Source organism: Tardiphaga sp., from assembly GCF_044336785.1.
Taxonomy (GTDB): Bacteria; Pseudomonadota; Alphaproteobacteria; order Rhizobiales; family Xanthobacteraceae; genus Tardiphaga.
This window is the reverse complement of record NZ_JBIIOT010000036.1, coordinates 1-48,010: the sequence shown is the minus strand read 5'-3', so window position 1 is coordinate 48,010 and position 48,010 is coordinate 1. Positions and strand designations below refer to the sequence as shown.

At 62.0% G+C, this 48,010-nt stretch carries 39 protein-coding genes; 3 read left to right on the top strand and 36 right to left on the bottom strand.

The window, feature by feature from the left end; translation table 11 throughout:
* The 30 genes from ACIQ2A_RS12685 to ACIQ2A_RS12540 all read right to left on the bottom strand — a co-directional run.
* A partial coding sequence (locus ACIQ2A_RS12685; protein ID WP_398479548.1) for a hypothetical protein occupies positions 1–189 on the bottom strand: 189 nt, incomplete at its 3' end.
* 326 nt (positions 190–515) lie between these two features.
* On the bottom strand, positions 516–1,445 hold the full coding sequence (locus tag ACIQ2A_RS12680; protein ID WP_398479546.1) for a DMT family transporter: 930 nt from the start codon (positions 1,443–1,445) through the stop codon (positions 516–518).
* Positions 1,442–2,251 carry an ABC transporter permease gene (locus ACIQ2A_RS12675; protein WP_398479544.1) on the bottom strand — a complete coding sequence of 270 codons (810 nt, stop codon included), beginning with the start codon at positions 2,249–2,251 and terminating at the stop codon, positions 1,442–1,444. Before ACIQ2A_RS12675 ends, ACIQ2A_RS12680 begins: the two co-directional genes overlap by 4 nt.
* Positions 2,248–3,045, bottom strand: coding sequence for an ABC transporter ATP-binding protein (locus tag ACIQ2A_RS12670; protein WP_398479542.1), 798 nt, complete (start codon positions 3,043–3,045; stop codon positions 2,248–2,250). The genes ACIQ2A_RS12675 and ACIQ2A_RS12670 overlap by 4 nt, the downstream gene beginning before the upstream one ends.
* Before the next feature lies 1 nt (position 3,046).
* Complete coding sequence (locus ACIQ2A_RS12665; RefSeq protein WP_398479540.1) at positions 3,047–4,027, bottom strand: ABC transporter substrate-binding protein; 981 nt, start codon at positions 4,025–4,027, stop codon at positions 3,047–3,049.
* Between the two features lie 19 nt (positions 4,028–4,046).
* Positions 4,047–4,727: a TetR/AcrR family transcriptional regulator gene (locus ACIQ2A_RS12660; RefSeq protein ID WP_398479538.1), complete on the bottom strand. Its 681-nt coding sequence runs from the start codon at positions 4,725–4,727 to the stop codon at positions 4,047–4,049.
* Positions 4,717–6,462 carry a hydantoinase B/oxoprolinase family protein gene (locus ACIQ2A_RS12655; protein ID WP_398479536.1) on the bottom strand — a complete coding sequence of 582 codons (1,746 nt, stop codon included), beginning with the start codon at positions 6,460–6,462 and terminating at the stop codon, positions 4,717–4,719. The genes ACIQ2A_RS12660 and ACIQ2A_RS12655 overlap by 11 nt, the downstream gene beginning before the upstream one ends.
* Complete coding sequence (locus ACIQ2A_RS12650; protein ID WP_398479534.1) at positions 6,459–8,549, bottom strand: hydantoinase/oxoprolinase family protein; 2,091 nt, start codon at positions 8,547–8,549, stop codon at positions 6,459–6,461. The genes ACIQ2A_RS12655 and ACIQ2A_RS12650 overlap by 4 nt, the downstream gene beginning before the upstream one ends.
* A 683-nt stretch (positions 8,550–9,232) precedes the next feature.
* Positions 9,233–20,338 carry a filamentous haemagglutinin family protein gene (locus ACIQ2A_RS12645; protein WP_398479532.1) on the bottom strand — a complete coding sequence of 3,702 codons (11,106 nt, stop codon included), beginning with the start codon at positions 20,336–20,338 and terminating at the stop codon, positions 9,233–9,235.
* Between the two features lie 138 nt (positions 20,339–20,476).
* Positions 20,477–21,436 (bottom strand): FecR family protein, encoded by a 960-nt coding sequence (locus ACIQ2A_RS12640; protein WP_398479530.1) that lies wholly within the window; start codon positions 21,434–21,436, stop codon positions 20,477–20,479.
* A complete protein-coding gene (locus ACIQ2A_RS12635) occupies positions 21,433–22,014 on the bottom strand; it encodes an RNA polymerase sigma factor (RefSeq protein ID WP_398479528.1) in 582 nt (193 codons plus the stop codon). Before ACIQ2A_RS12635 ends, ACIQ2A_RS12640 begins: the two co-directional genes overlap by 4 nt.
* Entirely contained in the window at positions 22,007–22,654 is a 648-nt protein-coding gene (locus tag ACIQ2A_RS12630) for an STN domain-containing protein (RefSeq protein WP_398479526.1), read from the bottom strand. Before ACIQ2A_RS12630 ends, ACIQ2A_RS12635 begins: the two co-directional genes overlap by 8 nt.
* 281 nt (positions 22,655–22,935) lie before the next feature.
* Positions 22,936–23,328 (bottom strand): hypothetical protein, encoded by a 393-nt coding sequence (locus tag ACIQ2A_RS12625; protein ID WP_398479554.1) that lies wholly within the window; start codon positions 23,326–23,328, stop codon positions 22,936–22,938.
* An 88-nt stretch (positions 23,329–23,416) separates the two neighbouring features.
* Positions 23,417–24,028 (bottom strand): serine protease, encoded by a 612-nt coding sequence (locus ACIQ2A_RS12620; protein ID WP_398479524.1) that lies wholly within the window; start codon positions 24,026–24,028, stop codon positions 23,417–23,419.
* Between the two features lie 211 nt (positions 24,029–24,239).
* Positions 24,240–24,623: a hypothetical protein gene (locus ACIQ2A_RS12615; RefSeq protein WP_398479522.1), complete on the bottom strand. Its 384-nt coding sequence runs from the start codon at positions 24,621–24,623 to the stop codon at positions 24,240–24,242.
* A 6-nt stretch (positions 24,624–24,629) separates the two neighbouring features.
* On the bottom strand, positions 24,630–25,349 hold the full coding sequence (locus ACIQ2A_RS12610; RefSeq protein ID WP_398479552.1) for a lytic transglycosylase domain-containing protein: 720 nt from the start codon (positions 25,347–25,349) through the stop codon (positions 24,630–24,632).
* A 139-nt stretch (positions 25,350–25,488) separates the two neighbouring features.
* Positions 25,489–25,989 (bottom strand): YbjN domain-containing protein, encoded by a 501-nt coding sequence (locus tag ACIQ2A_RS12605; RefSeq protein ID WP_398479520.1) that lies wholly within the window; start codon positions 25,987–25,989, stop codon positions 25,489–25,491.
* A gap of 11 nt (positions 25,990–26,000) precedes the next feature.
* The gene (locus tag ACIQ2A_RS12600; protein ID WP_398479518.1) at positions 26,001–27,053 is read right to left on the bottom strand and encodes a peptidylprolyl isomerase; all 1,053 of its coding nucleotides are present in this window, start codon (positions 27,051–27,053) and stop codon (positions 26,001–26,003) included.
* Entirely contained in the window at positions 27,053–27,646 is a 594-nt protein-coding gene (locus tag ACIQ2A_RS12595) for a hypothetical protein (protein WP_398479516.1), read from the bottom strand. Before ACIQ2A_RS12595 ends, ACIQ2A_RS12600 begins: the two co-directional genes overlap by 1 nt.
* Before the next feature lie 2 nt (positions 27,647–27,648).
* A complete protein-coding gene (locus tag ACIQ2A_RS12590; protein WP_398479514.1) occupies positions 27,649–29,505 on the bottom strand; it encodes a putative porin in 1,857 nt (618 codons plus the stop codon).
* Between the two features lie 60 nt (positions 29,506–29,565).
* The gene (locus ACIQ2A_RS12585) at positions 29,566–30,291 is read right to left on the bottom strand and encodes a TonB C-terminal domain-containing protein (RefSeq protein ID WP_398479512.1); all 726 of its coding nucleotides are present in this window, start codon (positions 30,289–30,291) and stop codon (positions 29,566–29,568) included.
* Complete coding sequence (locus ACIQ2A_RS12580; RefSeq protein ID WP_398479510.1) at positions 30,288–30,773, bottom strand: hypothetical protein; 486 nt, start codon at positions 30,771–30,773, stop codon at positions 30,288–30,290. The genes ACIQ2A_RS12585 and ACIQ2A_RS12580 overlap by 4 nt, the downstream gene beginning before the upstream one ends.
* Before the next feature lie 4 nt (positions 30,774–30,777).
* Positions 30,778–31,182 carry an ExbD/TolR family protein gene (locus tag ACIQ2A_RS12575; RefSeq protein ID WP_398479509.1) on the bottom strand — a complete coding sequence of 135 codons (405 nt, stop codon included), beginning with the start codon at positions 31,180–31,182 and terminating at the stop codon, positions 30,778–30,780.
* Between the two features lie 5 nt (positions 31,183–31,187).
* Positions 31,188–33,161 (bottom strand): DUF2341 domain-containing protein, encoded by a 1,974-nt coding sequence (locus ACIQ2A_RS12570; protein WP_398479507.1) that lies wholly within the window; start codon positions 33,159–33,161, stop codon positions 31,188–31,190.
* A 20-nt stretch (positions 33,162–33,181) separates the two neighbouring features.
* Positions 33,182–34,861 carry a ShlB/FhaC/HecB family hemolysin secretion/activation protein gene (locus ACIQ2A_RS12565; protein WP_398479505.1) on the bottom strand — a complete coding sequence of 560 codons (1,680 nt, stop codon included), beginning with the start codon at positions 34,859–34,861 and terminating at the stop codon, positions 33,182–33,184.
* Positions 34,862–35,185: 324 nt separating this feature from the next.
* Positions 35,186–36,148 (bottom strand): FecR family protein, encoded by a 963-nt coding sequence (locus ACIQ2A_RS12560; RefSeq protein ID WP_398479503.1) that lies wholly within the window; start codon positions 36,146–36,148, stop codon positions 35,186–35,188.
* A gap of 291 nt (positions 36,149–36,439) precedes the next feature.
* Positions 36,440–36,943, bottom strand: a complete 504-nt coding sequence (locus ACIQ2A_RS12555) for an RNA polymerase sigma factor (RefSeq protein WP_398479501.1) — start codon at positions 36,941–36,943, stop codon at positions 36,440–36,442.
* Positions 36,944–37,095: 152 nt separating this feature from the next.
* The gene (locus tag ACIQ2A_RS12550; protein ID WP_398479499.1) at positions 37,096–37,797 is read right to left on the bottom strand and encodes an energy transducer TonB; all 702 of its coding nucleotides are present in this window, start codon (positions 37,795–37,797) and stop codon (positions 37,096–37,098) included.
* Positions 37,798–37,799: 2 nt separating this feature from the next.
* Positions 37,800–38,468: an STN domain-containing protein gene (locus ACIQ2A_RS12545; protein ID WP_398479497.1), complete on the bottom strand. Its 669-nt coding sequence runs from the start codon at positions 38,466–38,468 to the stop codon at positions 37,800–37,802.
* Positions 38,469–38,994: 526 nt separating this feature from the next.
* Positions 38,995–39,279 (bottom strand): hypothetical protein, encoded by a 285-nt coding sequence (locus ACIQ2A_RS12540; RefSeq protein ID WP_398479495.1) that lies wholly within the window; start codon positions 39,277–39,279, stop codon positions 38,995–38,997.
* Positions 39,280–39,472: 193 nt separating this feature from the next.
* On the opposite strand from ACIQ2A_RS12540, the gene ACIQ2A_RS12535 reads away from it, so the two are divergent.
* Both ACIQ2A_RS12535 and ACIQ2A_RS12530 read left to right on the top strand, forming a co-directional pair.
* On the top strand, positions 39,473–40,330 hold the full coding sequence (locus ACIQ2A_RS12535) for an FkbM family methyltransferase (protein WP_398479493.1): 858 nt from the start codon (positions 39,473–39,475) through the stop codon (positions 40,328–40,330).
* A 93-nt stretch (positions 40,331–40,423) separates the two neighbouring features.
* Positions 40,424–41,395: a TRAP transporter substrate-binding protein gene (locus tag ACIQ2A_RS12530; RefSeq protein ID WP_398479491.1), complete on the top strand. Its 972-nt coding sequence runs from the start codon at positions 40,424–40,426 to the stop codon at positions 41,393–41,395.
* Between the two features lie 4 nt (positions 41,396–41,399).
* Here ACIQ2A_RS12530 and ACIQ2A_RS12525 read toward each other — a convergent pair whose 3' ends face one another.
* On the bottom strand, positions 41,400–41,825 hold the full coding sequence (locus tag ACIQ2A_RS12525) for an FKBP-type peptidyl-prolyl cis-trans isomerase (protein WP_398479550.1): 426 nt from the start codon (positions 41,823–41,825) through the stop codon (positions 41,400–41,402).
* Between the two features lie 125 nt (positions 41,826–41,950).
* A complete protein-coding gene (locus ACIQ2A_RS12520; protein WP_398479489.1) occupies positions 41,951–42,121 on the bottom strand; it encodes a hypothetical protein in 171 nt (56 codons plus the stop codon).
* A gap of 402 nt (positions 42,122–42,523) precedes the next feature.
* Here ACIQ2A_RS12520 and ACIQ2A_RS12515 point away from each other — a divergent pair, with 402 nt between their 5' ends.
* Entirely contained in the window at positions 42,524–42,871 is a 348-nt protein-coding gene (locus tag ACIQ2A_RS12515) for a DUF6481 family protein (RefSeq protein ID WP_398479487.1), read from the top strand.
* 59 nt (positions 42,872–42,930) lie between these two features.
* Here ACIQ2A_RS12515 and ACIQ2A_RS12510 read toward each other — a convergent pair whose 3' ends face one another.
* The 4 genes from ACIQ2A_RS12510 to ACIQ2A_RS12495 all read right to left on the bottom strand — a co-directional run bounded on the left by ACIQ2A_RS12510 (position 42,931) and on the right by ACIQ2A_RS12495 (position 47,910).
* Complete coding sequence (locus ACIQ2A_RS12510; protein WP_398479485.1) at positions 42,931–43,830, bottom strand: hydroxymethylglutaryl-CoA lyase; 900 nt, start codon at positions 43,828–43,830, stop codon at positions 42,931–42,933.
* Between the two features lie 30 nt (positions 43,831–43,860).
* Entirely contained in the window at positions 43,861–45,858 is a 1,998-nt protein-coding gene (locus ACIQ2A_RS12505; RefSeq protein ID WP_398479483.1) for an acetyl/propionyl/methylcrotonyl-CoA carboxylase subunit alpha, read from the bottom strand.
* A 10-nt stretch (positions 45,859–45,868) separates the two neighbouring features.
* Positions 45,869–47,473 (bottom strand): carboxyl transferase domain-containing protein, encoded by a 1,605-nt coding sequence (locus tag ACIQ2A_RS12500; RefSeq protein ID WP_398479481.1) that lies wholly within the window; start codon positions 47,471–47,473, stop codon positions 45,869–45,871.
* A gap of 131 nt (positions 47,474–47,604) precedes the next feature.
* Positions 47,605–47,910: an ETC complex I subunit gene (locus ACIQ2A_RS12495; RefSeq protein ID WP_398479479.1), complete on the bottom strand. Its 306-nt coding sequence runs from the start codon at positions 47,908–47,910 to the stop codon at positions 47,605–47,607.
* Positions 47,911–48,010 lie beyond the last annotated feature (100 nt).

Genomic DNA, 48,010 nt, shown 5'->3' with positions numbered 1-48,010 from the left:
GTCGGCCACATATGCCACGCTGCCGTATACGGTCAGCGTCGCGAGGAGATTGCGGCCGTCGTACACAGAAAGCGTTGCGGTTGATTCGCTGGTGCTGTAAGTTTGAGTTTCAGGGCCATCCAAAGCCTGATTATCACGAATGAGCTCGCCGTTCGCCGCGGCGGGCTTTCGTGTTTTCGCGGTTCTCACTGGCCACCCTCACTACGGATCGAGGGCAAAATGGGTGAGCCGTTTTGAGAAATTCCCTTTTTCCGCCAGTCATCCGGTCTTGATGGGTGAGCCAACCTAAGCTGTTGATCTCGTCCCGACTTATCGTTCTGCTGGGATCGCCAATCCGGTGCAGAATCGCGAACGTTGTTACGCGCAAATTCTGCGTCTTGATCGGAGTTCCGAATAGGCCGTTGCTGCGAACGTTGCGCTGCTTTTATTCCTGCCGACGCGTCAGTCGAGAAGCGCTGACAGACAAGCTCTCGACGCGGGTGCTTTGCCGGTTGGGGTGAGCCGATATTCGGTAGTTACGACATCGCCTTCTTGTCTTGCCCGACGCGTCCCAACTGCATCAAACCGGCGAAAATTGCTGCGATACCGACAACATGATACCAGGCCAGGTGTTCGCCGAGCCACACGATGGAGAACACCGCCGTGCATAGCGGGCTGAGATACAGGAAGCCTGCGGCGCGCGTCGGTCCGTTGGTGGCGACGCCATAGAGATAAAACACGTTGCCGAGCATGGTCGGGCCAAGTCCCGTATAGGCGATGGCGCCAAGCGAAACAGCCATGTCGGCATCGCTCCAGGCGAACCAAGGGCCGCCGGTGGCTACCCATATCGTGTAGACAGGCAACGACACCACGATGAGCCCCGCCCAGGCCGTCACCACTGTGAGTGGCAGCGTTTCAATGACGGGCGACCAATCGCGCACGCGGATAGAAAACCACGCAAAAGAGATCGCCGCCAAGAGCGACCAGAGGTTTCCAAGATTGAACTGCAGTCTGGTCAACTGCGCCAGATCGCCTTTCCCGATGATCAGGATCGTACCAATAAAGGCGAGGGCAAACCCCAGATAGCCTCTCGGTGTGATCTCACCCTGCCCCATCATTCGGCTCAGCAGCACCACCCATACCGGTGTCGTGGCATTGATGAAGCCAACCTCGATGGCAGGACTCTGATAGGCGCCTCCGATCAGAAGAAACGAGAACAGGCCGACACCGACGACACCGCCGATCGTCAGCGCGCCCAGTCGCGCCCGAACGTCTGGCCAGCATCGTCGGAGACCGGGCCAGGCAACCGCAGTCAGAATAAGGAGCGCCGGAAGCCAACGCCAGAACACGAGCGCCGGCAGCGGCGCAGCGTCGCGCGCGGCACGGGCGACCACGTGATTGCTGCCCCACAGTGCTGCCGTCGCGATCAGCGCCAGCGTGCCCAGCGATCGCGGGCCGCCGATCATGCCCGATCGGGGGATGGTTGATGACGTCCCCGCTGCGACACGTGCCATGGCAAGGACAGCCGCTCGGCATAATCGACCAGGAAGAACAGAACGGTGCCGACGACGCCCAGCAACAGCAGCGACACGAAGACGCGCACCGTATCGAACTGCCCTTGCGCCGTGAGGATCTGGAAGCCGATTCCGCGGCTGCCGGCGACGAACTCACCGACAATGGCGCCCACCAGAGCGAACGAGATCGCCACTTTCATGCCCGCAAACAGGCTGGGCAACGCGCAGGGGAAACGGATCTTGACCAGCACGGCCCAGGGCGGCGCCTTCGAGACTTTTGCCAGCGCCAGCATATCGGGATCGACTGAACGCAGGCCCAACACCATGTCGATGACGATCGGAAAGATTGCAAGCATCAGTGCAATAGCGATCTTGGGCTCCGGACCGGTACCCATCCAGATCACGAACAGCGGGGCCAGCGCGACCTTCGGAATCGAGTTGAGCGCCACAAGAAGCGTGTAGATCGTTCTCTCGAGAAACTTTGAATAGACAATGCCGACCGCCAGCGCGACGCCGATCACGACAGCCAGCCCGAATCCGACACATGTCATCCAGAGCGTAAAGCCGAGGTGACGCAGGAACAGACCCGGGGTTTCCAGGAATGCAGCGAAGATCGCCGATGGTGCCGGCAGGATCAGCGGCGATGGCTGAAATACGCGTACGCCGACCTCCCACAGCGCAAGCGCCGCCACTAATACGACGATGACGTCGCGTGTCTCATTGTCCCCCACAAACAGGCGCCTGACGAAACGCATCATTCCTTGACGATCCCCAACTCGGCGAAGTGATGACGGATGCGGTGCACATAGGCCGCGAATTCCGGCGTGTCGCGCACCGCAAGCAAGCGCGGCCGCGGCAGGTCGATGGTGATGATGTCGACCACCATGCCCGGCGCCTTGCTCATCATCACCACCCGGTCCGACAGGAACACCGCCTCGGCGATGGAATGGGTGATGAACAGCAGCGTCTTGCGCGTATCCTGCCAGATCTGCGCGAGTTCGATATTGAGATCGTCGCGGGTCATGGCGTCGAGCGCGCCGAATGGCTCATCCATCAGCAACAGATCGGGATCGGCCAGCAATGCGCGGCAGATCGATGCACGCTGGCGCATGCCGCCTGACAGTTCCCAGGGATAGCGATGTTCGAAACCGCCCAGGCCAAACCGGTTCAGCAGGGCCTCCGCACGCGCGCGCTCACTGGCCGTCGGCTTGCGGGTGAATTCGATCGACAGCAGGACATTGTCGAGAATGGTGCGCCAGTCCAGCAGCACATCGCGCTGGAACACCACGCCCAGCCGGTCCGGCGTGCCATCGAGCGGCTTGCCGCCGATATCGATCGTCCCGGATGTCGTGGCCTCGAGACCGGCAACGAGCTTCAGCAACGTGCTCTTGCCGCATCCGGACGGGCCGACCACGCTGACGAATTCCTGCGGCCGGATATCGAGATTGATGTCGACCAGTGCCGCGACCGGGCCGCGCGGGGACGCATATGTCTTCCCCACGCGACCAAGCGCAACATAGGCCGCAGCTTCTGATGAGACAGGACCGGACATGTTACTCGATAAGGCTGTTGGTGTAATAGTCTGCCGCCTTCCAGCCGGCCGGCAATACGCCGGCAGCTTCCATCGATTTGCCCGCGGCTTCCCAGTCAGCCGCTGCCTGCCAGCCGATCGGCTTGCCCTGCGCCGCCGGCGTGTCGAAATAATCCAGCGTCAGCTTGATCTGCCCGAGCAGAACCACGGGATCGAGTTTCGCGTCCGGACGCTCGGCGATCATCGCCTTCACGCCATCCTCGGGGTTGGTGCGCAGATGCTGCCAGGCGCGCTGCTGCACCTCGATCAGGCGCTTCAATGCCGGCCCCTTGCTGGCGATCACGTCGTCACGTGCAACCAGGCCGTAGCTCGGAAATGCAATTCCAGCGTCCGAGGCCAACAGGCATTTCGACGGGCGGGTCGCCTCCGCGAGTGGCAGCGCCGAGCCGATGGTCGACATCAGGCCATCCGAGCGCTTGGCGATATAGGTGCCCCACAGGGCGGCCGGATCGACAACTTCGACCTTGAGATCGTCGCGCGTCAGCCCGCCCGACTTCAGATAGACATCGATGAAAGGCGCCCATGGGCTTGCCGCAAACACCACCACGCTCTTGCCGCGCAGGTCGGCGACCTTCTGCATCGCCGATGTCTTGTCGACCAGGATGCAGAGATCCGTCTTGCGCTGGAACATCGCGATGGAGCGGATGGTCGCGCCCTTGGCACGCGCGGAGCCGACCAGCCCGACCTGCACCTGACCGACATCGACCTGGCCTGCATTCACCAGCTGGATCGTGTTGCCGGAGCCACGGCCGTCCTGCACATCGACATCGAGCTTCGCTTCCTTGAACCAGCCGCGGTTCTGGGCCAGATGCATCGCGGCCTGTACGCCCCATGGCGAGAAATCCAGCCGCACCGACAATTTATCCTGGGCCAAGGCGGGAGAGATACCCGCACCGGCCGCAACACCTAGAAGCATCAGGGTCGATAGAAAAAGTCTTCTCATATCCCAATCTCCGGTTTGACTATTGTGTGTCGGCGCCATCCGCTTCTGCCGGCGAATTCTGCGTCAAATAGCTCAGCACCATCTCGACGACGTGCTGGCGTCTCTTGAGCACGCGCCGGCGCGCCGCGAGATCGCGGTCGAGCAGCCAGGACAAGGTGTGCTGATTGGACAGGAAAAAATAAGCGAGACCGGAGATCGACATATAGAGGTCGACTGCATCGACATTGGCGCGAAACACGCCCTCGGTCTGGCCGCGCTTGAGCAGGATCTGAATCGTGTCGAGCAGCCCGCGATACAGCGGTTTGATGACGTTCGAACTCTTCAGGTTCTGTGCATAATGAATGTTCTCGATGCTCATCAGCCGGATCAGGTCGGGCGTCGCCACGAAATGGTCGAATGTGCTGCTGACGAGGCGCTTCATGCCCTCGATCGGCGGTAGTTCACGCAGATCTTCGTCCTGCTGCTTGGCGCGCAGGTCCGTATAGATGCGCTCGAGCACCATCAGGTACAGCTCATCCTTCGAGCCGAAATAGTGATAGATCAGGTTCTTGTTGACGCCAGATTGTTCGGCAATGCGATCGACGCGCGCGCCGTTGAGCCCGTTCGACACGAATTCGACCCGCGCCGCATCCAGGATCTTGGCGCGGCTGGCCTCCGGATTGCGGGTGATCTTGCTCGGCGCCGCCACACTAAGCTCCATGATGCCCGTCCGGTGATGGCCTGGCGCGCGCGGATCGTAATGCCGCGGTTGCCTCGACGTCCAGCACGCCACGCGGGCCGAATGTCACGGCGTAATGCTTTCGCGCGAACTCCGCCGTGATCTTGCCATCGAGAAAATCCTCGCGCACATCGACGGGATCGCGCAGCAACGGATCGCCAAAGCCACCGGCGCCGGCCTGCTCGTGGATCAGCAAAGCGCCCTCGCTGACATTGCGCGTAATCTTGCCGGGAATGGCGGTGCGCTCGTTGCCGATCTCGATATAGTTGTTCGACAAGCCGCCCGGTTCGCCGCCATTGAGGCCGTAAGGGTGAAATTTGACGCGGTCGGTGCGCAATTGCAGCAGCGCTTCTGGCGCCAGAATACGATAGGTGCGGCGAATACCGACGCCGCCGCGATATTGCCCGGCCCCACAGCTATCTGGCACGAAGGAATAATCCTCGATCCGAACCGGGTGCTCGGCCTCCATCACCTCGACCGGCATGTTCGAGAGGTTCTGCGAGGCATTGGTGACGGCTTCGAGGCCATCCTTGTCGGGGCGACCACCCCAGGCACCGCAGATCATATCGACGATGATGAAAGGCTGACGATTGGGCCTGAGACCGCTGATGCAGATGACGCTGTTGCCGCCCTCACCCGCCGCCGGCACCTTGTCCGGCACGATCTGCGCCAGCGCGCCCAGCATGGTGTCGAACACACGGTAGCCGGTCAGCGCGCGCGCCGCGCAAGGGCCGGGCATCACCGGATTCAGCACGGATGCCTCCGGCGCCTTCACCTTGATGCAGCGAAACAGGCCGACATTGTTCGGCACGTCCTTCGCCAACACGCAACGCACGCTGAGATAGGTCAGCGAATGCGTGAAACTGAGCGTCGAGTTCAGCGCCCCCTTCACCTGAGGCGATGATCCCGTATAGTCCACGTCAAGCGTACCGTCGCCATTGACGGTGATGGCTACCGCAATCGGGATCGGCGTGTCAGAAAAGCCGTCATTGTCGATATAGTCGGTGAAACGATAGGTGCCCTTCGGCCAGGCCTTGATCTCCTGCCGCGTCAGCCGCTCCGCATAATCGAGCAGTTCCTGCATATAGGAATCGACATCGTCCGCCCCGTAGCGCTGCATCAGTTTTTCCAGCCCGCGCTTGCCGACCTGAGCCGCCGCAAACTGCGCCGAAAGATCACCCCACACCCGATCGGGCACCCGGACATTGATCTTGATCAGCGTCTCCAGCGTCGTGTTCAGCACGCCGCGGTCGTAGAGCTTGAGCGGCGGGATCCGCAGCCCTTCCTGGTAGATCTCCGTTGAATCCGATGCGTTGGACCCCGGCACACGGCCGCCGACGTCAGTGTGATGGCAGATCACCACGGCAAAGGCTCGCCGCTTGCCGCTGTGGAAGATCGGCACGAACATGAAGATGTCGGGCAGATGCATGCCGCCGTGATAGGGATCATTCATGATGACGACATCGCCCTCATGCAGATCGCCTTCATACTTCTGCAGCACCGAGGCCATTGCCTCGGGGATCGCGCCGAGATGCTGGGCGATGGTCTTGGCCTGCGCCACCATCTGGCCGTCACCGGCGCAGATCGCTGCCGAGAAATCCATCACGTCCTTGACGATTTCCGAGCGTGCGATGCGCACGACCGTATAGGCCATGTCGTCGGCGATGGAATCCAGGCCGCTCTTGATGACCGCGAAGGTGATCGGATCGACTTTCATACCTCGAACTCCAGCACGATGCAGCCGATGGCGTCTTTGTGCACCCTCGCATCGGGGGGCACGATGATGGTAGCGTCGAACTCTTCGATGATCAGCGGTCCCTGTTGCGGCGACGCCCCTACTGCGCTGCGATCGACGATATTGACGGCGATCGCGGCTTCGCCACGGGCGAACGAGATGTCACGGGTGCCAGAGCGCGACGCGCCCTGACGCGCAGCGATTTTCATCGCACCAAAATCGAGACGGTTCTCTCGCAAGCCCCGGCCGGCCACACGCACCTTCATCAGCTCGATCGGCGTGTCATCGCGATAGCCATAGGTCTTGAAATACTCGGCGACGAAACGCTCGCGGATCTGGTCGAAATCTTCGCCTTCGAACGGTACTGTCAATTCGGTCGCCTGGCCTTCGTGGCGCAGATCCGCTTCCCACAGAAACAGCGTGCGTTCGGCCTGATAGCCGTCACCGGCAAGTTGCCGCGCCACCTGCTGCTGCAACTCGGACCTGATTGCCTTGAGGTCGCTGACCTGCATCCTGTCGAGATACAGGCTGACGGTCTTCAACGCCGTGTGCTCGATGTCGGAAGCCAGCATCCCCAGCGCGCTGAAGATGCCCGACATCGGCGGCACCACGACACGCGGAATGCCCAACTGGCGCGCCAGATCCGGCGCATGCACGCCGCCATTGCCGCCGAACGCCATCAGCGTGAGGTCGCGCGGATCGCGGCCGCGCTCGACAGTGACAGCGCGTACCGCACGGGCCATGGCCGCATTGGCCACGGCGCGGATACCATGCGCGGCATCGAGCAGCGACAGGTCAAGCGGATCGCCAACATGGCTGCGAATGGCGGTCTCGCTCAGCTTGCGATCGATATTGAGATTGCCGCCGGCCAGCGATGTGGCATTGATGAATCCGAGCACGACATTGGCGTCGGTTACTGTTGGCTTGTCATTGCCGAGCCCGTAGCAGGCCGGGCCCGGAACGGCGCCGGCGGATTGCGGGCCGACGACCAGCAGGCCGCCTTTATCGATGCCCGCGATGGAGCCGCCGCCGGCACCGACTTCCGCGATATCGATGGCCGGCACTTTCAGCATATAGCCGCCGGCCTTGATGAAACGGCTGGATGTCGAGATGCCGTCACGGAATTCGTATTCCGATGTCATGGTCGGGCGGCCGTCCTCGATGATGACGGCCTTGGCCGTGGTGCCACCCATGTCGAACACGATGACATCGCGATCGTCGCGTGCGATGCCCAGTCGTGCCGCACCGATGACGCCGCCAGCCGGACCGGAGGCCACCACCAGCACCGGCTTCTCGCAGGTGACATTGGCAGCCAGCATGCCGCCATTCGAGGTCATGACCAGAATAGGCGCCGCTACGCCGATCGCGCGCAGACCGGATTCGAGCTTCTGCAGATAGGTGCGCATCGCCGACAGCAGATAGGCATTCACCACCGTCGTACTGGTCCGCTCGTACTCCTTCATCTCCGGCAGAACTGCGCAGGATGTCGTCACCAGCAGTTGCGGGAAGTTCGCCCGCAGAATCGCTTCGGCCTGCAATTCATGCGTAGGATTGCGATAGCTGTTGATGAACGCAATGGCGACAGCCTCGATGCCCTCGGCGACCAGCGCTTCGCCGGCCGTTATCACGCTGGCTTCGGACAGAGGCTCGACCACCGTACCGTCAGCGGCCATCCGCTCGTTGACTTCTATCCGATAGCGGCGCGATACTAAAGGTTGCGGCTTCACCCATGTCAGATCGAACATGTCGGGCATCCTGATACGCCCGATCTCGAGGACATCGCGGAAACCGCGTGTGGTGATGAGACCTGTTTTAGCTCCCGATCGCTGCAGGATGGTATTTGAGCCAACCGTAGTGCCATGCAGCACCTCGGCCACGGCGGCGGGCGTGATTGATAGCTCCGCCAACAGGCTCTGGACGCCTTCGACAACCGCCCGACTTGGATCTGCAGGGGTTGAAGACACCTTGCTCTGATGAATCAGACCGGATTCCAGGAAGAGCGCGATATCGGTGAATGTGCCACCGATATCCACCGCCACCCGTATTTTTCCACCAGACGCTGCAGCCACGATCGCGCACCTCGGGATTACTAACCAGTTAGTCAATAATCTTGACTGGCCGTCCCCACGTGTCAAGCCGCAGTTTTCGGCGCTCACCGCTTGAAAAAGAGGCTCAAGGCTTGCTCACGGTCACAGGGTGCGGGTCGCACGCACAGTCGGCGTCTCACCGCAAGTCTTCCGCGCCTGGACTGGCCGCGTTGCGCCATGAGCGGATGCACTGCCCATGCCATGCCCGCATGGACCCTGTCATGGTCGTCTCGCAGCGGACCATGAACGTCCGCGGCAGCGAAGCGGTTGCCACCGCCATGGCTGACCTCCTTTGCTGACATGGTCAAGCGCGGCCAGTGGCGCCGGGCTACGTCGAAGAAAAGTGGCAGAGTGAGACGCTTGACCTCATTCTCTCGTGGCCGAGCAAGCATGATCGCTTGGCGCCAAGATGCCATTACCGATCAAACATCGCCTTCGCGCTAACAGCGCGGTATCGATTGTTACAGCTCAATCAAGCTCGTATGTATAACGCAACATCAACAGTATACATTCGCCGGTTCGTTCAGCACGGCTAGCTATTGTAGTCGCTGGCCAATGCCGCGGGCAGCCTGCTGTACGAAGGCCGCTGGACCCGCAACACGTTTGCGTCCAGAGGCGCCCTCGCACATGCCGCTGAGCCCCCATGGGCATTTTTGTTGGAAGCGTCAGCGCGTGCGTGCCGCGCGGCTGATGTCCTGCAACCGCCGTTTCTCGTCGTCGGTCAGCGCCTCGCTCTGCGCTTCGCTCAGTGCCCCGTTGCCGACCAGTTGGATCACGCTGTTGGTGTCATAGCTACGCCGGTCGTCTTGCCGGCGGCGCTCGTCGTCCTGGCGGGGGCCGTCGCTGCCGCCGCCATAGCCGAGCACTTCGACGATGATGACGGATGGACGTTCCTTGGCGCCGCCCTGCGTCGCTTCCCTGGTGGCATCCTCGGCAGCCTTGTCCTTGGTCTGAACCGTCATATTGAGGCTGACGCTTTCGACCTTCGGCATGCCCTTTTTGTCGCCCTCGACCTTGATGTTCTCGGCATTGAGCACGATCAAGGCTGCGACATTGAAATTGCCGCTGACGCGAATGCCGGCGTCACCGGCATTGACGGTGCCCTGCGGCGCGATCAGCGACACGTCGCCTTCCCTGACACCGGTGAAGCCGATGATCGTGCCGATTCCGCTACCGCCGATATCGGCGCGCTCCTGCACCTTGGTCACGCCATCTTCGTCCGTCGTGATTTCCGGTGCCGAGGGCACGCGGGTGGTCTTGGCGCCGCGACCAGCGTCGATGTCACCGAGCGTGGACCAGATCACCTCGTCGCCGCCGGCAAAGGTGAGCACGCGCGAACGGTTCACCGTGACGCTATCGCGGGCGAAGATGCTGATATCGCCATTGCCGAGCGTGACGAGGCCGGCACCATCCGGCACAGTCATGCCGAGCGCGGCAACCTGCAGGCCCCCGCCAGGCGTCAGGGTCTCGACGGCCCCACCCGCCATGGTGCGGAAGGTGGCATTGCCGATCTTGATATCGCCGCCCCATTCCTGCCCCGGGAACAGCGCAGCGATGGCCGCATAGCCGCGATTATAGCCGCCGTTGCGCGGCAGGCCGTTCGCATCGAGCGTGTTCTGGTCATCGCCGGCCGCGTTCAGTTCCTGGATATAAACGTCGCGGAGAAAGCGCTGCTGCGCGAATGTCGGCAGGGATTTGAAGCGCTGCCATGCATCAAGCGGCGACAAGGTCTCGCCGGTCATATCCGCAATGAAGGATACGAGGCCGGAGCGCGCCTTGTGCTCGGCGCCGCGCCGGATTTCGACTTTGTCAGTGAGATAGATCGGCAGCATGAAGCCATCGACCTCGGTTTTCAGGTAGTCCGGCATGGACGCCAGATTAGCCGGATCCAGATAGGCGGCCATCAAGGCATCATAGGTTGGCTGCTTGCCCTTCAGCCCGGCCATGACAGAAATTGCAGCCCCCTCGCGGGCAAGGCCTTTCACCTCGCTCAGTTCGTTCGCGCGATTGCTCTGATAGGCGTCGTAACGGCCGTTGGTGACAACCTCGAAGCTGGTGCCATAGACATCGCGTCCGGCGGCGAGCGCAATCGCGCCCGGTCCCTGGACTTCGATCTTGCCGCCGATCCCGATAATATCGTTGCCGGCTTCGAGCAGCGACACATCCGCTTTGTGGATGTTTCGCAGATTGTAGTTGATGTTACGGATATCCGTGCCAGCGCGGAACCAGGTCTGTTCGTTGGTGGTGATGTTCGCCAGAGTCTGCACACCCGACGAGGTCGCAATCAGCGACCCGGTGATCGAACCGTTCCGTGCATAGATGCGGCTGGGCTCCATATCCGCGGCATTGTCGAGGCTGTCCGGATTGCGGACGCTTTCGAGATAGCTCCGAAGCGGGCCGTTGCCAGGAGTCATGCTGTGATTGAACGTGAACTGGTTCAGGAGAAGCGCGGCGAAACCGCTGCCGTTGAGCGACTGAAACTCACTGAAATTGTATGGTGTCCGCATCTGCAACCAGCCACCGCTACTGCCGGTAACCGGCATCAGAGGCGTGGGCATCATCGCAATGGTGGCGCGTGCCATGGTGACCTCACCGAGCACGACGTCGCTGTCCGCGAGCATCCGCAGTTCCGGATTCTTGCCCGGTGCCGTAAAGAAGCGATCGTGACTGATCACCGAACCATTCAGAGCGGCGACGTGTGTCACCGACGGATAGAGATTAGTGGCGAACAGTCCGATATATGAATAGTCCACGTGGAGACCAAACGTCCCGCCGGAGATATCGACCTCCTTGGACAGGAAGCGCCCCTGATTGGCGAGCGTGACATCGCCGCCGACCGACAGCAGTTCGAGCGAAGTCCGGTCCGTATAGCCGCTCATATAGGCGCTGTTCCGGCTAGAACCGCCAGCGTAAACGCTGTCCGAATTGAGCATCAGCGGATCCAGCACCGTCTGCAGAACCAGATCGCCTGCGGTCTTCACCTTCATGACGGCATCACCCAGAGCCAGCACCGGCGCGATGTCGAAAACGGATTCGCGCCCGTCAGTGAGCACCGCGGATACCGTGCGACCATTTGCAAATTCGCCGGCATTGATGACGCCATCGCCGCGGCCGACATAGTAATAACCCGCCCGCACCGCGCCGCCGGCCTCGACCTGCATCAGGCCGCCATTGCGCATTTCAAGCTGCATCGGATTGCTCGTCGTACTTTCTCCGCCGCGCACCCGGCCGTTGGTCGGCAGGGCTACCAGCATGTTGACGAGATCACCGCCGGTACTCACGGAAACATTGCCCCCGCCCAGCGCGCCCACGCCTTGCTGGAATTTGCCGTAGTCGATCCACCACGAGCTCTGCAGGTCATCCTCGAAGCGCAGGTCCAGACCGATCGACCCGACCTTGCGCAGCCATTCGGTAAACAGCTGATTGTCGTCCAGCTCGGTAGCGGTGGATCGACCGGTCGGGAGTACCGAGGTCGCATTGCCTTGCGCAGCGATCCGCAGATTGCCACCGTCGATGCCGTAAGTGGCGCCCGTCGGCGCCTGGAAATCGGCATAGACGGTCGCATCGGCGCGGCCTGCCGTATAAACGGCCGATTCATGATGTGCGAGCAGCAGATCGCGGCCGGCAACGATATCAATATCGCCGGTGCCGGTGCGGACGACCTTGCCAGAGGTGGCATCGCCGATTGTCAGCGTACCGCTTGCTGTGGAGAGCGCTGCGAGCGGCACGACCGTCAATGCGCTGGCTGATGAGAGGTCGGCGCCCGCGACGAGACGCAGGTTCCAGGATGCGGTGCCCTGCAGAATTCCGCTGGTGTCCGCTACCGAGAATCCGTCGCTGAGATTGCCGAGCAGGACGAGATTGCCTCCGGCACGCAGCGTCAGGCTTCCCATGCGCATCGACGCGAAATCGGTAGCGAGATTCCAGTCGGTCTGAAGCGTGAGATCACCGGTGCTCCTGATCTCGATGCCGGGCATCACGGCAATGCCGCCGGCGTTCAGCCGGGCCGCGATCGCCGCTGTATGGCTCGCAAACGTGTTCGCATGGGCAATCGCGGCGGCGCGGATGGCATCGACAGAACCGGCATCGCCGTTCTCCACGCTGACGCCTTCCATAACCGCGGACCGCGCACCGACCACCGTGGCCTGCAGGTGACTGACGTCGATCTCGTCATGACCGATCGTCTGCTGCGCGCGGAAGCGAACGCTGCCGCCCGAGGCGCCCGACACGTCGATGATGCCACCAGCAACATCCATCCCGCCGCCGCTGGATTCGAGGGTCACGCGACCGCTGCCATATTGGCCGGTTGCGCCGGCCTGCAGCAATGCCGAGCTCAACATGGTCAGGCCATTGCCCGCGCTGATCAAGATGTTGCCGCCATAGGGTGAGCGGGCATCGATCGTTCCCGCGAGCGTCACCGAGCCCTGGTCGGCGACCAGCGTGAAATCTGCCACCTCGGTCAGGCCATCGACCAGTACATTGCCAGAGCGGATGCGGAACTGGCGCGATGCCGAGAAGCCGGATGCGTTCAACGTCTGGCTCATGCCGGCAAAGTCGGGCAGCGTGGCGATATCCAATGCGAAGGATCCGCCCTTCTCGCCTGTCCGCGCATGCGCTTCGATCGATCCGCCCAGCAAGACCGTGCCGCCATTGGAGGCGGTCAAAGATAGCCTGCCGGCAGCGCCACCGTCCGTATGGGCGGACAGATTGAGGTGACCACCCGACGCGACGACAACCGAGCCGACCGCGGTAAGTGCGATACTGCCTGCATCGGCGAATTGCGCGACATCGTAGAACTGCTTTTTGAAGCCGCTCACATCGATGGTTCCGCCGGATGCGATCGAGACATTGCCCGCCGTTGCTGTGAGATTGACGGCACCGCCGAGCGCGACGATGCGTCCGCTCATTTCGATGCTGGTCCCGGTCAATGCGAGGCGCGTGCCGAGGCTGGCCTCGACATTTCCGACTGGAGCGCTACCGATTCCGACCACGCGGATAGCGTTCTGGGTGATGATCGACTGCGAGGCACCGCCGCGCCCCGTAACCACCGGACTGACCAGCGTCACCGCGGCCGTGCCCGCATCGAGCGAGCCGCTGCCCTGCCCGGTCACCTGACGGTTCGCCATCAACATCACCGCATCGAAGCCGCGCAGCGTCTTGGCGCCGCCGCCGAGGATGATGTCATTTGCATTCAGCGACAGTTGGGCATTGCCGACAGCACCGGGGCTGACAAACGTGCCGGCAGAATTCTCCAGCACCACGGTGTCGCCCGTCACGACGATGGCGCCGCTGCCATAGCCGACAAGGCCGGCAGCGTCGAAGGTGACGGTGCCTAGGCCAGCGCGACCGAGATCGACAGAGGTGTAGAAATCCATCGTCGTATAGCTGCGCAGAGTCAGCGCCTGCGTATTAGCGAGTTGTGCCAGCGATGCGGCATTGAGAACCAGACCGCTGCTGCCGCCGCCGAATCCGATCCGGCCGCTAGCCAGCGAGAGCGCCAAGCCGGACAGGCTTGCGCTTCCCGCCACCGAAGTGTCGCCCGTCGCGTCGATAAGCAGGGCATTGCCACCCGAAAGCGTCGCATTGGCGCCAATGTTGACCAGGCCGCCCGCCGAGATATCGACATTCTCTCGGATGACCTTCACCACGTCGCCAGTCGAGACACGGATCAGCGCACCATAGTCGCGCGACGGCGTGAGCAGCACGTCATTGTCCGGATTGGTGTCAGGCGTGCCGATATCGCCATAAACGGCCTTCACCTGCGGTGCCATCACGAGATCCACGCCGGCGCCGGGCGAGCCGCCGCGCGCAACGATGACGCTGCCATCAGCCACATGGACCGTGCCACTCGCAGCCAGCACGATCTCCGAACCGCTGAGGCTGCTTCCGGCATCGTTGCGGACCATGATGTCGGTGGCCGAGACGTCGACGCGCATGCCGCGCGCATCGACGCTGCGGATACCGCCAATCAGGACGCTGCCCGCGCCAAAACTACTGAGCGAGGCAGAATCCACGACCAGATAGCCGACCAGATCGCTACGATCCTGTCCTGCGCCGACGATGGCGATCTTGCTACCGGCGATATCGACGAGACCGCCGCGCCCGCCTTGAGCGGGCTGCGACTGCAGCGTGCCATCGAGAACGAGGCTGGACGTGGCCTGGAACACCACCGAGCCGCCATCCATCGTCAGGCGCGGGGTCACAACATTGGCGCCAGTGAGGCGATACTGGCCAAGCTTGAAGGCGTCGGAGGCGAAATACGTGTTGGCCGTGGCCTCATTGTATTCGCTGTAGCTGCGCAGCGCCGCGCCCGACATCACACGCCAGGACGAGGTGAGCTGATCGTGCCCGCGACCGAAGGTGTCGGCGCGGCGCCCGGCCATCAGGGACGTACCGTCCGCGAGCGCGACGCTGAAAGAAGACTGGTTACTGGCAGAGCCCTTCACCATGGATATCGCGAACGCACCGGGCAGCAGCGCGTAGCGCGCCGGCAAGAGGTCATACCAACCCGCCGCGAGCCCATTACCGCCGGCCAGCCAGACCTTCTGCTGTGCAACTCCCGACACCTGCATTCCCGGCAGGATGGCGTAAACACCGGACTGCGTCAAAACGTCGTGTGAGCCTCCTGGGCCTGGTACGTGTTCCCAGGCGAGAAGGTCGCCGCCGCCGCGAATATCGACGACCGATCCGGCCGCAAGCGTAACCTTCGGACCCTGCAGAACAATGTTCTTCTCCGGCAGCTTGCTCAGCGATGGCGTTGGTTCGGCCCACGTCGGCTTTGTTATTGGATCGATCCAGAATTCGTTGTTACTCAGCATGCCATATGGAACGATCAGGCCGTCGCCAGACACTGACGTAATACTGCTGGCGCCGAGCGTGATGCTGTCGCTGGCCTGGAACACGATGCTGCCAAACGGCGCGCGCACGATGCCATTCTGGGCGATTACCGGCGCTTTCAACGTTAGAGTGCCCGCGGCGGACAACGGCAATTCACTATCGCCGTGACGTGTGATCACGAGTTCGGTCCCCGCTTCAACCGATGCAAGAATTCCGGTGGCGGGATAGAGTTGACCGACCTTGAGCTCCAGGCGGCCGTCGGCGCTCAGTGTCGCCGTACGTGCAGTGGTGAGATCCGTGAGCAGCCCGCCCATCCGTACGTCGCGCGCGACCAATTGCGTATCGGCAAAGCCGGAGAATGCCGCACGGGTAACATCGATGACGTCAGCCGTCATCACGAGCTTGCCGCTCCCTGCATCGTGCGCTGAGCCGGATGCACCGTTCAGCGCAATATAAGGCGCGGTGATAGTCGCCGTTCCCGCGCCGCCACTATTGATAGCGCCTGTGATCGAGATCGACTTGCCGAGCGTCAAGTTGATACCGGGAGCAACGACGAAAGCCGTCGCATTGACGTTCAGTGATCCAAAGCCACCATTGGAGATCGTGTCGCTGGAGATCTTGGTGAGTTTGACGGACGCCGTCGGCAACTCGACCCGTTGCGTGGCAGCGCTATCGAGATAAAAATATCGCGTCAATAAGTCGAGCTGATTCACATTCGTCGGCATCACGGACGACAGCGGCTGATCAATGCCGCGCGGCGTCGTATCGGCATTGAGATCAACGATCGCGAGTCCGCCCCCTCGGGAAAGTCCCGTGCTCGCTGCGCGGATCGCAAGCAGCACGGTGCTATAGCGATATGCCGTGTCGGAGCCGGAGCTATGTTCGCGGTAGATGTCCAGATTGCCACGCGCGTTGAGCGCCGTGATGAGGCCGGTGTCACGATTGACGTAATAGAGCGTTGTCGGGAGATCGAACATTGGCGTCGTTTCCGACAGTTGCGCAACGCTGATCTCGAGCGTTCCTCCAATGGACCCAGCACCGCCGCTGTGCGCCTCGAACTTGCCGGCGATTACATCCTTCGATGCACCGCTGAAACCGAGCAATATCTTGCCGCCATCGCTCGTCAACGTGTAGACGCCGGATTCACCGCGTCCGCCGTCGAGATCGAACTCGCCGCTGGCGCCAGAGACATCTACCAGAGATCCCTTCTCCGCCGTTATCGTCTGGGCATTGCTGAAACTCACAGAGCCGCCCGCGAGCACCTCGCCGGACCGCAAGCCACGATTGCTGATCTCGGTCACTACCGCACCGCGCGCGAGAACGCGGGCGCCGGCCGTCAGCTTCAGCTCGCCACCTGCGGCGGTGAGCGCGATCACGCCGGCAGGTGCATCGAGCGTGCCGCGGATGGTCAGGTTTCCAGGCACCTTGGTGCCCAAGAGGTCGTCATGACCGCTCGCGACCAGCGTGATGCTGCCGCCGATATCGGTAACCACGACCGCGCCTGTACCGATGATGATGTTGTCGCCAACCAAACCAAGCGCGGTGGGCTTGCCGGCGACCCGCTCAGCCAGCGGACGGATGGTCAGGCCAGCGATGTCGCGGATCGCGGCGCCCGACAGGATGGTGGCCGGATTGATGCCGGCCAGGTCGATACTGCGTGCCTCCTGGGAAATGACCGTGCCGTCCGCGACCACGATGTCGCCAGTGGTGGTCAGTTCGAAGCTGCGAAAACCACGCTCGCCGAACAGCGTGCCGGGCAGCCAGCTCGTCGCGGGATCGGTCGGCCCGGCGCCGCCGATCACGACCGATCCTGTTGTAACGATCGACAGGGAGCCGCCCGAGGCCGCCGAATATCCGCGCAAATCGAGATCGGCGAGTTGCGCAACATCCGTCGGTGACAGGGTGAGCGTGCCGGCATCACCAAGCTTCAGCTTCGGCTTGATGCCTGTGGTGTCGTACCAGCCGCCGCCGGAGACATCGAACGTGGCACCCGGCGCGAGGTCGCCAGCGACGGTAATGCTGCCGCCCTTGATCACCGGCTGCAGGCCATTGCGCGGCCCGTTAAACCAGACTCCGCTCACATCGATGGACGCCGTGGGGCCGTAATTCGCGGTCTCGGCACCGGCAAACCAGACCGTGCCACCGGCGATGCGGATGCTACCGTCCACATTGAAGGTCGCAGGATTGTTCGAGCCGGTATTGCCAATGATGTTGAGCGTGCTCGCGGGCGCCAACTCCAGCTTTTCGTCTTTAGCCAATGTGAAGCCGGCGGCCACGTAGAATGCCAGCTTGCCCATTTCGGACTGGGCCAGAACATCGGCGTCGAGATAGGTCGTCTTCTTGCGCACCGACAGGTCGTCGCCTTCTGTGCCGGAATACCAGATGGGATCGAGCGTGCTGTAGGCATCGAAACCAGCCGGCAGCAGTTCAGGGCTGTTGCCGATTACCAGATTGCCCATCAACCACTGGCGATGTTCGTCGCTGTTGCCGCCGATCGTGAACGAACCCGCCGCGGCCGTCTTGCCCGATGCTGACTGGCGTTCGCCAGTAAGGACGCCGCCCCAATAGCTGCCCTCGAGCACGAGTGCTTCGGCCGCAAACATGCGGATCGCACCGGCCGCGCGCCCTTCCGTATAGCCCTTTTCAAAGCGGCGCGCATTGCCGCGATCGAAGATGCTGGACCATGTCTCGGTGAGCCGGCTATCGACCTGACCCTGGACGTTATGCGTGCGCGAGAACGAGCCGGCGAAACCGACATAAAGCTGGTCAGGCATCGCGTCGCCGATGTCGTAGAGGCGGCCGTCGGCGCCGAGCAGCCGCGTGGTGGTGATCCAGCCGTCCTGATAGCGCACCGAGCCACCGGATACGTCGAGCAGAGATCCCGGACGCGTGATGATCGAACCGCTGGACTTGATCGCGATCGAGCCGCCGATCGTGGACAATTCGCCCAGCGAGGTCTTGCCGACCCCGATCCAGCCGGAGAAGTCGCCGAGCGGCGTACCGACCCACGCACCGGGCGATCCGGAGACCCACTGCACATCGGCCATCGGACCATCGGTGAACAGGCCTGCAACGCGCTTATCCACGCTGACGGTCTTGCCGCGCAGCCAGGAGTCCCGATAGAGCGGCGAGTCGCGGAGTTCGTTGATGCGGAATTCGCCGGTGACGACGTTGCTTTCCATGGTCAGCAACACATCCCGCAGGCCGGCGACGCTGAGATAGGCATCCTCGCCGATATAGATGCGGCTGCCATCGCGCTTCACCGGCTCGCCGGTGATCGGCGTCTCCCCGGACAACGTCGAGGTGCTGGCGACGATGCTGATCGTACCGGCGGGCACGATGACGTTCGCCGCAGACTCGATGTTGATCAGCTGGCCGCGCATTTCGATCTTGCCGGGGCTGTAGCGCGTCGCTAGCGAAGTTTGCTCGATCTCGCTGGTATCGGTCAGGTCCGGCATCGCCGTGGTGACACTGCCGCTGCCGAGCGTCACGCTGCCCGTGGACCAATAGCGCAAGGGTGACCCATCCGGCAGAGAACTCGCATAGGAGAGCATGCCCTGATCCCAGGCGCGCAGCCGGATCGAGCCCTCGCGATTGTTCAGCGCAGTGGACGCCTCAAGTGCCCCATTCTGCACGATGCGGCGCGACATCAGCGTGATGTTGCCGTGATCTGCCTTGACCATGCCGTTGTTCACGACGGTGTAGCCAACCGATGCCGCCCGCGCCTCCATTTCCGGGAAGAGCAGCTCCTTCATGCCGATGATGAAAGCCTTGCCCGGGTTCTCCCAGTTGGCCTGGCCGCTGGCCGTCGCCATGTGGTAATAGTCGAACATCCACCGCATCGGCGAGGAGACGGCAATGTCCAGGCCGCGAACGCCGTAGATATCAGCTGTCAGATAGACCTGCTCGCCCGCCGCCAGGATCACCTGACCGTCCGGCGCGGAGATACGCCCGTCGTTAAACACGCGCGGAGCGAACACGAGCGCCTTGCCGCCCGAGGCCATCGTCAGTTGCGCACCGGCCTCGACCAGCACGTCGCCGGGCGCATCTCCAATCACGGCGCCAGCCACTTGCCCAGGGTCGTTCAGCCCCACGGACTGGTTAGGCTTGGCCTGGCCGAGATAACCGAATTGCGGCTTGGCGATGCTGCTGCCACTATCGTCCTTGAAGACGTAGAGCACGTTGTTGATGCCGGCACGGAACTGCTCGTCCGACAAGCTCAACGACGATGCGACGAAACTGCTGACGTTAACCTGGCTGGCGCCACCGAACACGATGCCATTCTTGTTGATGACATAGACCTGCCCTTCGGCCTTGATGCTGCCGAGGATGCGGGTCGGTGCCAGCGACGGATCGGTGACGCGGTTGAGGGCGATCCAGTTCGCCTTGTCGGCGCCACCTGCAGTCTGGTTGAAGTACACATCGGTCTCGCGGCCGACATTGAAGCTTGACCAGTTGAGGATGGCCTTTTGCTCGGTCTGCTTGATCTCGACCTGCGTACGACCGCCAACTTGTGCTGACGTCGGCTTGTCAGCGCCGACCCAGATATCTGGCGTCACGCCGGCGCCCGGCGCCACGACGAGCCCCCCCGCTGTCAACCCATTGGGGACCGCACTACCCGCCCCGGCCAACGCAGCCGCCCGCGCGGCACTTTGCGCATCGCGGATCGCTTGCAGCGATTGCGCCGCCCGCGCCATGGACTGGATCGCCTGCTGCCCAGCCGCCGACGACTGCTGCGCATTCGCCGCGGCTGCAGCAGCTGCAATCGCTGCCGGATTGCTGGCGCCGGCCGCGTTGCCGCCACCGAGACTGCGCGCATCCGCCTTTGTCACCGCACCGAGCAGCACCACCAGGCTGGCGCTCACAAGTAGACTGCTACGCTTGAGCAGCTTGCGCGAAACCGACGACGGCGAATGGGCGGCGTAAACGATCATGGGTCTCTCATCATTCCAAAGGCAAGCACCGTCCACCGGATCGACCCCGGCTGTGCCAGCGTCCTCCTGGAGACACCTGGGGCCTCGCAGCCCCCACCGAATTTTTATGAAATTTTCATGTCACGCCGCCGGCTGCGATCAGCCGAGCAGCACCAGTCCGCCGGGCAATGTGCGGCGCCGGATGCCGAATGCCAGTTCAATCTGGGACAGGGCGTCATCCGGCCGGTCGATCCTGAACCGACCGTTGACGGGGCTGCGCGCGAGATTGCGATCGAGCAAAACGATGTGGCCCGCACGATAGCGGTTGAGGTCGTCGATCACCTCGTGCAGTGGCGTCATATCGAAGATCATCAAGCCGCGTTGCCACGCCGACGCGACGGCCGGATCGATGGATACCGCCTCTACTATCGCATCGGCGCTGTAGCTGACCTGCTGCCGCGCACCGAGGACGATCGCCCCGCTTGGATGGGCGATACGGACTTCGTTCGCATAGCAGGTCACGCGCACCTCGCCGCCCGCCCTGCGAATATCGAAACGGGCATCGGTCATGGACGTCGTGCCGCTGTCGGCGAGTACGTCGAGATGACCCGCACGCTTTTCGGATGCGGAAAAGGACGCTTCCCCCGAAATCAGCCTGACGACGCTGCCAGTCACCGACAGGCTGGTGCGTGCATTCATCTCGACGGCAACACCATCCGCAACGGAGATCGCGCGCCGTTCACCGGTGCCGGTGCGGAAATCCGCCCGCAACTCGGAATAGGATGGCCACAGACCGAGCGGTGGCTTCGCCAGCAGCAAGCCACCGGTGGAGGCCGCCATCGCGCCGCCGATGAACGCGCGTCGCGCGATCCGGCGCGATCGATGACGGAGATCGTCCCGCTGCGCCTCATCGAGCATGCCACTGGCGGGCTCCACCGCGCGCCAGAGCCGGCTGGCCGACGAGAAAGCCGATGCATGGGCCGAACTGCGCCGGCACCATTCGCGCAAGGCGTCAGCATCGGCGCCGGTCGCCTCGCCCGAGGTCAGCCGTCGCACCCAGGCATGGGCCTCGCGATCGAGCAGCGTCAGCTCCTGTGGATCAGTTTCCGTGCGGATCATCGCGTCTTCTTCCAGCCAAAGCGCGTGGCGCAATATTCCTGCGCTTGCTGAAGTTCTTTATCGACCATCCCCACTGAGATGCCAAAGCGCTCGGCGATCTCTTGCCGTGACACGCCCTCGATTCTGGATGCAAGAAGGATCCCGCGCTGCCGCTCCGGCAATTTTGCGATGATCTTGCTCAGGCGCAGAATCTCGGCCCGGCCCTCGAACACCTGCAGCGCATCGGGGGCTTCATCGGCGATGTGCAACAGGCCATCGACCTCGGCAGCCGAGAGCCGCCGTCGATCGGCGCGTATGCGATTGAGAGCGACATTAAAGGCCGTGCGGAATAGATAAGCGGTCGGGTTGCGCACCGTCCCGGCACTCTCGGCACCATCGAGGCGGAGATAGGTGTCCTGTAGCGCCTCTTCCGCCCAGTCCTGCGATCCGAGCCGACGTGCCAGACGCGTCTTCAGCACGCCATAGCGATCCGTCAGCAACTCTTGCAAGCTCGCGAGGGGCGATGAAAGTCGCGCTTCACTCGCGGGTTGATCCTCAACCAGCTTCGGCGCCTCCGGCGATCCCGACTTTCTAGCCATGATGCAGAGCGCTTCTGATCGGAGGGCAATTGACGGCACCGCCCGACGACGCCGGCAGCACGACCATCGTGAAAGGTTGAGACATATGCGACGGAGCCGGCCGGCCGATACCGAGCGTCCGTAGCGTGCGAGCTATCGCCTCGTCACGGCTGCTATCGCCGGATGAGCCAAGCAGGTCGAATTGCTCGATCTCTCCCGTGGTTCCGACCCTGAAGCTCAGTGCAATACGATAGTCGGCCGGGCGCGTCGCGCCGTTCGCACACAATGCCGCAGTGATGCGCTCCTGAAGAAGCGCGGAATAATCGCGTTGAATGGCGTCCTGCTGCGCGATCGCAGCCCGCGCGATCACCGTGGCCGATCCGGATGATCGCGCGATGTCGCCGGAAGGCAATAGCGTGAACGCATCGGCGGACGCGTACTGCGCGGCCAGACCGGTCTCACGAAGCAGCAACCTGAGTGCCGTTTCCGGTGTGTAGTGTCCCGCAACCGGTTTCGATATGCGTCCGACGGCAAGCTGCCCCCGATAGAGGCCGACGATCCCAGTTGCTGCACTGTAACTGTCGAGCGCTGACGCCAGCGACTGTCGAGGAATGTCGAACCGCAACAGCCCCTGTCCGTCTGCTCCGGCACGTGCAGCCACGTGGCTCATGCCGAGAATGATAATCGATGCCGCAAGGATCAGACGCTTCCGAACAGTAGCCAGCCACGCAAGATCTTGCCTGCACGCGCACCTGTTCCTCACGTTACCGCACCCTGGCACATGATAGACGACCTCACATGGCGATCGATCAACCACTAATCCTGCGTCTATTACCGTCGTTGTGTTGACATCAGAGTGACAGGAGATCTTTTGCTTGAATATCGACACCACATAGATCGCCGGAAGCCGGCACAGGCACGCCACATCAAGCAAGCCGACATCTACTCTCTGGACACGCCGAGCGAGAACCGCAGATTGATGGGTTGCAGCATCTCCGGCGGCGGCGCTTCGCCGACATTGCCGCGGGTCAGCACCGAGCGCAGATCGCTATTGGCCCGCTCATCCTTGAATGGCGCGAACGACACCTTCTCGACGCTGCCATCTGGATTGAGCCAAGCCTTGACGACGATCGAGGACGGCGCACCATTGGCGGTCCCAGCGTTTTCCTTCAGCCACGCGCGAAAGCGATTGGCGATTGCCTCGTCGGCGCTCATCCATTCTTCGAAGCGATATTTCACCAGTTTGGAGAATTGGCCCCAGGATGGTGGCACCGCGTCCGGACTGCGGTAATCAAGGCCCTGCGCGGCGACTGGCGTCGCTGCGAGGGAGATCACACCCAACGATGTCAGCAGCCTACGGAGTCTGCTCGGTCTTTCAACGGCGGCCGATGACCCATTCGATCGTTGCATGACGACAACTCCTTCAATTCAGACAGACGACACGGGCGGAAATGCTTGCTGCGCGGTGAGCCCGCGATGCGGAACCGCTGAGTTGTGGGCGATCGTCTTCCTGCGGCCGAATGTTGCTTGATGCGAGAAAGGACTTGGCGCTGGCAGCACTGACCGCGAGCACGCGGTTGACATTGGTCTTGCGGCTGATGACACCTTCGACGAGACCTCGTGAGTCCAGCACCGGAGCGCCGCTGGCACCGAACGTCACGGTGGAGGTGATCGCGATATGGCCGGCCTCATTGCTGCCGGATGTCTTACCGACCGATGCATTGGCCAGCATGCCGCCCCGGGTCACCATGGTCGGCAGGCTCGTATAGTCGGCGGCGAACACCATCGAATTGACCGACGACGGGGCCGTCCGCGGAAATACCGCCGCAATCCCGCGTGTTGTCGGCGTCTTCAACAAAGCAAGATCATATGGCGTCGATAGCGCGATCAATCGCGCTGTCGTGCTGCGCCCCTCTTTCTGCACCACGATGCGGCCGCAGCTCTGCACGACGTGCCGTGCGGTCAAGACGTGACCGAGATCGTCCACGAAGAATCCAGTGCCGGCGCGCTCGACTGGCGGCAAATCAGCACGCATCAACGGTTTGGGCGGCGCCAATGACGGCAGATCGTTCTGCGCCGGCAAGAGGAATTGCGACCATGCCGGCGATACGGCACAGACGACTCCGATCACTGTCGTGAGCGCGCAGAGGTAACGCCGTTGATAGAGCCTTGGCATAGCGTCTGTCTGCAGCCCGTTTGGCAACACGGAATCCGTTGGATGGACCATGAGAGGCATGTATCAGAACCTACCGCCGCGGATTCCCGTTGAAGGTCGGCTGCGGCATCCGGAACGGCACCACGGAGCGCCCGAAATTCGAGCCATACTGCTGTTGAACGGCCGGAATGTTGACGATGCCTATCCTCGTGTCTGAAGAGCGCGCATCGATCAGCGGCAGATTCAGGCTCGGAGCGACCTTATCGACGTCCCGTCGCAGGTGCTCGTTGAGGCAGCCATAGCTGCGTGCCCCCCCGATCTCGACATCCACGCAGCGCTCAAAGGTGCGCATCGGCGCGGGCTGACCGCCGATGATCAGTTCGGACTTCGGCTCGACCGCCAGGGGATTCGGCTCCTGCGCAAAGGCAGGCATCGCCACGACCATCAACAACAGCGCGGAAAGCCGGGCGATCATGTCGTGCTACTTTCCTAGCGTCCGGGATGTGTTGACCTGAATGGCGACCTGAGCAAGGCGATTGTTCAAAGCGGCGAAATTGACACGGCCACTCCCGCCAAGCGTCAGGCAACGTTTGCGACAGCTCGCCATCGCCAGCGCACTGCCCCCGTCCCCGGGACTAAAGCCGAAAGTCGCGACAGGGACAGTGCCGGTCAGCGGATAGCCTTTGGCCGCAAGGCGCGCGCGCGCCCTGATGCAGTAATCGACCGATAGCTGCGAGAACCGCGTCTCACCGTGACCGGCACGATATTTCATGAGCGCCGTACAGAGGTCGCCACCGGCTTTCGCCCAGGCCTGCGCGAGATACATCACGCCGTATTTGACATTGACTTCCGGCGCGGCGAAATCCGCCATCGACCCGGTAAAGCCGAGCATGCGCGCCGTCGGCGGCATCACCTGCATGAGGCCGATCTCGCCATCGGCACCGATCACCGCCGGATTGTAGCCGCTCTCCACGCCCATGACAGCTTCGGCGACATCGGCCGGCAGACTCGTATGGCGCACTTCGCGCTCAATCAGCGCGCGATAGAGGGCGCGCGGATTGGCAGCATGAATGGGTATCGATGACACCATTGGCGAGGCTGGCGGCGCCGCGGCTCGTTCCGTTGCCAACTTTGCGGTGTCCGGCTTGATGGCATCTGCCTGGGACTCCGCGACCTCGGTCTCAGCCGAGGCCACGCGCATTCCGCCGGCCGTCTCTGCATGGACAGTGACGACCGGGACTGACAGCAAGCCGGCGGCGAGCATCAGCGTGATACGCGCCCCCCGCGCGCCACGACCAATACTCGATAAAAGGCGGCTTGCTGTCATCGATGCGGACCTATCAAGCCACCTTGGCTTCAGCAGGCACATCGGCCGGTGCCACCGGAGCGACATCGGTAGGCTTATCCGACGCGATCTTCTGCAACTCCTCACGCAGATAAGGCACAAGCGCCTGCACCAGGTGATCCCAGATCTCGACCTGCGCACGCACATAGTTCGGCGCGACGCCACCGATCAGCGAGACGTCCATGGTCATCGCGAGGAAGCCCGGCACCAGCTGCAGCCGGCCGAAGCGGCGCAGCGCGTTCCAGCGATTGACGATGTCGAGCGGCAGTTCGCCTTCGACATTCAGCCACGCGCTGAAGGTGAAATCGACGAAGCTCCTGTCGTCGGCAGCAAGACGATTGCCGGGACGGACATCAAACGCGAAGCCTGCGGTCGATGAGCGGAGCAGCGAGACATTAGCTGCAGTGTCGTTAACGAGCTCGACCCGGTAGCCCGAGTTCTGCATCAGGTCGCGCAGTGATTCCAGCGTCAGGCTGGCGAGATTGGTGTCGGACATACAGATACTCCCTAGTTCTTCTTGCCTTCGAGGAGCTTGGCGAGTGCCAGCTCGTTGATGATCGGCGGTTGCTGCTTCAGCAATTCAGCGAGATAGTTCTGCCGCAACTGGGTTGCGCGCTGCTGACGGATCTGGCGGATCAGCGCATCGCGAACTTCCGGCAGGGTGCGCGTATACGGCACTTTCGTGTCGATCAGACGAATGAAGTGAACGCCGTCGTCCAGCGTGATCGGCTCGGACACGGCACCCTTGGCAAGGCCCGTGATCTGGTTGCGGATTTCCGGGCGGATCTGATCTTCCGGTAGCAGGCCGAGATCGCCTCCGCGCTCCGCGCTCTCCTTGGCTGCGCTATCGGCACGGGCGATGGCCGCGAAATCCGCGCCCGGTGCTTTCAGCTTCTGCTGCACCTCAGCGACCTTCTTCTTGGCGGCATCCGCCGTAGCCTTGTCGGCGTCCTTCGGCACGGCGATGTAAATCTGACCGATCTGATATTGCCTCGGCACCAGGAACGAAGCCCGGTTGGCTTCATAGACCTTCTGCAGATCGTCTTCGCTCGGGAAGTTCGCCGGCGGATTGGAAACCGACTGCAAATAAAGCTCGACCAGCGCGCTTTCGCGCACCTTGTCGAGCTGTGCTTCGATCTGTGGCTGCTTGTCCCACTTCCTGGCGGCGAGTTCCTGCATCACCAGTCGGTTCGACAGCATGACGCGTACCGCCTGGCTGAGCAGTGCCGGATCCTGCGCCAATGCGGCCTGTTCACGCGGGCCAAGGGTCGCGATGAAGGTGCGCATATCTTCGGCAGTCAGGTCGTTGTTGCCGACACGCGCCACGACTTCGCCGGCGGCCTTGGCGGGAGCAACGGCATTCGACGCAGTCGGAGCAGCGGCCGCGGGCGCGGCTGGAGCAGCGGCAGGACGAGCCGGTTGCTTGGGTGCTGGCGCCTGCGCGACGCGCGGCTGTCCGGGTTGAACCGCGGTCTGTGCGAGAGCCGGCGAAAGCGTGAGCGCCGAAGCGACGGCAAGGCAGGTCGCCGTAGCGAATGATAGAGACGGACGCAAACGCATTATTGAATAACCTTCTGCTCGAGCAGTTTGTCTTCGTAGTCCTGCAGGATGTTCTGGACCTCGACACGACGAACACCGGTCAAAGGTTCGTTGATAACCGCAATGTCGCCGAAGGACACACCTTCATACCGACGCAGCAGCTCGCGCCCGACCTTCATCAGCTGGCCGTTCTTCGCGACGCAGCTCTTGGTGCTAGCCTTGTACGCCGTCGCCTCTCCTTCGAACTTGGCACGTTCCGCGTCCTTGGCGCGTGCCACGGTTGCGGCTTCTTCATAGGCCGCCTTCCACTTCTCCAGCGTCTGGTTGCGATCTTCCAGACGCTGGTTGAACTCATCCACCGCCTCGCGGTGCATCTTCTCGGCTTCCTTGGTCTGCGCCTTTGCGGTTGCAATTTGCCCAGTCAGAGCTGCCTTCTCACGCTCGGCCTCGGCGACCTTGCCCTGAAGCGACGCACGCTGGTCTTCCAGCGAGCGCGTCTGGGCGGTCAGGCTGCGCACGGCGTCGCGCAGCTTATCGGTTTCCGATTGCGCGCGAGCCTCAACACTGGCCATCGACGCGACGATCGCAACAAATGTCAGGATTTTCATGCGCATGATCAGAACTTCGCGTTCAGGTCGAACTGGACGATGTCAACCGAATACGGTCCACCGGCGATATTGTTGGCGCTCATGTAGCGGAGCGTTGCCCAGACATTGTCGGAGAGACCGAGATTGCCGCCGATGAAATAGCCCTTGAGGTTCGTACCGCCGAGACCGAAGTCGCTATCGACGAAGGCGTCGATCATCGCGTCGGATTCGAGGTACTTGTAGCCAACATGGACATTCCAATCCCACAGAGTTCTGACTTGCTTATGACCGACGGTCACGCGCGTCATCCAGCCCTGGTTGCCGCCATTGAAGGGGCCGACCGTGCTGTCCGATGTAGGAGACGTGTTGTTCGCAATCGTACGCGCTGCGTAAGCGTTATAGCGATCAAGACCCAGCATAGCATCGCGGTTGAAGGCGGTGTTGTTGACGTATTCGCTGTCAATGACGACATGGACCGGATGGAAATCGCCGAGATCAACCTGACCGCTGACCACGACCGGGCGGAACTGGCTGGCCAGACCGAAATACTGATAAGCCGGCTGGATTGTGCCCGCCCCCAGGGCCGGATCCGCGGCGATATTGCGGAGGGTGTAGTAGGTGTTTCCCTTCTGCGCAAAGGACGGCCGGGTCACGTCGGTGTCGCAGACATCCGCGGTTCCGAATACATAGCAAGGCGTTGACGCGCGACCCTGCGTGTTGGTGAAATCGTAATAAGCAACCCCAAAGCGGAAGCTGGACTGCGGGTCGAACTTCACACCAACGCCGGCCTGCACGCCGTACATCCACTTGTCGTTGCTGGCATACTTACCGGGCAGACCGTCTTTGATCAGGTTCTGATCGATATTGTAGCCGAAGTTGAGATCGCTGTTATATGTCGGGAATGCGCCAGCGACGATGAAGGGCGTGATGCCCGGCGACACTTCGTGCTTGAGCTGAGCAGCAAAGCCGTCGAATCCGAGATCGCGGTACCAGACGAGATCGGTCGGCGACCAGAACGGATTGTCGAAGCGGCCGACCGAAAAGCTGAAATCTTGCGACGGCTGGTAACGCAGATAGGCGCGGTCGATCCACAGCGCGTATTTCGAGAAATTGCCGCCGTTACCGCCCATGGTCTGATTGAGCGTCACTGGCGAGTTGCTGTCGCCACTGGCAAAGCGGAAGCCGGCAAGGACATTATCCGAAACATCGATATCGGCACCGACGCGGAGGCGAAAACGGGCGCGATCACGGTTCTCGCTGGTGTTCAAGGTCGGCGCGAAATACGGGTTCGCTTCCGAGAGATCATACGGATTTCCCGTATTGATCGAGTTGAAATTGACCAGACGCGGATCGTTCCCAGTCGGGAAGAATTGACCTTCATAGCGCGCGCGCATATCGCCGCTGAAGCGGATACGTTGTGCCCATTCCGGATACTTGCCCGGCGACGCCCAGTTTTCCTTCTCGGCCTTGGCCATCACTTCGCGCTTGATATCCTCGCGCAGTTGACGCTTCACGATTTCCGGCACGTAAGTCACATGCTTGGTGCCCGGAGGCGATGCCGCCGCAGCCGCAGCACTCGCGGCCTTTGCGGCTTCTTCCGCACGGGCCGAAGCACCCTTGGCAGCTTCACGCTGCACATAGGATTCGTCCTCGGCTTGCTTGATCAGCGCGGTGCCCTGCTCCTCGGTGATCACGCCCTGCTTGATCAGCAAGTTGACCAGGCTGGTCGTCGAGTTCGGCGCAACCGGTTTCTCGCGCGATACGCTGGGGCGCTTGGCGCGGGCTGCACCATCCTGTGCCGTAGCCGGCACGGCGAGGGTCAGCGCGCACATCGATACTGCGAGCGGCAGTACGCGCCGGGCGGTATCGGTCTTTCTGTCGAACATTGGTTCAAGTCCCCTGCTAGTCGAAGCGATGTTTGCTTGGCCGTCCCCCGGCCGCGCGAATTAAGTTGCTTTGCGTCCGGTCGCCCGGACATTGATGGGCATCGGCATATCGTTCGGCGGCGGCTCCCGCAGCGTCAGACGGCCGATGACGTCGTTGCGAATGGCGGCATCGATTTCGGCGCTGCCGCTGGAATTCACGAGTTCGACGCGGCTGATGCGGCCGGTATTGTCGGCCCAGATGCGAAACTGCAGCTGCATCACCGCATTCTTGGTGCGCTCATTGGCGCGGATCGCCGCTTCGATCTGCGTCTGCACGATCGAGGCGTACCAGCCCCAACGGCTGCCACCGCCGCCGCGACCGCCATAGGGGCTGCCACCGACCTTGCTGCCGAGATTGAACGCATCGCCTGGCCCGGTCGCCGGCGCATCGAGCGCCAGAGGACCCGGAGGCTCCTCGCTCTTCGCGTCCTTGACTGGATCGTCTGCCGGCTTCTCGACCGGCTTTTCCTCGACCCGCTCTTGTTCGACCATCTTCGGCTCTTCCGTCACCTTGGTCTGCTCGATCATTTTCTGTTCGGGCGGCGGTGGCGGAGGCGGCGGAATGATGTTGACGACTGTCAGCTCGCGCACCTGCTTTGGTGCGGGCATGTCGCTGCCGCTCATGAGGAAGATCCAACCGCCGACAAAGAGCAGCGTGATCACCCCGACCACTACGCCATAGCGCAGATAGACGCCGCGATTTCCGGTGGCCTCGGTGCGCGTGAGTTTCTCTGATGGCTTCTTCACGATGCGGCCTCCAGCACGGCGTCGTCGGAGAGCTTCTCGACGACGTATTGCAGAACGAATTTCACCACTGCATCGAAATCCGTTGTCTGGATGATCATCCGCGTGCCGCTCTCCGCTTCGATCACCAGATTGAATTCGGCGCTCGATGCGTCGAATTCGATGAAAGCGCTTTCGTCGATCGACAGGCGCAATGCAGGGTGATGCGACAGCGTGAGCGACAGGCGCCCGCATTGCGGCACCAGCTCCGCCACCCGGCGGCGCAGCAGCTCCGTGAGCCGAACCAGCAGCGCTTCGCCACGCAGCGGGAATGACAGAACGATACCCGGCTGCTGGACGAGATCGATGCCAGCCGGCGCGCGCGCAGCGGTGTCCGGCGGCACCGGCGCGACGGTGGCAGCGGAGGCACCGCGACGCAGCCATGCCCAGAGGGTCGCGAATGCGCCCTTGGTGTGGTCATCGATATGGCTGGCGGTCTGGATCACGGCGTTACTTCACGAGAGGCTTGGTGGCGAGTCCGACCTGCGACAGACCAATGCGGCCGAGCAGATCGAGGACATCCATGACGCTTTGGTATTGGGTCTGCGCGTCACCGCGCAGAACCACGGGGAATTCCGGCGTCAGCGCTTTCTGCTGGATCAGACGCTGCTCCAGTTCGGGCAGCGTCACCGGAATGGTGTCGAGGAAGATCTTGCCCTCGTTGGACACCGTGATCGCCTTGGTGGTCGGCGTCGCGAGGCTCGGAGCAGCAGATGCCTTGGGCAGATTGACCTTCTGCCCCTGCACCGTCGCCGTCGTCATCACGATGAAGATGATGAGCAGCACGTAAGCGAGATCGAGCATCGGCGTGATGTTGATATCGTCATACGGCTTGTTCTTGGCCTGAAGCTGCATCGTTCTTACTCAGCAGCCTGGCGGTGATCGACGATCGGCTCGTTCGCGTAGAACTCGGCCATCTTGGTCACAAATTCATCGATGAACACCTGCATGTCGGAGGTCAGTTCGCCGATGCGCGCCACCAGATAGTTGTAGGCGAACAGCGCGGGGATCGCGACGAACAGGCCGGCGATGGTGGCGACGAGCGCCGCCGCGATGCCCGGTGCGATCGCGTTGACATTGACATCGCCGCTTTCTGCGATGGCCGCAAAGGTGATCATGACGCCGACCACGGTACCGAGCAGGCCGAGGAACGGGCCGCCCGAGATCGAGATCGTCAGCACCACCATCATCTTGTTGAGGCGCTGCGTCTCCTTGACGAACATGCTGTCGAGCGCTGCACGGATCGCAGAGATCGAGGCACCGTTAAGGCGGATCAGATCGCTATTGGCGAAGCGGTTGCTGATCTGCTCCGCGCCGACGTGGTAGATGCGGTACAGCGACGATGCACGGACCATCTGTGCTTCCTCATCGCCGAGCTTGCTGCCGAGGACGGCCGCATTTTCGTCGGCTTCGCCACGATCGAGCGCAGTCAGATTATCGGCGAGCTTGCGGAAGCTCTTCATGAAGCGATCGTTGGCGTTGGCCTGGCGCTTCATGTAGCTGACGCGGTCCCAGGTCACGATCCAGCTCAGGACAGCCATGATCATCAGCAAGCCGATCACGATCCAGCCGTCGATGGTGACGGCCTTCAGGATGATGGCGAAGTGGCCCGTCATCCAGCTTGCGGTCTCTTCATCGCCGCTGAATGACAGCAGCTTGGCGGGGTCGGTCCCCTGCTCGATCGACGCGAATTTGATGAAGCCCGGCGAACGCGCGATCTTCGAGATCTGCAATTCGTCGATGTCGCCGACGAAGCCAGCCATCGCTGCAGCGACAGGTGCTGCTGCTGGTGCTGGTGCTTCTACAGCAGGCGTCGAGCCATTGGCCGCTGTTGCTGCGGGATCCGCCGCGGGGACCGCCGGCGCCGCGGCCGGCAGCGGGGCATCGCCGCCGAGCCGCGCAGTACCCGTCAGGGCCGGGAGGGACGCATTGAGCACTGCGTAGGAGGCACCGTCGAGATAGACGGTGACCGTACCGCTGGCGGCAACGACCGCCAGATGGTGCCAGCTATTGGCTGCGATCGGAGCGCCGGCGCCGGTGCGCTGGGTGCCGGCCGCGTTGCTCACTTCGACGAAGGGAACGCCATTGTCGAGACCGACCACCACACCGTTGCCGCCGTCACGTCGGCTATAGAGAACCGAATTCGGCTGAACTGCAGCCGGCTTGAACCAGGTCGAGAGCGTGAAGGGCGCACCATCGGCCATGCCGAGCGACGGCGAGGCCGGCAGTGTTACGATATTGCGGCCGTCCAGACGCAGGCCGGTGCCGATCAGCGAACCGTCAGCGGGCTGGCCAACGCTCTGCGCGTTATTGGCCCAGACCGACGAGTCGATTGCCGGCGTGCCGCGCTCGTTGAAGTGATAGACGAGCGCGGTGTCCGCATCATAGGTGCCCTTGGCGTCGTTGGTCGCCGCGGCTTTCTTGTTGCCGTAATAGATCCAGAAATCCGACTTCGCACCCGGCCCCACATTCGGCACCGAAACCCAGACCAGAGCCTCACCGAGCAGTGAGTCCCATTTCTCGATGTGGTGCTTCAGCGGCGTCTTGTCGTCGGTCGCCACGAAACGCAGATCGCTGCCGTCATCCTTGGCGAGGCTGAAGCGGAAATTGCCGGAATGCAGGCGCACCAGCACCGGAACGCTGCCGATCGGGTCATTGATGCTGGCGCCGGTGGCGCTGGTATCAAGATTGATCTTCTTGCGCAGTTGCCATTCGTCGTTCCACCACGCATTCGCTGTGGACGGGAACAGCACCATCGCCGCGGCAAAGCCGAGCGCGAGGCCCGCAGCCGCATTCCTCATTTGCTGGCGCAGGCTAGAGACGCCCTTGGTCATGTGACCGCTCCCCATCGTCATCAGAATTCACCCCAGATACGGAAATTCACGCGCCCAGTATTGGCATGCGTGTAAGCTTGGCTGATCATCGGCACCGAATAGGCGATCACGCCATTGACGCCTTCGAAGACCTTGAAGCGGGTGCCTGCGCCGTAGCTCCAGACATCGAAGTTCGTTTGCTGCTCGGGCAGCGGCCGCTGCACGCGAACATGACCGGCATCGGCGAAGCCGAAGAAGCGCCATTCGTTGAAGGTGGTGAAGCGCGGCGTGCCCTGCCCGGTCTCGTCCTTCATCTCCTTCTGCAGCATCGAGCCGACATCGGGAGAGCGGATTTCGACATTACCGACGACGCCGTCATCGCCGAGCACTTCGGATTCGAGATAGCCGCGGACCGTATCCATGCCGCCGATGCTGAACTGTTCGCTCGACACCTGCGGGCCGTCAGAGACCTGCGCCGCGACCTTGGTCCAGAACTGGAAGCCTTCCGGCAGCTCGTGCGTATGGGCGAGATCGACATTCAGATGCGTGAAGCTGCCCGATGCCCAGGCGCGCTTGTTGTCGAAGGCACGCCAGTCGTCGCCCGCCGGCCGCATGGCGGCGGTGATCGAGGCGTTGAGCTGCGTCAGCGACTTCTCGCCCTGGAACGTGGCGCCATAGCTGGCAACGGCAGGGAAATAGGTGATCGGCGTGCCAAAGCCGTTGCCGCTCAGATCGCGCATGGTCTGATCGAAATGTTTGTAGTCCATGCCTGCCGACAGGGTATGGAAGAAGTTTTCGCGGGCCGGCAGCGTCATAACGGCGCGCGCGCCGATGATCTCGCCGGGACCGACGACATTCATGCCGCCGACGGTCGCGACATCGCTGCTCGACTTCACGCCGTAGACCAGCGCGGTCAACCAGTCGATATTCTCGAAACGCGCGAGATACGAACCCGAGAACACCTCGGCATCGTTCGGATTCTCCGGCGCCACCTGATAGGTGAAGCTGAAGGAATGACCGAGCTGCCACAGATTGTCGTAACGCGCAGTGCCGATCAGACGCGAGCCCGTTGTATTCGGTGAACGACGGTTGTTGAGTTCGAGGCTGCCATGGAACGGCGCCTTGTCTTCGACATTCAAATCGACATCGACGGTGCCCGGCGTCACGCCCGCGCGCAGAGCCGGCGTCACGCGACGATCCGGCCACTGGTTGAGGCCGACGATGTCCTTCGTCACCGCATTGAAGTCCGGCACAGTGCCTGGCTTCAATGACGGCGCCCTGTCCTTTACCTTGTCGAGATCGAAGTAGCGCGAATTCTTCACGCGCAACTGGCCGACCTTCATTTCGGTGACCTTGAGGATCACGCGGCCGGTGAGCGCGTTCTGCTGCGGGACCGCAACGCTGACGGTCTGAAACCCCTTATCGTGATAGGCTTTTTCAAGCGCTGCACGCGCCTTCTCGACGTCATCCGCCGTGCGATTGGGGCCAAGGAATGGATAGATCGCCTCCTCGACATCGATCTGCGGCAGCTTATCGGCGCCCTGCACGGCGAAGTCGTCGATATCGAAGCGTTGCAGCGGCGCAGCCGGCGGAGCATCGGTTGCCGGCTTGTTGCTGGCAGCCTTCGCATCCGAAGACTTTGTATCAGAAGATTTGGCACCAGAAGATTTGGCTTCCGCCTGCTGGCTCGGCGCCGCAAAGGCCGACTGGGAAGCACCCATGAGAGCGCCGATGCTTGCAAGCATCAGGACTGCCGGCGCCGAAGATTGCAAAAACCGCCACTTCGGCAGTGTCGCGCCGACATCGTCTCGAAGATAAAGAAGCATGCACCAAGCCCATCAGAGGGCACACCGAGAGCGAGCCGCGTGCTCGCAATCAGGTCCCTACGTCTTGAAGACGTTTGGGCAACCATCAACCCGCAGAAGAAAAATTAAGAAAATCGTGTCGACCGAATCGCACGGTTGTCGAGCTGGCGACAACGCAAAGAGCACGTCGCACCGCGCCCCATGAGGAGCGCCGTTGCCGAATGATATCAATGCGAAAAATCAGCTGAGCAGAACGACGCCGCCGGGCAGCGCCCGCACCTTCACCGCATAGAGCTGGCGAACTTGCGCGACAAAATCGTCGAGCTTGTCAGTATGAAAGGTGCCGTTGACCAGGCGCTGGCCGAGATCGGAATTGGTCACCATGATCTTGCCGGGACGATAGCGATTGATCTCGCTGACCACGGTGGCAAGTGGCTTGTCCTTGAAGATCAAGAGCTTTTCCCGCCACGCCGAAAGAATGGCGGAATCGGCGATAGGCGCCGGCAAACCGAGCGGCTCCGACGCCGAATAGGCGATCTGCTGCCCGCTCCTCAGTTCGACGCTCCGCCCGCCCCGCGTTACGGTGATCGAACCCTGCAGACAGGTCGCGAGCACAACACCGTCGATACAGCGAATATTCACTTCGCCCGCGGAGGACGTGATGTGGCCATCGGCGGCAATCACCACCAGCGGCTCCGACAGCGACCGCTGCGACGTGATCGCAGCTTCGCCAGATATCAGCTCGATACGCGGACTGATGCCGTCGCCGCGCACTGCCACGCTGGTCAGTGTATTGAGCTTCAACGACACATTGTCGGCCAATGCCACATCGAGCTGCTCGCCCTTCGCCGTGCGATAGTCCGCCGACATTTCCGCCAGCGACGGCCACATTTCCAGCGGCGGCTTCACCACCATATAGGCAGCAACGGATGCGGCCAGCGCCCCGCCGATCAAGGCGCGCCGCGTAACAGCGGTCCGCGGAACAAACGAACGAACCTTGCGGCGCTCAAGCTCTGCCCCCATCGTGCCGAGATCGCGATACAGGCGCGCCGCCTGCCGAAATGCGGCCTCATGTGCCGGGTGCATCGCGCGCCAGCGCTGCAACTGTTCGGCGTCGTCCGTGGTCGCCCGCCCCGAGCGCAACAATGCAACCCAGTCGATCGCCCGATCGAGCAAACCACTATCGTCGCCCGCCTCAGTCACCAGGCCGACCCGCGAACGTCCATCGACGCAGTAGCCGATCCGGGACGGATGATAAAAGACCGTATCTGGAAAATGATGCGGATCATCGATGTCGCGGCGCTTCTGATCTGATGAATTGAAATGGCTGACAGTACTTTCTCAAGTACTAGACGGCTGCGACCATGCTATCCCGCAGCCGAATCGTCGCTTAATGACACAGATTTCCGCGGCCCGATAGTTTCAGGCCAGTTACAGCAACAACCGATAGCAAAAATTGGTCGAGATTTGCGCCGGCAATAGCAGTGGCGGGCCTTAACGCGGACGCGGCCCACCGGTCCGTCGGATCAAGGTCCGGTCGAGCCGCTGTGCGCAGTGTTTCAACGCATTACGCAGATCAATTTCGACCGTCCTGATGCTCACGCCCAGTTCGGCCGCAATTTCATGGTCGGGCAGCTTATTCACCACGGCGGCGGTGAAGACGTGACGCGCACGCACTGGCAGCTCAGCCAATGCTCGATCGAGCGCTTCGATATCCTGCCGCCCCTCCATGATGGCTGCCGCATCCGGCGCATCATCGGGAATATCGAGCAAGGTATCAATGGCATCGAGGCTGAGATGGCGCTGATCCGCGCGGCGGCGGTCGGTCGCGACATTCAGCGCGATACGGAACAAGTAGTCTTTCGGGCGGCTAATGGCGGGGGCGCTCGACATACGCTCCACACGCAAGAACGTCTCCTGCAGGGCGTCCCCTGCCAGTTCGGACGAGCCGAGCTTGCGCGTCAAGCGCCTGAAAAGGCCGCTATAATCGGCCGCCAAGACGTCCCGCAAGGTTGTACGATTTACCCCAGTCAACGGTTACGTCCTCGCGCATCAACCGGCTACTACCTCAGCAGGCAGCATGTTACCGTTCGCTCATGACAAATTGATTACGAAATTGCCACAGCCTCTGCGGGACAGCGCGGATTTATTCAACGTGCGTCGAATGCCACAGGTAGCAAGACGGTGATGACGTCGGGCATGTCGGCAGGGATACGTGGCAGCGGTTGTGCTCGCCGGATCGTTTCCATCGCCTCCTGATCGAGCAGCGCGCGGCCCGAACTCGATTTCACATCCAGCCGAACCAATGTGCCGTCGCGGCGCATGGCAAACAGCACGAGAACCGTCCCGCTGGCGCCGGGATCGCGCTGATAGCGCTCGATATGCGTCAGCAATTGCTGCTGAAAGCGCGATGCTGCTCCCGCCGATACGGCCTGACGCTGCCCGCCGCCCGTCGGTCTCTGCACAGGGGCAGCAGCCGGTTGAGGCCGTATCAGCGGCTGTGGAGGAGCGATCTCCTGCTCCACCGGTGCAACGCTTTGCTCCGAAATCTTCGCCTCGGTTTGGAAATCAACAATCGGCGGATTGGGTTGCACTGACGCCTGTTTAAACTCCGTCGCAGGCGCCGGGCTTGCAATCAGTTCAACCTGAATGGTCGAACTTCGCTGCCGCGCGGTCGGACCAATCGGCATCTGATGCAGCCAATAGACGCCTGCAACCACCAGAACCGGGACGAGCACAGCGCTGGCGGCAAACCAGCGCCACGTGCCGGACGAGGAATCCCCATACAGATCAAGATCCGATCCTGTATCGTCGGCTCCGTCCCAGGACCTCGATGAGCGCCTGCCCGTCATTGCTAGCGCACCGTGATCATGACCATGACCGGCTGCGGCGCATTGGCCGGCGGCGCCTGGCTCACCTGCATGCCATCCAGTACGCGAGCGATCGTTTCATCGCGCTCCTGGTCGCCGGATGACCGGAACAACTCGGTTTTGCGCACGGTCCGCGGATTATCGATCCACAGCTTGATGCCAGCGCTGTAAGCGCCATTGCGCGTTTTTGCTTCCTTCCGCAACGCGTGCTGGATGTCCGACTGAATGACGCCGCTATAGGCACGTAACAGCGAAGGATCGCTGCTTGGCCGCTGCCTGCGGACAACAAGGGTGTCGAGTGTCAAATCCGCCTGCCCTGCAAACACGGCGTCTGGCGGCGCATCGGGATCGGCCGAGGCAGGCACCAGCGTAATGGAATTGGAGCGCGTGTAGCGGATCACCAGATCCGTATTACCCAGTAGCGCACGCAATGCAGCGTCGCGCGTATACTCGCCTTCGACCGGCACGGAAAAACGGTTCCCGGCAGCGCCGCTTTCATAGAGCAATTGCACGCCGGTAACCTTGCTATAGGTCTGCAGCGCGGCAGCGAGCGGCTGGCTCGGAATCCGAAATTGGATCGGCGCATAGTGCCCGGCATCGTCGCTTGCCGAGATTGCTGAAACCATGACCAAGCACATGATCGGCATCAGCATGGCTATCGCCGCTCGTGAACGCAAACCACGCATCATGGTCACGCGTCTCGAGAAGAATACGGTAGCAAGTGCCTGGTCACACCGTTGGCTGTTACACATCGGCCGAACTGATATTCACGTTACCTGACCTGCCGTCGCTGTGCCGTATGATCCGGGATCGCCCGATCTCGTCGCCAGCGCTCATCATTGATTCTATGGCGAGCCGGGCGACTAGTCCATCGGATCGATGACAATACGATGACAGGCGGTACTGCCCTCCTCACTCCTCGGTTAATCGCTCGCGGCACGAGCGCACTCCGACGGCCATGGCGCCGGAGCCATGGTTGCACCGCTGGTCGATGCCTGCAGTGAAGCAGCCAATATCGATGAGTCTCGAAAACGGTCATTCGAGCGAAAAACAAGCGGGCGATATCAAAAGAATGGATATTCGCGGTTTTGTTTGTTCGGGCTCGCCGACATAGAGCAACCCGGCACGTGCCTCTGATTGTTCATGGCGGCTCAGCAATGACCGAGCCGCCAATTTGAATCAGTTCTTTACTTCATCCACCTTCGTCGCGGTCTTTACGCCGCCGCTTTCGGTGTAGGAGATGGTGACCTTCTCGCCGGCATGCAGCGATTCCGGAATCCCGTCCCGCAGCTTGAATTTCTCGGTGGCGGCAGCGGCGCTCGACCCGACCGTCCCCCCTTCATCGCGTTTGACCACGATTTCGCCCGTGGTCCGATCAACCACTGTCACAAGACCGCTGAACGTCTGATCGGCCCGTGCGATGCCCGTGCCCGCAATTGTCATGGCCATGGCACCGGCCAGCATGATGTGTCGAAATCGCATGAAAATCTCCCGGTTTTCAGGAACATCCGGAGTTAAGTCATGGCCGGATCGATCGTTCCGCGTGCGTGGGGCGCGACGACGTGACACGGCGCTTGAGCGATCTGCCGCGTTCAATGTCCGGCCGATGAATCAGGCCGCAACAGCGAAAAACGGACACGAATCCGCTCATGACGGGTTGTCGGCTTTACTGTGCCCTGTCCGGCTGACCGAGGTCGTCGATATCGGTGCCAATCCCATCGATGGCGATCCGCCCTATAAGCGCATGATGCTGGACAAACTCTGCCGCGTCACCGGCTTCGATCCGCATCCGGTCGCCATCGCAGAGCTCGCCAAACGCAAAAGCGCGCAGGAGACCTATCTGCCTTTTGCTGTCGGGGATGGTGAGACGCATACGCTCAATCTCTGCCGCGGCATCGGCTTTGCGAGCCTGTTACGGCCTGACGCCAAGACACTGACGCATTTTCCGAATTTCACCGAACTCGGGCGCGTCATCGAACGGATTCCACAACAGACACGGCGGCTCGACGATATCGCCGAGATCACGGCCATCGATCTCCTGAAAATTGACATCCAGGGCGGCGAGCTTTCTGTATTTCGCCATGGCCGCGACAAACTCGCGAAGGCCGTTGCCATCCAGACTGAAGTCTCCTTCGTAGCCCTGTACGAAAACCAGCCTGTATTCGGCGACATCGATCTGGAACTGCGGGGGCTCGGCTTCGTGCCGCACGCGTTCACGGCGATCAACAAGAAGATGATCGCGCCGATGCTTGGCCCCGATCCGGCTGCGGCGATCAACCAGCTCGTCGAGGCCGACGTCGTCTATGTCCGCAACTTCATCGATGCGGAGACGATGGATAGCGAGCAGCTCAAGCATCTCGCGCTGATCGCACACCATTGCTACGGCTCGTTCGACCTCGCGCTCAACTGCGTCCACCACCTGGTCTCCCGCGGTGCGATTTCGCCGGACGGCAAAAACCGCTATGTCGGCCAGCTCCAGAGCCAGCGATCGAAAGTGGCATCTCCGAGGCTTTAAACGCCCGCCGATACGACGTATCATGGCACGCGCAGCTGCTCGCGCGCTGCGTCTGCCTACCGCCCTTTTCCCTGACAGTCCGCGGATTCATCCATGCTTTCTCGGCGCCGTCTTCTTTTGACTGTCGGTCTGAGTGTCGCCTGCCCGGCGGTGCTGCGGGCTGCGCCGTTGAAACTGCGTCTCGCCCATGGATTACCGGCGACGCACCCCGTGCACCCCGCCATGCAGCATTTTGCCGATCTTGCCCGCGAGCGATCGCAGGGCGAACTTGATATTGCGCTGTTCGCCGATGGCCAGCTCGGCCAGGAAAGCGACCTGATCTCGCAGGTGCAGGCCGGCAAGCTCGATTTCCTGAAAGTCAGCGCCAGCCTGCTGGAGCGCTTCCATCCCGCATACAAGGTGCTGAACCTTCCCTTCACCTTGCGTGATCGCGCGCATTGGCTGCGGGTGACAAATACGGATGTCGGCCGCGATATTCTCGCAACGACCACGCCGGCGGGTCTTGTCGGCCTCACTTACTACGATGCGGGGGCACGCAGTTTCTACGGCCGCAAGCCGATCAATCATCCCGACGATCTCAAGGGCATGAAGATCCGCATCCAGCCGTCGGAAACCATGACGAAGCTTTTGCAGCTATTTGGCGCGGAAGCCGTCGAGCTGGCCTGGAGCAATGTCTATGTGGCGCTGAAGTCCGGTGTCGTCGATGGCGCCGAGAACAGCGTGGTCGCACTCATCGTCGGCCGGCATGGCGAAGTAGCCACGCACTATTCATTCGATGAACACACCATGATCCCGGACGTGCTGCTCGTCGGTGCCGAACGCATGAAGGCGTTCACGCCGCGCCAGCGCGACATCCTGCAGGAGGCAGCAACCGCCTCCTATCATCACATGAACAAGCTATGGGAGGCCTTCGAGGCGAAGGCGCGGGCTGACGTTCAGCAGATGGGCGTGACCTTTGTCCACCCCGCCAAAGCGCCCTTCATCGCGAAGGCCGCGCCCCTCGCCGACATCTATGCCGGCGAGGAATCGTCGCGCGTCTTGCTGCGCCGGATCGCGCAGGCCTGACGCCTTACTTCACGCCGAGCAGTTCGACCTCGAAGACCAGCGTGGCATTCGGCGGGATCACGCCGCCAGCGCCGCGGGCGCCATAGCCGAGATCCGGCGGAATGATCAGCGTGCGCTTGCCGCCAACCTTCATGGTGGCCACGCCTTCGTCCCAGCCCTTGATCACGCGGCCGGCACCGATCGGGAATTCGAACGGCTCGTTGCGATCGACCGAGGAGTCGAATTTCTTGGTCTTCTGGCCGTTTTCATAGAGCCAGCCGGTATAGTGCATGACGCAGGTCTGGCCGGTTTTCGGCGACGCGCCGGTGCCGACCTGGGTATCTTCGATCTTGAGGCCTGAAGCTGTGGTCATGGTTTTTCCTGCGGCTGGTGCCGATTTCGTTTGAGCATCGGCGGGAGATTGCGACACATCGGAGATGACAGAAGTCATGATCGCGCCGAGAGCAATGGCCGAGACGGCGATAGCGCGGGGAAGGCTTCTCATAGTGTGTCCTGCGTACTGGTTTGCGGGAACGCAGCTATGCCCCGTTAGCGTGCCCAGACGCAAGGGCGGGATCAGTGGCGCTGGCTTGCGTTGCGCGCCAATTGTCCCTTGAAATTCTCCAGCAGGCGGTCAGCCAAGGCTTCAGGATCATGTCGCGGGTTGTCTCGCTGCGTATCATCGTGAAAACCGGTGGACGGCTTGAACGAAAAGCTGCGAAGAACGCGGTCGATAGCTGCCTGCATGACATCACTCCCAGTAGCTATGGAAACCCGTCCCGGCGGGCAAGGTTCCGGTCAGTCGCGCGGGATGCGGTTGAGGTTCAGTGTCGCACCGCGGCACGCTGCCCAGTGGCTCTCCGGGCGAATACCGGCGCGATAACGCCGCTTCGTTGTGGCAAATTGCGGACAGCGGCGCGGCAAGCCTGTGAAACCACCAGTCTGCTCTATGTCTGGCTGTGTCGGGCGGCGATTTGGGCGTTTATCCCACAGTACCGTCACGCAATGCAGATTTTCGCAATTTGTTGATGCATAGCGCCGCTTCGCGCTGTAAACCGCTGCTGTGTTTCGGCCCGTCCGGCAACAGCCCGACCTGCGGCGGATACCCACCCAAACAACCTCTAAAGAGAAAGTGACAAGGCCTCGTTCATGAGCGGATTCAAATCACCCAGCTTCGCTGACCGTCAGAAGGCTGCCCAGGACGCGCGCAAGAACATTCTGGCCAAGTTCAAGGCAGCGCCAAGCGCGGATGATCCTGCCGTGCAGGCCCGCATCGCCGAACGCGCCGCCCAGGCCGCTGCCCGCGAAGAGAAGAAGGCCGCCCGCGAAGCTGAAAAGCTGGCTGAAAAAGCCCGTGCAGCCGAAGAAGCCGCCGCCGAAGCTGCCCGGATCGCCCGCGAGCAGGAAGAGGCCGAAGCCGCCCGTATCGCCGCGGAAGCCGAGCAGAAGGCTGCCCGCGATGCGCGATATGCAGCTCGCAAGGCTCGCAAGAAGTAATATTTTACCTCAATAAAATGGGCCGGCGCTTGGCGCTGGCCCATTCTCGTTCACCGTTGCTACGATCGCGCTTTTGCGTTCAGGGCCGATGCCACGCGGCTTACCGGCGGGCGGCCGATCACCTGGCTGATGTGATTGGTGGCGGCGAGGAGCTTGTTCATATCGACGCCTGTGGTGATCCCCATGCCCTCGAGCATGTAGACCACGTCTTCAGTCCCGACATTGCCCGTGGCACCGGGCGCATAGGGGCAGCCGCCCAGGCCACCTGCAGCACTGTCGATGACACGGCACCCCTCTTCCAGGCCGGCATAGATATTGGCCAGCGCCTGGCCGTAGGTATCGTGGAAATGCATCGCCAGTTGAGCCATCGGGACGGTGCCCGACACCGCACGAAGCAACTCGCGCGCTTTGGTCGGCGTGCCGACACCGATGGTGTCGCCCAGCGACACCTCGTAGCAGCCGAGGTCAAAAAGCGTTTTCGCCACGTCCACGACAGCCTTCGGCGCGACCTCGCCGTCATAGGGACAGCCGAGCACACAGGAGATGTAACCGCGCACGCGGATGCCATCGGCCTTGGCGCGCTCGATCACCGGCTTGAAGCGCTCGATGGATTCCGCGACCGAGCAATTGATATTGGCGCGCGAAAAGCCTTCGGAAGCCGAGGCAAACACAGCGATCACCTTCGCGCCAACCGCCTTCGCGCCGTCATAGCCCTTCTCATTGGGCACCAAGACATGGAATTCGCCGGGCAGATCGCTGACGCCGCGAAACACCTCGTCCGAGCCCTGCATCTTGGGAACTGCCTTGGGCGACACAAAGGAGCCGACCTCGATCGTATGTAGACCGGCTGCGAACAAACCCCTGGAAAACGCGATGCGATCCGCGACGCTGACCTGTGCCTTTTCGTTCTGCAGGCCGTCACGCGGGCCGACTTCGATGATCCGAACCTGATCGCTCATGGCATTCCAATCTTCTGCATATTCCGGAGATCAGGCGCTCGGCTCGATCTCTGCGAGTTCGGCACCTTCGCCGACGACATCGCCAACATTGCATTTAATCTGCTTCAACACGCCCGCAAAGGGCGCCCGCAAGGTCTGCTCCATCTTCATGACTTCCAGCGTCAGGATGGCAGCGCCTTTTTCAAGCGTCGCGCCCTCTTCCGCCAGCAAGGCCACAACCGTGCCGGGCAGCGGCGCGACGATCTTATCCTCGCCGGTTGTTTCTTCGTCATCACCGCCGAATGAATCGACCCAATGCAGATCGAAGCGCCCGTTGCGGGTGCGCACATAAAGCTCGTGGCCTTTGATGAGGCCGGTGATACGCGAGCGGACGCCATCGAGCGTGAGATCGACGACGCCCTCGCCGATCGACGTTAATTCAAACGGAAGCTCGCGATCGCCGACCGCGATGGACGATGCCCCGCCGCCATAGCGCAGTGTCACCGGCCATTCCTCCTGGCCGCGCCTGAACTTGAACAGGCGATTGCGTCGGCCGACCGGCATCCAGCCAGCCGTCTGCCATGGCGACCGCGCCTCGTTCCGCTCTACGGCCTGCTCGCTCGCGATGATCGCGGCAACGGCCGCCGACAGTTCGAGATCGCTGACACTGCCATCGCTTGTCGTTAGCGCGTTCAGCTCCCGTTCGATGAAACCAGTATTGATCTCATTGGCGCGGACGTCCGGATGCGTCACCAGTTTCGACAGGAAGGCCGTGTTGGTGACGATGCCGCGGATATCCGTCTCGTCGAGCGCACGGCCAAGTGCATCGATGGCCGTGGCACGCGTCGGCGCCCAGGTGATGATCTTGGCCAGCATGGCGTCGTAATTCGGCGACACCATATCGCCAGCACGATAGCCGGCGTCGATGCGCAAACCGCCGATGTCTGATGCCATCCGCCAGGCGGTGATGCGCCCGACCGACGGCATGAAATTCTTGTCGGGATTTTCGGCATAGACGCGCGCCTCGATGGCGTGGCCGTTCAGCTTGATCTGGTCCTGGGTCAGCGGCAGTGCTTCGCCAAAGGCAACGCGGAGCTGCCATTCGACCAGATCGACACCCGTGATCAGTTCGGTCACGGGATGTTCGACCTGCAGGCGCGTATTCATCTCGATGAAGAAGACGTCCTTGCCGTCGGAAACGAATTCGATCGTGCCGGCGCCGACATAGCTTACAGCACTTGCGGCCTTGCGTGCGGCGGCGCAGACGGCTTCGCGCTGCGTTTCGTTCAATGTCGGCGACGGCGCTTCCTCGATCACCTTCTGGTGTCGGCGCTGTAGGGTGCATTCGCGCTCGAACAAAGAGAGCAGATTGCCATGGCTGTCGCCGATCACCTGCACTTCGATGTGGCGGGGATTGTCGACATATTTTTCGATCAGCATGCGGTCGTCGCCGAACGCGGCCTTGGCTTCGCGCTTGGCACTGACGATGGCGGGTGCAAGTTCGTCGGCCGCGCGCACAACGCGCATGCCGCGGCCGCCGCCGCCGGCCGATGCTTTCACGAGAACCGGAAAGCCGATCTTGTTGGCGGCAGTGGACAGCGTGGCGTCATCCTGCGCATCGCCGTGATAGCCGGGCACCAGCGGCACGCCGGCCTTCTCCATCAGCGCCTTGGAGCCGGATTTCGAGCCCATGGCAGTGATCATGTCTGCGGTCGGGCCGACAAAGATCAACCCGGCATCGGCGCAGGCTTGCGCGAATTCCGCGCTTTCAGAGAGGAAGCCGTAACCGGGGTGGATCGCTTCCGCGCCGCTGGTTTTCGCAGCCGCCAGAATACGTCCGATATTGAGATAGCTGTCAGCCGCGCGCGACGGGCCGATCAGAACCGCCTCGTCAGCCTCGGCAACATGCAGCGCATGGGCATCGGCTTCGGAATAGACGGCGACAGTGCGCAGGCCCATGGCCCGCGCCGTGCGGATCACACGGCAGGCGATCTCGCCGCGATTGGCGATCAGGAGCGTGCGGAAACGGCGATAGATGGCTTTGGTCATCGCTTTCGCCTCACATCCGGAACAGGCCAAAACGCGTCGGCTCGACCGGCGCGTTGGCGGAGGCAGACAGGCCGAGGCCGAGCACGAGACGCGTATCGGCGGGATCGATCACGCCGTCGTCCCACAGCCGCGCCGTCGCATGATATGGGCTGCCCTGCGTCTCGAACTGGTCGCGGGTTGGCTTGCGGAACGCCTCTTCTTCCTCGGTGGACCAGGTCCCGCCCTTGGCCTCGATATTGTCGCGGCGAAGCTGACTCAGCACCATCGCCGCCTGCTCGCCACCCATTACCGAGATGCGGGCATTGGGCCACATCCACAGGAAGCGCGGTGAATAGGCGCGGCCACACATGCCGTAATTGCCGGCGCCATAGGACCCGCCGACCACGACGGTGAATTTCGGCACATTGGCGGTGGCGACAGCAGTCACCAGCTTGGCGCCATCGCGCGCGATGCCACCGGCCTCGTATTTCTTGCCGACCATGAATCCGGTGATGTTCTGCAGGAATACGAGCGGAATGTTGCGCTGGCAGCAAAGCTCGATGAAATGCGCACCCTTGAGCGAGCTCTCGCTGAACAGGATGCCGTTATTCGCGATGATACCAACCGGGAATCCCCAGATATGCGCGAAGCCGGTGATCAGCGTAGTGCCATAGAGCTTCTTGAACTCGTCGAATTCCGAACCATCGACGATGCGCGCAATGATGTCGTGCATGTCGAATGGCTTGCGCTGATCTGCAGGGATCACGCCGTAAAGTTCGTCGGCCGCATAGAGCGGATCGCGAACCGGCTGCAGATTCCAGGCTGCGCGCTGCGTCGGCTTAAACGTCGCCGCGATTTTTCGCGCAAGGCCGATGGCATGGGCGTCATTCTGCGCATAGTGATCGGTGACGCCGGACTGGCGCGAATGCACATCGGCGCCGCCAAGTTCTTCGGCTGATACGACCTCGCCCGTTGCCGCCTTCACCAGCGGCGGGCCACCAAGGAAGATCGTGCCCTGATTGCGCACGATGATGCTCTCGTCGGACATCGCCGGCACATAGGCGCCGCCGGCGGTGCATGAGCCCATCACCACGGCGATCTGCGGAATGCCCTGCGCGGACATCTGCGCCTGATTGTAGAAGATGCGGCCGAAATGGCGTTCGTCGGGAAACAGGTCGTCCTGCAGCGGCAGGAAGGCACCGCCGGAATCCACCATATAGATGCAGGGAAGATTGTTCTGCCGCGCGATGTCCTGCGCGCGCAGATGCTTCTTTACCGTCATCGGATAATAGGTGCCGCCCTTGATGGTCGCATCATTGGCGATGATCATGCATTCGCGGCCGGATACTCGGCCGATGCCGGTGATGATGCTGGCCGAATGCACGTCGCCGCCATAAAGGCCGTTGGCAGCAAGCGGCGACAGTTCGAGAAAAGCGGTGCCGGGATCGATCAGCAGATCGACGCGCTCGCGGGCCAGCATCTTGCCGCGTGCAGTGTGCTTGGCGCGGGCGGCCTCGCCGCCGCCGCCGGCTACGGCCCCGAGCTTGTCTTTCAGCTCGGCGACCTGCGCCTGCATCTTTTCGATGTTTTGTTTAAACTCAGCCGAATTGGTATCGAGCGTTGAGCGAAGGGCCATCGGCTCCCGTTTCCTGCAAATCCGTTTCTTGTTTTGCCCGGCCCTCTGGACGGGGCACGGGATCGTCTCATTGCGCGGCAGACCCGCGCAACCCTAACTTTGGACGCGATAGCCGGGGATCGCCGGGCCGGTCAGTGCGACCATGGCTCCTGGCGGCCGAAGGCGAAATTGTCGGAATAGGCGACCTTGCGCTCGATGCGGCCCTTGGGCTCGATCACCTGATAGGCGATGCCCTCGCGCTCGCAATAGGCGACCGCGTCTTCCTTGGTGTCGAAATGCAGCGACAGCTGCTGCTTCATGTCGGAGGAGGAGGTCCAGCCCATCAGGGGCTCGATCACCCGCGCCTGCTCCGGCTCGTAATCGAGCTGCCAATCACGGGTCTTGGCCATGCCGGACTGCATGGCATTTTTGGCGGCCTTGAAGATACGTGCGGTCATGGGATCGGCGGGCCTTCTAAGTTTCGCTTCGAAGATGCGACACTGCGACAATTTGGTGAAAACGGCGGGGCTGGTATATCCAGTTTCCACGAAGATCTAC

Bases quoted from the DNA above. Each gene is read 5' to 3' on its own strand.
- ACIQ2A_RS12670 (WP_398479542.1), bottom strand. From the start codon at position 3,045: ATGTCCGGTCCTGTCTCATCAGAAGCTGCGGCCTATGTTGCGCTTGGT.
- ACIQ2A_RS12505 (WP_398479483.1), bottom strand. From the start codon at position 45,858: ATGACCAAAGCCATCTATCGCCGTTTCCGCACGCTCCTGATCGCCAAT.
- ACIQ2A_RS12500 (WP_398479481.1), bottom strand. From the start codon at position 47,473: ATGGCCCTTCGCTCAACGCTCGATACCAATTCGGCTGAGTTTAAACAA.
- ACIQ2A_RS12600 (WP_398479518.1), bottom strand. From the start codon at position 27,053: ATGCGTTTGCGTCCGTCTCTATCATTCGCTACGGCGACCTGCCTTGCC.
- ACIQ2A_RS12545 (WP_398479497.1), bottom strand. From the start codon at position 38,468: ATGCTGATGCCGATCATGTGCTTGGTCATGGTTTCAGCAATCTCGGCA.
- ACIQ2A_RS12570 (WP_398479507.1), bottom strand. From the start codon at position 33,161: ATGACCAAGGGCGTCTCTAGCCTGCGCCAGCAAATGAGGAATGCGGCT.
- ACIQ2A_RS12565 (WP_398479505.1), bottom strand. From the start codon at position 34,861: ATGGGTGCTTCCCAGTCGGCCTTTGCGGCGCCGAGCCAGCAGGCGGAA.
- ACIQ2A_RS12515 (WP_398479487.1), top strand. From the start codon at position 42,524: ATGAGCGGATTCAAATCACCCAGCTTCGCTGACCGTCAGAAGGCTGCC.
- ACIQ2A_RS12635 (WP_398479528.1), bottom strand. From the start codon at position 22,014: ATGGCTAGAAAGTCGGGATCGCCGGAGGCGCCGAAGCTGGTTGAGGAT.
- ACIQ2A_RS12550 (WP_398479499.1), bottom strand. From the start codon at position 37,797: ATGACGGGCAGGCGCTCATCGAGGTCCTGGGACGGAGCCGACGATACA.
- ACIQ2A_RS12530 (WP_398479491.1), top strand. From the start codon at position 40,424: ATGCTTTCTCGGCGCCGTCTTCTTTTGACTGTCGGTCTGAGTGTCGCC.
- ACIQ2A_RS12525 (WP_398479550.1), bottom strand. From the start codon at position 41,825: ATGACTTCTGTCATCTCCGATGTGTCGCAATCTCCCGCCGATGCTCAA.
- ACIQ2A_RS12595 (WP_398479516.1), bottom strand. From the start codon at position 27,646: ATGCGCATGAAAATCCTGACATTTGTTGCGATCGTCGCGTCGATGGCC.
- ACIQ2A_RS12680 (WP_398479546.1), bottom strand. From the start codon at position 1,445: ATGATCGGCGGCCCGCGATCGCTGGGCACGCTGGCGCTGATCGCGACG.
- ACIQ2A_RS12640 (WP_398479530.1), bottom strand. From the start codon at position 21,436: ATGATCCGCACGGAAACTGATCCACAGGAGCTGACGCTGCTCGATCGC.
- ACIQ2A_RS12605 (WP_398479520.1), bottom strand. From the start codon at position 25,989: ATGTCCGACACCAATCTCGCCAGCCTGACGCTGGAATCACTGCGCGAC.
- ACIQ2A_RS12665 (WP_398479540.1), bottom strand. From the start codon at position 4,027: ATGAGAAGACTTTTTCTATCGACCCTGATGCTTCTAGGTGTTGCGGCC.
- ACIQ2A_RS12655 (WP_398479536.1), bottom strand. From the start codon at position 6,462: ATGAAAGTCGATCCGATCACCTTCGCGGTCATCAAGAGCGGCCTGGAT.
- ACIQ2A_RS12610 (WP_398479552.1), bottom strand. From the start codon at position 25,349: ATGCGCGTGGCCTCGGCTGAGACCGAGGTCGCGGAGTCCCAGGCAGAT.
- ACIQ2A_RS12540 (WP_398479495.1), bottom strand. From the start codon at position 39,279: ATGCTGGCCGGTGCCATGGCCATGACAATTGCGGGCACGGGCATCGCA.
- ACIQ2A_RS12615 (WP_398479522.1), bottom strand. From the start codon at position 24,623: ATGATCGCCCGGCTTTCCGCGCTGTTGTTGATGGTCGTGGCGATGCCT.
- ACIQ2A_RS12520 (WP_398479489.1), bottom strand. From the start codon at position 42,121: ATGCAGGCAGCTATCGACCGCGTTCTTCGCAGCTTTTCGTTCAAGCCG.
- ACIQ2A_RS12575 (WP_398479509.1), bottom strand. From the start codon at position 31,182: ATGCAGCTTCAGGCCAAGAACAAGCCGTATGACGATATCAACATCACG.
- ACIQ2A_RS12495 (WP_398479479.1), bottom strand. From the start codon at position 47,910: ATGACCGCACGTATCTTCAAGGCCGCCAAAAATGCCATGCAGTCCGGC.
- ACIQ2A_RS12620 (WP_398479524.1), bottom strand. From the start codon at position 24,028: ATGCGTGCTGATTTGCCGCCAGTCGAGCGCGCCGGCACTGGATTCTTC.
- ACIQ2A_RS12675 (WP_398479544.1), bottom strand. From the start codon at position 2,251: ATGATGCGTTTCGTCAGGCGCCTGTTTGTGGGGGACAATGAGACACGC.
- ACIQ2A_RS12590 (WP_398479514.1), bottom strand. From the start codon at position 29,505: ATGTTCGACAGAAAGACCGATACCGCCCGGCGCGTACTGCCGCTCGCA.
- ACIQ2A_RS12660 (WP_398479538.1), bottom strand. From the start codon at position 4,727: ATGGAGCTTAGTGTGGCGGCGCCGAGCAAGATCACCCGCAATCCGGAG.
- ACIQ2A_RS12510 (WP_398479485.1), bottom strand. From the start codon at position 43,830: ATGAGCGATCAGGTTCGGATCATCGAAGTCGGCCCGCGTGACGGCCTG.
- ACIQ2A_RS12645 (WP_398479532.1), bottom strand. From the start codon at position 20,338: ATGATCGTTTACGCCGCCCATTCGCCGTCGTCGGTTTCGCGCAAGCTG.